46 protein-coding genes, 1 tRNA gene and 2 rRNA genes (2 of these 49 running past the window's edge) are annotated in these 57,671 nt (G+C 54.7%); 25 read left to right on the top strand and 24 right to left on the bottom strand.

Annotated features, from left to right (window positions below; translation table 11 throughout):
- The 3 genes from ACP0GE_RS14000 to ACP0GE_RS13990 form a co-directional block, all read left to right on the top strand.
- On the top strand, nucleotides 1-343 hold the end of the coding sequence (locus ACP0GE_RS14000; protein ID WP_424832542.1) for a Fe(3+) ABC transporter substrate-binding protein. Its footprint begins 674 nt before the window's first position; 343 of the gene's 1,017 nt are visible here — the last part of the coding sequence; its start codon lies off the left edge, out of view; it ends in the stop codon at nucleotides 341-343.
- A gap of 118 nt (nucleotides 344-461) precedes the next feature.
- On the top strand, nucleotides 462-1,016 hold the full coding sequence (locus ACP0GE_RS13995) for a helix-turn-helix domain-containing protein (protein ID WP_424832541.1): 555 nt from the start codon (nucleotides 462-464) through the stop codon (nucleotides 1,014-1,016).
- Nucleotides 1,013-1,540, top strand: a complete 528-nt coding sequence (locus ACP0GE_RS13990) for an N-acetyltransferase family protein (RefSeq protein ID WP_424832540.1) — start codon at nucleotides 1,013-1,015, stop codon at nucleotides 1,538-1,540. Before ACP0GE_RS13995 ends, ACP0GE_RS13990 begins: the two co-directional genes overlap by 4 nt.
- A gap of 8 nt (nucleotides 1,541-1,548) precedes the next feature.
- On the opposite strand, the gene glp is transcribed toward ACP0GE_RS13990, so the two are convergent.
- Both glp and ACP0GE_RS13980 read right to left on the bottom strand, forming a co-directional pair.
- Nucleotides 1,549-2,793, bottom strand: coding sequence for a gephyrin-like molybdotransferase Glp (glp, locus tag ACP0GE_RS13985; RefSeq protein WP_424832539.1), 1,245 nt, complete (start codon nucleotides 2,791-2,793; stop codon nucleotides 1,549-1,551).
- Nucleotides 2,794-3,043: 250 nt separating this feature from the next.
- Nucleotides 3,044-3,298 carry a BolA family protein gene (locus ACP0GE_RS13980; protein WP_424832538.1) on the bottom strand — a complete coding sequence of 85 codons (255 nt, stop codon included), beginning with the start codon at nucleotides 3,296-3,298 and terminating at the stop codon, nucleotides 3,044-3,046.
- Nucleotides 3,299-3,405: 107 nt separating this feature from the next.
- Between ACP0GE_RS13980 and ACP0GE_RS13975 the strand changes: the two genes are divergently transcribed.
- The 9 genes from ACP0GE_RS13975 (at nucleotide 3,406) to ACP0GE_RS13935 (ending at nucleotide 12,877) form a co-directional block, all read left to right on the top strand.
- Entirely contained in the window at nucleotides 3,406-4,032 is a 627-nt protein-coding gene (locus ACP0GE_RS13975) for a J domain-containing protein (protein ID WP_424832537.1), read from the top strand.
- Between the two features lie 34 nt (nucleotides 4,033-4,066).
- Nucleotides 4,067-4,540, top strand: a complete 474-nt coding sequence (locus ACP0GE_RS13970; RefSeq protein WP_424832536.1) for a TetR/AcrR family transcriptional regulator — start codon at nucleotides 4,067-4,069, stop codon at nucleotides 4,538-4,540.
- Between the two features lie 271 nt (nucleotides 4,541-4,811).
- Nucleotides 4,812-5,417, top strand: a complete 606-nt coding sequence (locus tag ACP0GE_RS13965; protein WP_424832535.1) for a methyltransferase family protein — start codon at nucleotides 4,812-4,814, stop codon at nucleotides 5,415-5,417.
- 149 nt (nucleotides 5,418-5,566) lie between these two features.
- The gene (gene cobS / locus ACP0GE_RS13960) at nucleotides 5,567-6,553 is read left to right on the top strand and encodes a cobaltochelatase subunit CobS (protein ID WP_424832534.1); all 987 of its coding nucleotides are present in this window, start codon (nucleotides 5,567-5,569) and stop codon (nucleotides 6,551-6,553) included.
- Nucleotides 6,554-6,566: 13 nt separating this feature from the next.
- Entirely contained in the window at nucleotides 6,567-7,268 is a 702-nt protein-coding gene (locus ACP0GE_RS13955) for an aspartate/glutamate racemase family protein (RefSeq protein WP_424832533.1), read from the top strand.
- A complete protein-coding gene (cobT, locus tag ACP0GE_RS13950) occupies nucleotides 7,265-9,142 on the top strand; it encodes a cobaltochelatase subunit CobT (protein ID WP_424832532.1) in 1,878 nt (625 codons plus the stop codon). Before ACP0GE_RS13955 ends, cobT begins: the two co-directional genes overlap by 4 nt.
- A gap of 294 nt (nucleotides 9,143-9,436) precedes the next feature.
- Nucleotides 9,437-10,603 carry a winged helix-turn-helix domain-containing protein gene (locus tag ACP0GE_RS13945; RefSeq protein WP_424832531.1) on the top strand — a complete coding sequence of 389 codons (1,167 nt, stop codon included), beginning with the start codon at nucleotides 9,437-9,439 and terminating at the stop codon, nucleotides 10,601-10,603.
- 77 nt (nucleotides 10,604-10,680) lie between these two features.
- Nucleotides 10,681-12,471 (top strand): aminopeptidase P family protein, encoded by a 1,791-nt coding sequence (locus tag ACP0GE_RS13940; RefSeq protein WP_424832530.1) that lies wholly within the window; start codon nucleotides 10,681-10,683, stop codon nucleotides 12,469-12,471.
- Between the two features lie 64 nt (nucleotides 12,472-12,535).
- Nucleotides 12,536-12,877, top strand: a complete 342-nt coding sequence (locus ACP0GE_RS13935) for a DUF427 domain-containing protein (RefSeq protein WP_424832529.1) — start codon at nucleotides 12,536-12,538, stop codon at nucleotides 12,875-12,877.
- A gap of 12 nt (nucleotides 12,878-12,889) precedes the next feature.
- Here the strand turns inward: ACP0GE_RS13935 and ACP0GE_RS13930 are convergent, their stop codons facing one another.
- Genes ACP0GE_RS13930 through ACP0GE_RS13920 form a run of 3 tightly spaced genes read right to left on the bottom strand, consistent with a single transcriptional unit; the run spans nucleotide 12,890 to nucleotide 17,900 of the window.
- On the bottom strand, nucleotides 12,890-13,906 hold the full coding sequence (locus ACP0GE_RS13930; RefSeq protein ID WP_424832528.1) for an Ldh family oxidoreductase: 1,017 nt from the start codon (nucleotides 13,904-13,906) through the stop codon (nucleotides 12,890-12,892).
- Nucleotides 13,907-13,936: 30 nt separating this feature from the next.
- On the bottom strand, nucleotides 13,937-15,454 hold the full coding sequence (locus ACP0GE_RS13925; protein ID WP_424832527.1) for a trimethylamine methyltransferase family protein: 1,518 nt from the start codon (nucleotides 15,452-15,454) through the stop codon (nucleotides 13,937-13,939).
- Nucleotides 15,455-15,470: 16 nt separating this feature from the next.
- Nucleotides 15,471-17,900, bottom strand: a complete 2,430-nt coding sequence (locus tag ACP0GE_RS13920; protein ID WP_424832526.1) for a GcvT family protein — start codon at nucleotides 17,898-17,900, stop codon at nucleotides 15,471-15,473.
- 199 nt (nucleotides 17,901-18,099) lie between these two features.
- Here ACP0GE_RS13920 and ACP0GE_RS13915 point away from each other — a divergent pair, with 199 nt between their 5' ends.
- Nucleotides 18,100-18,984: a LysR substrate-binding domain-containing protein gene (locus ACP0GE_RS13915; RefSeq protein WP_424832525.1), complete on the top strand. Its 885-nt coding sequence runs from the start codon at nucleotides 18,100-18,102 to the stop codon at nucleotides 18,982-18,984.
- 225 nt (nucleotides 18,985-19,209) lie between these two features.
- Here ACP0GE_RS13915 and ACP0GE_RS13910 read toward each other — a convergent pair whose 3' ends face one another.
- The 4 genes from ACP0GE_RS13910 to ACP0GE_RS13895 form a co-directional block, all read right to left on the bottom strand.
- Complete coding sequence (locus tag ACP0GE_RS13910) at nucleotides 19,210-20,457, bottom strand: MFS transporter (RefSeq protein WP_424832524.1); 1,248 nt, start codon at nucleotides 20,455-20,457, stop codon at nucleotides 19,210-19,212.
- 185 nt (nucleotides 20,458-20,642) lie between these two features.
- The gene (locus ACP0GE_RS13905) at nucleotides 20,643-21,659 is read right to left on the bottom strand and encodes an extracellular solute-binding protein (protein WP_424832523.1); all 1,017 of its coding nucleotides are present in this window, start codon (nucleotides 21,657-21,659) and stop codon (nucleotides 20,643-20,645) included.
- Nucleotides 21,629-23,005, bottom strand: a complete 1,377-nt coding sequence (locus ACP0GE_RS13900) for a sensor histidine kinase N-terminal domain-containing protein (RefSeq protein WP_424832522.1) — start codon at nucleotides 23,003-23,005, stop codon at nucleotides 21,629-21,631. The genes ACP0GE_RS13905 and ACP0GE_RS13900 overlap by 31 nt, the downstream gene beginning before the upstream one ends.
- On the bottom strand, nucleotides 23,002-23,667 hold the full coding sequence (locus ACP0GE_RS13895; protein ID WP_424832521.1) for a response regulator transcription factor: 666 nt from the start codon (nucleotides 23,665-23,667) through the stop codon (nucleotides 23,002-23,004). Before ACP0GE_RS13895 ends, ACP0GE_RS13900 begins: the two co-directional genes overlap by 4 nt.
- A 118-nt stretch (nucleotides 23,668-23,785) precedes the next feature.
- On the opposite strand from ACP0GE_RS13895, the gene ACP0GE_RS13890 reads away from it, so the two are divergent.
- The 5 genes from ACP0GE_RS13890 to ACP0GE_RS13870 all read left to right on the top strand — a co-directional run bounded on the left by ACP0GE_RS13890 (nucleotide 23,786) and on the right by ACP0GE_RS13870 (nucleotide 28,959).
- Nucleotides 23,786-24,757, top strand: a complete 972-nt coding sequence (locus ACP0GE_RS13890; protein WP_424832520.1) for a tripartite tricarboxylate transporter substrate binding protein — start codon at nucleotides 23,786-23,788, stop codon at nucleotides 24,755-24,757.
- A gap of 66 nt (nucleotides 24,758-24,823) precedes the next feature.
- Nucleotides 24,824-25,306, top strand: a complete 483-nt coding sequence (locus ACP0GE_RS13885) for a tripartite tricarboxylate transporter TctB family protein (RefSeq protein WP_424832519.1) — start codon at nucleotides 24,824-24,826, stop codon at nucleotides 25,304-25,306.
- Between the two features lie 11 nt (nucleotides 25,307-25,317).
- Complete coding sequence (locus ACP0GE_RS13880) at nucleotides 25,318-26,832, top strand: tripartite tricarboxylate transporter permease (RefSeq protein WP_424832518.1); 1,515 nt, start codon at nucleotides 25,318-25,320, stop codon at nucleotides 26,830-26,832.
- 178 nt (nucleotides 26,833-27,010) lie between these two features.
- On the top strand, nucleotides 27,011-28,195 hold the full coding sequence (locus tag ACP0GE_RS13875; RefSeq protein WP_424832517.1) for a CaiB/BaiF CoA transferase family protein: 1,185 nt from the start codon (nucleotides 27,011-27,013) through the stop codon (nucleotides 28,193-28,195).
- Nucleotides 28,192-28,959 carry a citryl-CoA lyase gene (locus tag ACP0GE_RS13870; protein WP_424832516.1) on the top strand — a complete coding sequence of 256 codons (768 nt, stop codon included), beginning with the start codon at nucleotides 28,192-28,194 and terminating at the stop codon, nucleotides 28,957-28,959. The genes ACP0GE_RS13875 and ACP0GE_RS13870 overlap by 4 nt, the downstream gene beginning before the upstream one ends.
- Nucleotides 28,960-29,554: 595 nt before the next feature.
- Here the strand turns inward: ACP0GE_RS13870 and ACP0GE_RS13865 are convergent.
- From ACP0GE_RS13865 to ACP0GE_RS13855, 3 genes are all read right to left on the bottom strand, one after another.
- Entirely contained in the window at nucleotides 29,555-30,868 is a 1,314-nt protein-coding gene (locus ACP0GE_RS13865) for a hypothetical protein (RefSeq protein WP_424832515.1), read from the bottom strand.
- Between the two features lie 145 nt (nucleotides 30,869-31,013).
- Nucleotides 31,014-31,442, bottom strand: a complete 429-nt coding sequence (locus ACP0GE_RS13860) for a hypothetical protein (protein ID WP_424832514.1) — start codon at nucleotides 31,440-31,442, stop codon at nucleotides 31,014-31,016.
- Between the two features lie 219 nt (nucleotides 31,443-31,661).
- Nucleotides 31,662-32,066: a hypothetical protein gene (locus tag ACP0GE_RS13855; protein ID WP_424832513.1), complete on the bottom strand. Its 405-nt coding sequence runs from the start codon at nucleotides 32,064-32,066 to the stop codon at nucleotides 31,662-31,664.
- Nucleotides 32,067-33,180: 1,114 nt separating this feature from the next.
- Between ACP0GE_RS13855 and ACP0GE_RS13850 the strand changes: the two genes are divergently transcribed.
- Genes ACP0GE_RS13850 through tnpC form a run of 3 tightly spaced genes read left to right on the top strand, consistent with a single transcriptional unit; the run spans nucleotide 33,181 to nucleotide 35,642 of the window.
- Nucleotides 33,181-33,597, top strand: coding sequence for a transposase (locus ACP0GE_RS13850; protein WP_424832512.1), 417 nt, complete (start codon nucleotides 33,181-33,183; stop codon nucleotides 33,595-33,597).
- Nucleotides 33,594-33,944 (top strand): IS66 family insertion sequence element accessory protein TnpB, encoded by a 351-nt coding sequence (gene tnpB / locus ACP0GE_RS13845; protein WP_424832511.1) that lies wholly within the window; start codon nucleotides 33,594-33,596, stop codon nucleotides 33,942-33,944. The genes ACP0GE_RS13850 and tnpB overlap by 4 nt, the downstream gene beginning before the upstream one ends.
- 60 nt (nucleotides 33,945-34,004) lie before the next feature.
- Complete coding sequence (tnpC, locus tag ACP0GE_RS13840) at nucleotides 34,005-35,642, top strand: IS66 family transposase (RefSeq protein ID WP_424832510.1); 1,638 nt, start codon at nucleotides 34,005-34,007, stop codon at nucleotides 35,640-35,642.
- Between the two features lie 1,427 nt (nucleotides 35,643-37,069).
- Here the strand turns inward: tnpC and ACP0GE_RS13835 are convergent.
- The 6 genes from ACP0GE_RS13835 to ACP0GE_RS13810 all read right to left on the bottom strand — a co-directional run bounded on the left by ACP0GE_RS13835 (nucleotide 37,070) and on the right by ACP0GE_RS13810 (nucleotide 47,084).
- On the bottom strand, nucleotides 37,070-38,086 hold the full coding sequence (locus tag ACP0GE_RS13835) for a Hint domain-containing protein (RefSeq protein ID WP_424832509.1): 1,017 nt from the start codon (nucleotides 38,084-38,086) through the stop codon (nucleotides 37,070-37,072).
- A gap of 172 nt (nucleotides 38,087-38,258) precedes the next feature.
- Complete coding sequence (locus tag ACP0GE_RS13830; RefSeq protein WP_424832508.1) at nucleotides 38,259-38,612, bottom strand: hypothetical protein; 354 nt, start codon at nucleotides 38,610-38,612, stop codon at nucleotides 38,259-38,261.
- A gap of 412 nt (nucleotides 38,613-39,024) precedes the next feature.
- On the bottom strand, nucleotides 39,025-41,259 hold the full coding sequence (locus ACP0GE_RS13825) for an autotransporter domain-containing protein (RefSeq protein ID WP_424832507.1): 2,235 nt from the start codon (nucleotides 41,257-41,259) through the stop codon (nucleotides 39,025-39,027).
- Between the two features lie 417 nt (nucleotides 41,260-41,676).
- Nucleotides 41,677-43,980 (bottom strand): hypothetical protein, encoded by a 2,304-nt coding sequence (locus ACP0GE_RS13820; RefSeq protein WP_424832506.1) that lies wholly within the window; start codon nucleotides 43,978-43,980, stop codon nucleotides 41,677-41,679.
- A gap of 806 nt (nucleotides 43,981-44,786) precedes the next feature.
- Nucleotides 44,787-45,737, bottom strand: a complete 951-nt coding sequence (locus tag ACP0GE_RS13815) for an AraC family transcriptional regulator (protein WP_424832505.1) — start codon at nucleotides 45,735-45,737, stop codon at nucleotides 44,787-44,789.
- Nucleotides 45,738-46,091: 354 nt separating this feature from the next.
- Nucleotides 46,092-47,084 carry a helix-turn-helix transcriptional regulator gene (locus ACP0GE_RS13810; protein WP_424832504.1) on the bottom strand — a complete coding sequence of 331 codons (993 nt, stop codon included), beginning with the start codon at nucleotides 47,082-47,084 and terminating at the stop codon, nucleotides 46,092-46,094.
- Between the two features lie 360 nt (nucleotides 47,085-47,444).
- Between ACP0GE_RS13810 and ACP0GE_RS13805 the strand changes: the two genes are divergently transcribed.
- A complete protein-coding gene (locus ACP0GE_RS13805; RefSeq protein ID WP_424832503.1) occupies nucleotides 47,445-47,747 on the top strand; it encodes a hypothetical protein in 303 nt (100 codons plus the stop codon).
- 1,266 nt (nucleotides 47,748-49,013) lie between these two features.
- Here ACP0GE_RS13805 and ACP0GE_RS13800 read toward each other — a convergent pair.
- The 3 genes from ACP0GE_RS13800 to ACP0GE_RS13790 form a co-directional block, all read right to left on the bottom strand.
- Complete coding sequence (locus ACP0GE_RS13800) at nucleotides 49,014-49,457, bottom strand: hypothetical protein (protein ID WP_424832502.1); 444 nt, start codon at nucleotides 49,455-49,457, stop codon at nucleotides 49,014-49,016.
- Nucleotides 49,458-49,486: 29 nt separating this feature from the next.
- Nucleotides 49,487-49,756 (bottom strand): hypothetical protein, encoded by a 270-nt coding sequence (locus tag ACP0GE_RS13795; RefSeq protein WP_424832501.1) that lies wholly within the window; start codon nucleotides 49,754-49,756, stop codon nucleotides 49,487-49,489.
- A gap of 969 nt (nucleotides 49,757-50,725) precedes the next feature.
- A complete protein-coding gene (locus ACP0GE_RS13790; protein WP_424832500.1) occupies nucleotides 50,726-51,088 on the bottom strand; it encodes a MerR family transcriptional regulator in 363 nt (120 codons plus the stop codon).
- A 67-nt stretch (nucleotides 51,089-51,155) separates the two neighbouring features.
- Here ACP0GE_RS13790 and ACP0GE_RS13785 point away from each other — a divergent pair, with 67 nt between their 5' ends.
- The 3 genes from ACP0GE_RS13785 to ACP0GE_RS13775 all read left to right on the top strand — a co-directional run bounded on the left by ACP0GE_RS13785 (nucleotide 51,156) and on the right by ACP0GE_RS13775 (nucleotide 54,693).
- A complete protein-coding gene (locus ACP0GE_RS13785) occupies nucleotides 51,156-52,427 on the top strand; it encodes an NADH:flavin oxidoreductase/NADH oxidase family protein (RefSeq protein ID WP_424832499.1) in 1,272 nt (423 codons plus the stop codon).
- A gap of 965 nt (nucleotides 52,428-53,392) precedes the next feature.
- Nucleotides 53,393-54,085, top strand: coding sequence for a hypothetical protein (locus ACP0GE_RS13780; protein ID WP_424832498.1), 693 nt, complete (start codon nucleotides 53,393-53,395; stop codon nucleotides 54,083-54,085).
- 191 nt (nucleotides 54,086-54,276) lie between these two features.
- Nucleotides 54,277-54,693 (top strand): hypothetical protein, encoded by a 417-nt coding sequence (locus tag ACP0GE_RS13775; RefSeq protein ID WP_424832497.1) that lies wholly within the window; start codon nucleotides 54,277-54,279, stop codon nucleotides 54,691-54,693.
- Between the two features lie 173 nt (nucleotides 54,694-54,866).
- Here ACP0GE_RS13775 and ACP0GE_RS13770 read toward each other — a convergent pair.
- From ACP0GE_RS13770 to ACP0GE_RS13760, 3 genes are all read right to left on the bottom strand, one after another.
- Nucleotides 54,867-54,943 (bottom strand) — tRNA-Met (locus ACP0GE_RS13770).
- Nucleotides 54,944-54,993: 50 nt separating this feature from the next.
- Nucleotides 54,994-55,108, bottom strand: a 5S ribosomal RNA gene (gene rrf / locus ACP0GE_RS13765).
- 186 nt (nucleotides 55,109-55,294) lie between these two features.
- Nucleotides 55,295-57,671: ribosomal RNA gene (locus tag ACP0GE_RS13760) — 23S ribosomal RNA — on the bottom strand; it runs 489 nt beyond the window's last position.

The raw sequence follows: 57,671 nt of genomic DNA, 5'->3' as shown, positions 1-57,671 counted from the left end.
CCGTAAGGACGTCAAAGGACTGTCAGCTGATCGCGACATGATCGGTTGGGTCTTCCCCAACCAGGACAGCTATGGCGCGCATATGAACCTGTCCGGCGGCGGCGTTGCAGCACACGCTCCGAACAAGGAAAACGCGGTTTTGTTCCTCGAGTATCTGGCAAGCGATCAGGCACAGCAGTATTTCTCGGCAGGGAACGACGAATACCCGGCGGTTGAAGGTGTGGCTCTGGCAGAGTCGGTTGCGACGCTTGGCGATTTCAAAGCCGACACTGTGAACCTGTCCGAGGTAGCGAAGAACATCCCCGAAGCGCAGAAGATCTTTAACGAGGTTGGCTGGAAATAAGACTTCCCCTTTACTGGAGAGGCTAAGGGCGCAGGGTTTTCTGCGCCCTTTTTTGTTTGCAATATCAAAAAATTCAACATAATTTCTCTTATATAAGAATGATTCTCGTATATGATCCATGCTTGATAACCTCTCCAATCGCTTGGCTAACCGCCTGAACGAACTGCGCAAGGGGCGCGGATGGTCGCTGGAACAACTGGCTGAATACAGCGGCATCAGCCGGGCCACCCTGTCGCGGATGGAAAAAGGCGATGTCAGCCCAACCGCAGAAACGCTTGGCCGTCTGTGTGCCGCATATGGCCTGCCCATGTCGCGCTTGCTTATGATGATTGAAGACAGCTTTGACCCCAAGGTCCCGTTTGAGCGTCAGCCGGAATGGAGCGACCCAGAAACAGGCTTTACCCGCCGTTCGGTCTCACCTCCGGCAACCGGGTTAAACGGCGAGGTTATGGAAGGTCATCTGCCGCCGGGAACGGTCATCTCATATGACACGCCACCCAAGCCGGGCCAGGAACACCACCTGATCGTCGTGGACGGCGCACTGACCCTGACAGTTGACGGCATCGATCACGATCTGAGCGGCGGCGATTGTCTGCGATATCATCTCTCCGGCCCCACCCGGTTCGAAACCGGACCGTCACGAGGCGCGCGCTATTTGCTGGTTTTGATATGATCTCGCGGCTGACAAGTACCGATTTCGCCGATGCGTTGGGGGATCTGACCGATATCCTGCACAGCTGTGTACACACCGGTGCCAGTATCGGATTCATCTTGCCCTTCACCCCAAAGGATGCCCGCGCTTACTGGATGGATCATGTGCACCCTCATTTGGCCAACGGCACTCTGGATCTGTTCGTCCTTTATGAGGACAGTCGTATTCAGGGCACCGTGCAACTGATCCCGGCCGGAATGCCAAACCAGCCCCACCGTGCGGACGTGGCAAAACTGCTGGTCCACCCCAGCGCCAGGCGACGGGGGCTGGGCCGTAAATTGATGGAAGCGCTAGAGGTCCGCGCCAGAGAGCGGGGAAAAACCACACTGGTTCTGGATACGCGCAGCACGGATCCATCACGTATTCTATACCAGTCGATGGGCTTTCAAATTGCCGGGGAAATCCCGAACTACTGCCGCAACCCATTTGAGGATAAGCTGGAGCCCACCACCTACATGTTCAAAGACCTCAGCCAAACACCTTGAAGGGTCCGTCAAAATCGCAAAAACCCGAGCTGCTGACCGGCTGACATTTCCTCGGTTTCGGCAGGAATGATGGCAAGACCATCCGCTTGCGCCAGCAAGGCAACGCGCCCACTGTAAGACGCGGCCATCAGGCGCAATCTGGGTGTGCCGTCAGGCAATGTACCCTCAATCCTGACAGGCCTGTATTCCTGCCGACCCGCACGCCGTTCCAGTGGTTCGTCCAGCACGGCCTGCTCCGGGATCGGAACGGCCCGATGCAAACCGGCACGCCGCGCCATCATCTGTGATCCGATGATCTGCCAGGTCACATAGGCCGAAACCGGATTACCCGGCAATCCGATATAAAGCGCATTTTTTCGACGCCCGAACATGATCGGCTTACCCGGTTTCATCGCCACCTTCATCACATCCGTTTCCCCACCGATTTCAGTGAACAGAAGCGGCATGTGGTCTTCATCCCCAACCGATACGCCGCCGGTGGTTACAATCAGATCAGAAGTATCGCAGGCCTCGCGCAATACGGCCTTCAGCAACTCGGGCTTGTCCGCCACCGGGCCGCGATCCGAGAGCTCAATCCATTGCTTGTCCAGCAGGGCGAGCAGCATGAACCGATTCGAATTGTAAATCTGGCCTGGGCCAAGTGCCTCGCCGGGTTGACGCAATTCGCTGCCGGTGGAAAAAATCGCAACCCGCAGCTTGCGAAAAACCTTAACCTCTCCATACCCGGCCGAGGCCAAAGCGGCAGCCTCACGCGGACCAATCTCGCAGCCGCGGCGCAAGATGGGCGCGCCGGCTTCCAAATCTTCGCCCGCGCGTCGGATATGCTGGCCCGGTTTCGGGCAACGGGCAAAACGGATACCATCGGTGGTGTGTTCGCAATCCTCTTGCATCAAAACCGCATCGAAACCGGCAGGCACGGGTGCACCCGTAAAAATACGCAGGGCACCGCCTGCCGGAGCCGAGTGCCTACCGCTGTCACCGGCAGCGATACGCCCGATGACCGGAAGATCGAACAATGGCCCCTGTCCCAGATCGGACATGCGAACCGCATAGCCATCCATGGCCGAGTTGTCGAAAGCCGGCATATCGACTTTGCTGACGCAATCCTCGGCCAGAACGCGACCAATTGAATCGCTCAGCGAAAGGGTTTCCGTTTCGGTGACAGGATGGGCGGCGGCCAGGCCCCATTTCAGGGCCTCGGGCACTGACAGGTACGTTTGAGCGTTTCGGTCGCAAGCGCATCCATCAGCCATTTTGGTCCTCCAGTTGCCGGAACAAATCTCCAAAACTGCGCGTTCGGGCATCAACTCACGTCCAATGAATATCACCGGGGACGCGCTGTCATTGACATAGGTCACGATACGGTGCGCGGGACGATCAGTTGCATCCCGGTTTTGCCTGGTGATTTGATCCAGATAAAAGAGCGGAAAGGTTTCGGAAAATTAGCCGATCAGAATAACGGGAAAACCAGATTCAGGATCACCCTGGGCACCTCATCGCGGCCTATACGTCGATGTCGAGGGCCAGCGCGTGAATACGCGGCACGATGTCGCCCAGCGCCGCATGAACCGCCCGATGACGCGCAACGCGGGACTGCCCCTGAAACGCCGCCGAGCGGATCCGCACATTGAAATGGCTTTCTCCACCCTCACGAAACCCCGCATGGCCACGGTGGCTTTCACTGTCGTCGATCACCTCAAGCTCGCGCGGATCAAATGCCACTTGCAGACAGGTCCGGATTTCGTCGGTCACGGTCATTTTTTCGCCCAGCGGCAAAATTTTTGCCGCTCCCCTCTTCTACTCTGTGTTGCTTACGTTAAACTGCTGCCTCCGAGTCGAAAAGACGCGTTCGCAGGAGCAGGCCCATGGTGAAATCAGACCCATTCGGATTCGATATGTCCGTATCCAGCGCAAAAAAGAAGAACCCGCGCGGGCGTCGGGGCATGTCAGGCGCGTCGGAAACATCGGTTCGAATCTGCGACCATCCCGGATGTGAAGAACCGGGCAAGTACCGTGCGCCTAAAGCACCGGATGTGCTGGATGATTTCTACTGGTTCTGCCAGCAACACGTGCGCGAATATAACCAGAAATGGAACTTCTTCGACGGCACAACCGAGGCAGAGCTGAACGCGCAGCGGTCAAAAGACAAGGTATGGGAGCGGGAGACCAAACCCATGGGCGACCCCGAGGCGCGCGCCTGGGCCCGTCTGGGGATCGAAGACCCGCATCAAGTGCTGGGCTCGAACAGCACCCAGAACAAGGGCCGCACATCGGGCGGAGGCGGTCGCCGCCTGCCCCCCACTGAACGTCGCGCAATCGAGATTCTGGAAGCCAATGACAGCTGGTCCAAGGCCGAGGTCCGCAAGGCTTACAAAAAGCTGATCAAAGTTCTGCACCCGGATATGAACGGCGGCGACCGGTCACAAGAGGAACAGTTGCAAGAGGTCGTCTGGGCCTGGGATCAGATCAAGGACAGCCGGAATTTCAAGTGAATTGGATGGCAAACATATAGACCCCGACACGTCTATGGGAGATCTGACATCAGAACTCGGCATCAACCGCCCAAGCCTTTACGCAGCCTACGGTGATAAAGAGCAACTGTTTCACGAAGTGCTGAGTCACTACCACGAGACTGTAACTGCCAGTGATCGGCTGACCGTCGCGTCGGCGGAGTGCGCGAAAGACCTTGTACAGCAGCTGCTGGCGTCATGTGTTGCGCGCATTTCGGGGCACCAATTCTCGCCTGGTTACCTGATGTCCGGCGCAATGGCTGATCTGAGTTGTCTCAGTGAGGGATTGGTTTCAGACATCACTGAAAGACTGACGGGATTTGAGGAACAAACCGCGGATCGGTATGAGAGCTTTGGAGTAGCATTGGAAGAGGCGCAACAACGAGCGGCCAAGCTTGTTTTCATCATAACAGGCCTCAGCACATACGCACGATCAATTCCCGATCCGGCAAAGCCGTCCCGTATGGCAAATAGCTTTACCCGCGAATAATTATCCAGATTCGTGGCAGTTCGACACCTAAGGCGTTCGCCGATGGTCGCTGCGAGAGACCCAGACCATTACATGGCGGAAAGCGCTCTTGGCTTCCCTCGCACCAGCACCAATTGATAGGAAAACCACAACGTCGCACCAAGCCGGCTTGGCCCCGCCCCAAGCGCCATCTGTCCTCACTCTGTTACAAACCCTTGTTACGGCCTGTCCCATGGGCCGCTGCCGGTGCCCATGTCCGATCTGAACGTGACCTGTCTTGATGGAACGCGATATGGAAAATCTCCTTTACACAATTCATGCGAGCTCTTTTCTGGCTGCCCTTGGCTCGGCTCTGATGCTGGGTGGCTATCTGTCTATGAACCTGCGCCAACCACGGCTGGGGTTATGGCCCAGCGCAAGCGGGTGGCGGCATCACACTGCCTTTGGACTGTTCCGTTTGTTCTGCGGCGCGACTGTCGTTTTTGCGCTGTCCGAGGTCTGGATGAATGGCTGGGGCCATTGGGTTCGCTATGCAATAGGCGTGCCGATCATGGTGCTGTCCTTTGGGATCACACTGTGGGGGTATCGTTTCCTGGGCCTCGACAACACCTATTGCGAAAGCGAAGGATTGGTGACCGGCGGTATGTATGCCTATTCACGCAACCCGCAATACGTAACCTCGGTACTGGCCACCGTCGGACTGGGCATTGCAAGCGGGTCATGGATGACACTGGCCCTGGCAGCCATTCTGTTCGTGATCTACTTCCTGTTCGTCCTGAACGAGGAGCGCTGGCTGCTTCACGGATATGGCCGCGCGTTTCAGGAATATATGCAATCCACCCCAAGATTCGTGGACGAACGCAGCCTGTTGCGTGTTCGCGACGCAATTCTGCAATGACCTTCACCCAAGGCCCGTAAGTCCAGTTCCAAAGAAACATCCCGTCAGCCTTGCTGACGTGCCTCTTTCCCTTGCCCTTGCCCGCAATATGTTGCACCACACACGGGTTCAAACCCGGCAATACGGGCCAAAGGATAAGGACAAGGCACATGGCTGACGGATCGATCGACATCAACGCGAAACCCACCGAAGATATCTCGGTCCGTGAGGTGTTCGGCATTGACAGCAATATGGTAGTCAAGGGCTTTGCCGAACGCAGCGATCGTGTGCCTGTAATCGACCCGACCTACAAGTTCGACCCCGAGACGACACTGGCGATTCTGGCAGGTTTTGCCCATAACCGGCGCGTGATGATTCAGGGCTATCACGGCACCGGCAAATCGACCCATATCGAACAGGTCGCCGCTCGCCTGAACTGGCCCGCCGTTCGTGTGAACCTGGACAGCCATATCAGCCGGATCGACCTGATCGGCAAGGATGCGATCAAACTGCGCGACGGCAAACAAGTCACCGAGTTTCACGAAGGCATCCTGCCCTGGGCGCTGCGCAACCCCGTTGCCATCGTGTTCGACGAATACGACGCAGGCCGCGCCGACGTGATGTTCGTAATCCAGCGCGTGTTGGAGCATGACGGCAAGCTGACCCTGCTGGACCAGAACGAGATCATCACGCCGAACCCGAACTTCCGTCTGTTCGCGACCGCGAACACCGTGGGTCTGGGTGACACCACTGGCCTGTATCACGGCACGCAGCAGATCAACCAGGCGCAGATGGACCGCTGGTCGCTGGTCTCGACGCTGAACTACCTCAGCCACGATGCCGAGACCATGATCGTTCTGTCGAAAGCCCCGCATTACAATACCGCCGAGGGTCGCAAGACCGTCAGCCAGATGGTCACCGTCGCCGACCTGACCCGGACCGCCTTCATGAACGGCGATCTGTCGACCGTGATGAGCCCCCGGACCGTGATCAACTGGGCCCAAAACGCCGAGATTTTCCGCGACGTAGGCTACGCCTTCCGCCTGTCCTTCTTGAACAAATGCGATGAGCTGGAACGCCAGACGGTGGCCGAGTTCTACCAGCGCTGCTTTGATGAGGAACTGCCGGAAAGCGCGGCGAGTGTGAGCTTGGGGTGACAGGAGGTCCGCCGTGCATATCGGGTTGATTGGCGGGATCGGTGTTGCTGCAACGGTGGTCTACTATCAGCGGCTGAGTTCCGCTATGGCCGAGCGTGGAAAGCCATTACAGCTAACCATCGTTAATGCAGATGTTCAGGAGTTGATCCGCAATAGTCTGGCGGATGAACGCGATGCGCAAGCGCAGGTCTACGCCGGCCTCATCAAACGCTTGAAAGCGGCGGGTGCGGATTGTGCCGCAATCACCTCTCTGGGCGGGCATTTCTGTTATGATGAGACAGTACCGCTGTCACCGCTACCTATTGTCTCGGCGGTAAAACCCTTGGATGATTACTTTGCCAACCAAGGTCTAAAAACCGTTGGGTTGCTGGGGACGCGGGTTGTCATGCAGACAAAACTCTATGGCCAGCTAAAGAAGACCAATGCTGTCGCACTGGAAACCGAGATTGAGAGTCTAGGACAAACCTATCAAGATATGGCGGTTTCCGGGTTTTGCACCGAGCACGACCGCGAGGTTTTCCTGCGCGCGGGTCGACAGATGATTGATGTCCTTGGGGCAGATGCGATTGTGTTGGCAGGAACCGACTTGAACCTTGCCTTTGATCAACAGGACCCGGGCTATACAGTAGTGGACGCGCTTGACGTACATGTGGATGTGCTCGCGCGTCTGGCAAGTGATGAAATGACACTTGAAGAAGCAGGGGCTGACCGATGAGCAAACCCAACGACAACCCCGCTGATCCGTTCAAGAAGGCCTTGGCCGAGGCCACCAAGGTCATGGCCGACGATCCGGAACTGTCGGTGACCTATACGGTCGACCCCTCGGGCGTGTCGGGCGAGGCGATGCGTTTGCCGCAGGTTTCTCGGCGCATGACCCGGGAAGAAGTTCTGTTGGCGCGTGGAACAGCGGATGCTCTGGCGTTGCAGCGCAAATACCATGACGACGCGACCCATGCGCGCTATGCGCCCCCGGGCGATATGGCGCGCGATCTATACGAGGCGATGGAGGTTGCCCGATGCGAGGCCGTCGGTGCGCGGGATATGCCCGGCACCGCGTCCAACATTGACGTCAAGATCGGGCATGAAGCGATCCGGCGAGGCTATGACCAATGTAAGCAACCCGCCGATGCGCCGTTGCATGTGGCTGCGGGATACCTGATCCGGCATTTGGCCACAGGACGCGATTTGCCGCCCGCAGCCGAGAATGTCATGAACCTGTGGCGCGGGTTTATCGAAGAACAGGCGGGCGAAACGCTTGAGAACCTTGATGAGATACTCTCGGATCAGGCTGAATTCGCCAAGTTCACCCGTCAGGTGATCAAGGATCTTGGCTATGGCGACCAGCTGGGCGACGACCCGGATGAGCTGGACGACCAGCAGGAAGATCAGGCTGAGGAAGACGCCGAGGAACAGCCCGATCCCGACAGTACCGGACAGGACGATCAGGAAGAGCAGGACGCCGACGCCAATCCGGAACAGGTCCAGGAGGAACAGCAGGATCAGTCTCAGGCCCAGGTCTCGATGGACGAGATGGCCGAGGATGAGATGGGCGATGAGGCGGAAATGCCCGAAGGTGAGGCACCAATGGAGCCTCCTGCCCCACCACCGGCATCCGAGGCCGACCCCGATTACAAGGTCTATCTGAATACCTATGACGAAGAGATCGCGGCCGAGGATCTGGCGGAACCCGCCGAGCTGGAGCGGCTGCGCGCCTATCTGGATCAGCAGTTGGAGCCGCTGAAAGGCGCCGTCAGCCGTTTGGCTAACAAACTACAGCGTCGGTTGCAGGCGCAGCAGAACCGAAGCTGGGAGTTTGACCTTGAGGAAGGCATTTTGGACGCCGGACGTCTGGCCCGTGTTGTCGCGAACCCGACCACACCGTTAAGCTTCAAGGTCGAGAAAGACACCGAGTTCCGCGATACTGTCGTGACGCTGCTGCTGGACAATTCGGGTTCAATGCGGGGTCGCCCAATCTCGATTGCGGCAATCTGCGCAGATGTTCTGGCGCGAACGCTAGAGCGCTGCAATGTGAAGGTCGAGATTCTGGGCTTTACCACGCGGGCGTGGAAAGGCGGTCAGGCACGCGAGGCCTGGCTGAATGATGGCCGCCCTCAGCAGCCCGGACGCCTGAACGACCTGCGTCACATCATCTACAAAGGGGCCGATGCGCCCTGGCGGCGCGCGCGACCTAATCTTGGCTTGATGATGAAAGAGGGCCTGCTGAAAGAAAACATCGACGGCGAAGCGCTGGAATGGGCACATCGCCGGATGATCGTGCGGCGTGAGCAGCGCAAGATCCTGATGGTGATTTCGGATGGTGCGCCAGTCGACGATTCAACACTCAGCGTGAACCCGGCAAATTATCTTGAGAAACATCTGCGCGACGTCATCGCCATGGTGGAAAAGCGAAAGATGGTGGAGTTGCTGGCCATCGGGATCGGGCATGATGTGACCCGCTACTATGACCGGGCCGTCACGATCACGGATGTCGAGCAACTGGCCGGTGCAATGACCGAGCAACTGGCTGCCCTGTTCGACAGCGATCCACGCGCACGAGCGCGGGTCATGGGGATGAAGCGGGCCAGCTAAACCGGTTGACCCCGTCCTGTCGGGCGGAATAACCTCCTGATTACCCAATCCCTCACGGTCGTTCTGCGTCGCCGCTCGATTCGGGGATGGGCTGTGCGGCACCTGTGCCGAACGGCAAGATGGCGCAGCAATGCGGTGTCGAAGGGTGGCATCATCGGTATCTCCTGTCTGTTGCCTTTAATCTGGCAACCTGGCCGCCCTCCCGCTTGAAGACTTTCCTGAGAAATCCCTGTGAAGCCCTTGGGATACCCATTGAACCTTGTGGCCCCCATCGAAACGGAGTGTATTCGGCCCATGCGCTATGAATTTGCAGATTGTGTTCTGGATGTTGACCGGCATGTGCTGCTGCGCGGCGGTGAGAACGTGTCGGTTGAACCGCAGGTCTTTGATTTGTTGGAACTGCTTGCCGAAAACCCGGGCAAGCTGGTGGCGCGGGAAGAGATTATCGAACGGGTTTGGAACGGCAGGTTTGTGTCGGATTCGACCATCAGCGCCCGCATCGCCGCAGCGCGGCGGGCAGTTGGGGATGATGGCAAAGCACAGCGCATCATCCGGACGATTGTGCGGCGCGGGCTTCAGATGGCGGCGGATGTGACGTGTGAGACCGACGCCGGTTCGAGCGGCGACAGTCAGACGCAGCGGCTGCAATATGCGCGAAGCACCGAAGGATACGCCGTTCCGTATACGCTTTTTGGTGAAGGACGACATGTTCTGCGCATCGGATCGGTCGTGCATGATCTGGAGGCCGAATGGCGCATCCCCTCTGAGCGCACCCGATTACAGGATATGGCAAGCCGCTTCCGATTGCTGCGATACAACAAGGACCATGGTGTCAGTTCAAACAACGACCATCAGGCGGTTTATGATAAACGGATCGACGAAATCCTGAGCGTCACGCAAGCGGCCGGATTTGACCGGTTTTCCATACTGGGTGAAATGGGCGGCACCTTCCCCGCCCTGCATTTTGCCGTAAGACATCCTGAGCGGGTTGAAAAGCTGGTGATCTCTGGTGGTTGGGCCGAAGGGCGAGACCATCGCGACGATGCGCAACTGCCCGACTCGATCCGGACACTGATCGCCGAGGGATGGAACACCCCGGGCAGCGGCTATGCGATGGGTGCGGAATTCAGCTATTTTCCGGAAGGTCCGCTTGAGAGTGTTCGGCACATGGTTGACGAAATGCAGGCCCTATATTCCAGCGAGGAAAGGCTGCTGTATCGCGATATCGCCAATCGCACCTCGATCCTGCATCTGCTGTCACAGGTGCAATGTCCCACCTTGGTCCTGCACGGGCGGCGCACAGCCGTTCACCCCCTGTCCGAAGCCCGCAAGCTGGCAGCCGGAATACCCAAAGCCTCGCTGGTGATCCTTGAAACCGCCAATCAGATCCCGCTGCCGGGCAACGACGCGTATGGCGTGTATATCCAGACCTTACAGAGCTTTCTGGAAGCCGAAGACTAGCGCCGCATCGGGGCGCTGGACATTTTCCATCTCAGGCCGCAGGTTTGCGCCCGACAAGACCGACGAATGAGGCCCCCATGTTCCAGAGCTTCGAAGTGACCGCGCGCCCCGAACAAGGCCCGCCCCGACTGGCAGCACTACGCACAGAACTGGAGCGTGAAGGGCTGGATGGGTTCCTGATTCCCCGCGCGGATGCGCATCAAGGAGAGTATGTTGCACCTCGGGACGAACGCCTGGCCTGGTTGACCGGTTTTACCGGCTCGGCGGGGTTTTGCGCCGCACTGCGCGATGTGGCGGGTGTGTTCATCGACGGGCGCTATCGCACGCAGGTCAAGGCCCAGGTCGCAGCCGAATTTACACCAGTGCCATGGCCGGATGTCAGCCTAAGCAGTTGGCTGAAAGAGCAGCTTCCAAACGGAGGCAAGGTCGGGTTCGATCCCTGGCTGCACGCGGCGGGGCAGATTTCCGAAGCGCGAAAAGCGCTGCGTGGCAGTGGTATCGAGCTGGTACGCTCTGACAATCTGGTAGATCGGGTTTGGGAGGATCAACCGGACCCACCCATGAACCCGGTCAAGATACACCCTGTCGAATTTGCGGGAGAACCGGCAGTGGACAAGATCGCGCGCTTGGCAGAGAAGCTGCAAAAGGCGGGGCATTCCGCCGCCGTGATCACGCTGCCGGATTCAATCATGTGGCTGCTGAATATTCGCGGATCGGACATTTCCTACAATCCGGTTGCTCATGGCTTTGCCATTCTGCACGCGGACGGTCGGGTCGACCTGTTTATGGCCGCAACCAAGTTGGCCGGGATGAAGGGTCACCTGGGCCCAAAGGTGACGCAATACGAACCCGGGGATTTTCTGGGCGTTGTCCAGACATTGGACGGCACCGTACAGGTTGACCCAGGTACGGTACCGCAGATTGTCGCCGACGCTCTGGATCAGCGAATGGTGGAAGGCGGCGACCCCTGCGCCCTGCCCAAGGCCTGCAAGAATGCGGCGGAAATCGCCGGCAGCGCCGAGGCGCATTTGCGCGACGCCGCAGCAGTAGTCGAAACCTTGTGCTGGCTGGACAAGCAAACCCCCGGTGATCTGACAGAGACGCACGTCGTGACCCGGCTGGAGGAAAACCGGCGCAAAGACAATGCCTTGCAGGATATATCCTTCGATACCATCGCGGGCACCGGACCCAACGGTGCGATCATGCATTACCGGGTGACCGAAGAAACCGACAGCACGCTTGAAAGCGGTCACCTGTTGGTACTGGACAGCGGCGGTCAATATCTGGATGGCACCACCGACATCACACGGACAATCGCAATCGGCGAAGTGGGCGACGAAGAGAAAGCCTGCTTTACCCGTGTGCTGAAGGGCATGATTGCAATGTCGATGCTGCGCTGGCCCGTGGGCCTTGCCGGGCGCGATATTGAGGCCATCGCCCGCATGCCACTGTGGTTGGCAGGTCAGGATTTCAACCATGGCGTCGGTCATGGCGTCGGCGCCTACCTGAGCGTTCACGAAGGCCCTCAGCGGCTGTCGCGGGTCAGTCATGTGCCACTGGAACCCGGTATGATCCTGTCGAACGAACCGGGATACTACCGCGAGGGCGCTTTTGGTATCCGAATTGAAAACCTGTTGGTGGTGCAGGAAGCGATCTCATTACCGGGTGGAGACGATGAGCGCGCCATGCTGTGCTGGCGCACTCTGACCTTCGTGCCGGTCGACCGGCGATTGATCGTTGTCGACATGCTGACACGGGATGAGCGCGCCTGGCTGAACGCGTATCATCGCGACGTTGCGGAAAAAATCCGCCCAAGGCTGGGCGAAGAGGCGCAACTGTGGTTGGATGCCGCAACCGCGCCGATCTGACATCGGACTGTTACATAGAACGGGCAGAGGAGAGGCCCTGAAAAAGACGAGGGAAGGAGCAGCAATGGCTGAGATCACGATCCGAAAGGCAACCGGCAAATGGAGCGTCCGTTCAGGCGGCGCAATTCTGGGCGAGACGACCGGTGCGCTCGAACTGCTGGAAGGCGACAAGGATCCGGTGATCTATTTCCCGCGCGCCGATATCGCCATGGCCTTTTTGGACCGGACCGACAAGGTTACGCATTGCCCCGGAAAGGGGCACGCTGCGCATTTCTCGATCGTCAATAAATCGACTGTGACCGAGAACGCCGTGTGGAGTTATGAGGATCCGATCCCCTCGGTCGTAGAGATCAAAGAGTATCTCGCCTTCTATCCAAACGAGTCGGTGAAGGTAGAACAGCTGTAAAGCCGCGGGGCCTCAACCCCGCAGTTGATCAAGCTGTGCCAACAATTCGGTACTGACCGCGACGCCTTTCTCAGTGGCGTCGTTGCGTTTTGACAACCGACCATCCCCCGGAACCCGAGCCGTGCCATTCCCCTCGATCTCAGCGTAGATCCGGGTGACGTAATCACCAAATGCCGGATTGCCGAACCGGCTTGGATCGATTGCAATCAAAGTGGCCCCGCCCTTGATGTTGAGCGCGCCATGCGCCTCGCGTGATTCATTGTCGACGGACAGAGTTCCGCCGGCAAGGGCAGCACCAAGGACTTCAACCAGTAGGGCGATGGCCGCACCCTTGTGTTCGCCGAAAGGCAACAGGCTTCGGGTTTCCAAAATGGCGTTAGGGTCCGTGCTGGGCTCGCCAGTTGTGTCCAGCCCACCCGCGCGCGGCAGGTCGTGACCCTCGGCAGCGGCCATTTTCACATCCATCAACGCCACAACCGAGGACGCCTGATCCCACACGATCGGCTCGGCCCCATCGCGGGGGCATGCAAAAGACATCGGATTGGTGCCAAAGACGGGGCGGAGACCACCTTGCGGCACCACCATGGACAGCGAGTTCACAACGCCCAGCGCAACCAAACCAGCCTGTGCCAACGGTTCGGTATCAAATCGCAATGCGGCCAGATGGTGGCTGTTGGTGCAGGCAAAGGCGGCAATCCCGTTTTCACGCGCCATCGCGATCAGCTCATCCCGCGCCTGCGCGGCCGCAATCTGAAAATACCCGTTGTCGCCATCTCCGCGCAGAACTGATGGGGCCAGACGGGTAATTATCGGGTTAGGCGTTGGATTGGCATAGCCCGATGAAAAGCTTTGCTCATAAATCGGCAACATCCGTAACCCGTGGCTGCGTGGGCCATCGCGCTCGGACATCATGACAAGGTTGGCCAGAACATCGCTGCCGTGATCATTCATACCACATGCAAGAAAGACAGATTTCGCGAGACTGCGAACCTCATCAAGTGTCAGTGTTTTGGTCGCAGTCTCAGCCATATGTTCGTCCTAACCTGTGTGTCTGTCAGCCTATCCGCTGTATTCGGCCCGTTTCTTTGCCACGAATTGATCCAGCGCACCGCGTTGATCGTCGGGCATCGACGGCTGCACGTAGTTGTCCAGAATACGCTGGGCCTCCTCTGCTCCGACAGCCTCTGCCGATTTCGATCCTTCCGCCTCCCACTGTTCAAAACTGTCATTGTTTTGCAAGAGGTTCATGTGCATTGGGTTTTCCCGCGTGTGATCTGTGCCCAGGAAATGCCCCCCCGGGCCGATCATGGCGATGTCGTTCAGCAGGGCGTCCAGGTTTTCATCCAGAAGGCCGCTGAAAAAGCGATGAAAGTTCTCCAGCTGCACCGCATCCTGCACCCATTTCGCATAGCTGACGCCCAGCGCGCCTTCAACGATACCTGCACCGTGAACGATGTAATTCGCCCCACCCAGCAGCACAGGCCACATCGCATTGGCCGAGTCATAGCCCGACTGCATGTCCGCCGCTTTTGAGCCGGTCCACATCGTACAGGTCCGCCACGGCACGCCGTAATGCCGGGCCATCTGGCCCACAAGCAGGTTCATCAGGCCGGGCTCAGGCGATCCCATCATCGGCGCGCCGGTCTTCATCGAAACGCCCATGATCGCCACGCCCAGAACCATCGGAGTCCCCCGTCGGATGATCTGGCTATAGGCCATCCCGGCCAGTCCTTCGGCAATCAGCAACGCTACACCACCTTGCGGACTGGCCGGGGTCGAGGCTCCGGCCAGAACAAAGGGTGATAGCAGACACGGCTGGTTGGCAGCAGCGTAGACACGCAAGCTCTGCAACATGGTTTCGTCCCAGACAAGCGGCGTGTTGCAGTTCAGCAGCCCGGCCATCACCACATTGCTATCAACGAAACCCTCACCAAACACGATGCGCGCCATGTCGACCGTGTCCCGCGCGGCCCGCTCAGACAGGACCGACCCCATGATCGGTTTGTCCGTCAGGGTCAGCACCCCGTGCACCAGATCCAGATGACGTTGCCGGACGGGAACATCCTGCGGTTCGGCAGGCAGAATGCCGGGCACCATCATGGCCTGACTCATCTGGCTGAGCTTAAAGAAGTTCTGCGCATCCGCCAGCGTCGAAGGTCGCCGCACACCGTCCAGACCATAGACAAACGGTGCGCCATAAGCGTTGGCAAAAACCGAATTCCGATGCCCGACCCGCAAAGAGCGTTCGGGGTTGCGTGCGGCATAACCCCATTCGGACGGGACGGTCGAGATCAGGTCCATCAGCATATCCCGACCAATGCGCACACGTTCACCGTCCACGTCAGCGCCGTGCTTTTTCCAGTCGGCCAGGGCCACCGGGTCGCGGAATTCGATGCCGGTTGTTTCCAGAATTGTCATCGCCGCGTTGTGGAGCCTGTCGACTCCTTCCGGCCCAAGCAGGTCAATCGGTCCGACCCTGTTGTTCAGGGTCGACAAATAGACCGGCGCAGGATTTGTACGAGCGCGCAATCGCGCGGCGCGGCCACCGCGGGCTGCGCGTGCTGTTGCCTGTGTCATTGACAATCCTCCTTGCTCAGGCCCGCGCACGGGCGCTGGTGGGGTCATATGCACAGGTGTCGAGCACCTGCGCTTCACGCATCTCGTTGTGAACCAGAACCTGCATTTTGGTGCCGGGTGCGGTCAGTTCAGGCGGCACCAGCGCCATCGCAATGTCGTGGTTGCAGTAATATGAGAACCCGCCCGAAGTCACACGCCCGACCAGCCTGCCGTCTTTGTAGACACCTTCATCGAACATCACCGAGGTGTCGCAGAACGGCAGTTTCAGCGTGACCAGACGGTTGTATCCGCCCCTCTCCATTTGTTTCAAAAGGGCCGCTTTGCCGATGAAATCCCGGCCTTCGGTCACGACGAACCGATCAAGGCTCGCCTCATATGGGGTTACGTCCTTGCAGATTTCACGATTGATCGCGCGATAGGACTTTTCTAGCCGCATCGACTCCAACGCCTCGGCTCCAAAGGGTTTGACGCCCGATTTCAGCAATAGATCGACCAGGTGGCGGTTATATCCGACGGGGTGGTGAATCTCCCACCCCAGTTCACCAGTGTAGGAAACGCGCAGCAGGTGGACACCCTTGGCATAGCCCACCTCACCCATCTGCGCCGACAACCACGGGAATGCGTCGTTCGACAGAGCATTATCTGTCAATGGTTGCAAAATCTCCCGCGATTTCGGCCCGGCCAGCGCGATCACACCCAGCTGTTCCGAGACATCTTCCAGAAGGACCGAGCCATCCTTGGGCAGAACGCGTTGCAACTGATCCCAGTTATAGGCTCTCCAATTCGGGGTGGAGATCAGATAGAAATCATCCTCGGCATACCGAACAACAGTGTATTCCGCATCCATGCCGCCCTTTTCGTTCAGCATCAGTGACAGTGTCATCCGGCCCACCTTGGGCAGCTTGTTGGCCATGATGCTGTCCAGCCAAGCGGCGGCGCCGGGGCCACGCACGGTGAACTTGGTCATCGGCGACATTTCGATGAACCCGGCTTCTTCTCGGGTCACGCGAACTTCTTCCTGTACCAGTTCCATATGATCGGTGCGGCGGAAGCTGTGTTCAGGGATCGCCTTATCCGGGCTGCGCGCGAACCAACGCGGAAACTCGTAGCCATTGAAGGTGGTCCAGACTGCGCCGTGCGCCGTCAGCAGATCATACGAGCCTACAGTCTTCATCGGGCGCGCATCCGGGAAATCCTCACCCGGGATATGGGCGTTCATGTGAGTCCCCCAGGTCTCGCGCACCTTATCCATGGTCCAACGTTTGGACGCATAATCCGAAAACCGGCGTGGGTCGAGTTCAGACATGTCCATCCCCGGATCGCCCTCGACGATCCATTTGGCCAGACGGTTGCCCACGGTGCCACCCCACAGGATGCCGCCCGGCATCCCTTCGGCCAGCCACAGGTTTTCATGCCCCGGCGCAGGACCGGCCAGCGGCAGCTCATCCGGCGTCATCTGAAACGGGCCACGTGTGTTGGCCTTGATGCCAACCTCGCCCAATGTCGGCACGCGCTCGATAGCACGTTCCCATTGAGTCTCAACCGCATCAAAATCCTCGGGCAACAGATCAGCCCCGAAATCAGGCGGCACGCGGTCTTCGGCAAACAGTTTGAGGTCCTTGGTGAATTCATAGGGGCCAAACTGGATGCCGCCCACATCCTCGCGCAGATACGCGCCATAGTCCTCATCCCTTAAAATGGGGAATTCCGGCAAACCCTGCGCGCGGCGCTCTTTCAGCAGAGGGACGGTTTCTGTCGTCCAATATTGGTGAACAATCGGGATGCAGGGCAGATCAAGCCCAACCCTCCGCGCGTTTTCTCGGGCATAGTTCCCGGTTGCGAAAATCAGGTGCTCGCAGGTGATATCGCCCTGATTTGTGGTGACTTTCCAATAACCGTTATCCAGCTTCTCGTAAGATTGGGCCTCGGTTTTCTGATAGACCGTGGCCCCTGCATCGCGGGCCAGTTTGGCCAGCGCCATGGTGATGTCCGCCGGGTTCACATAGCCGTCTTCGGTGTGCAGGATACCACCGCGAATATGCTCGGACTGGTTCAACAGCGGATGGATTTCGGCAATCTCTTCGGGTGTCACCAGCTTGCAAGGCACACCGGCAGCCTCTGCGATCGAAATGTAGGACTGAAACTCATCCCAACGCTTCTCGGTATTGGCGATGCGCAGCTGTCCCACCTTGCGCAGACCAACCGAGGTTCCCATCCTCTTCTCGACCTCGCTGTAGATGCGTATGGTCTCCATCGTCATCTGCGACACGTTGCGCGAACGCACGAAGGTCACCAACAAGCCCGCAGCGTGCCATGTAGACCCCGAGGTCAGCGTGGTGCGTTCCAGCATCACCGCATCCGAGCATCCGTGCTCGGTCAGCCCGTACAGGATCGAGGCGCCGACGCACCCGCCCCCAACAACCACGACTTTTGCATGTGATTTCATACCAGGATCCTTCAAATGTTGCCGCGGTTGTCCGGCACTATGCCCAAGGTCTAACCCGCACGACCCACGCAATAACGAGACCCGAAGGGCGGGTTTGAGGCAAGCGCAATAAAATTCACTTTGGATTACCTGAGCTAATGCTAATCTGCCAATGGACACTATAATTGTAACGCCAATACGAGACTCAGGACAAACTCACTTGCCCACCAGACCCTATGATCTTCCCCCGGTCAGTTCTTTGATAAGTTTCGAGGCCGCAGCAAGAAACGTCAGCTTCAAACAGGCGGCAAATGAGTTGAACGTAACCCCCGCCGCGATCAGCCATCAGGTCAAGGCTTTGGAAAAGGACCTGAATTGCACCCTATTCCATCGCTACCACCGGGGCGTCCAGCTTACCGAAAGTGGCGCATATCTGCTGGTCGCCCTGCAGCGCGGTTTTGAAGGGATCAGCGAAGCGCTTGGACAATTGCGGGCCCAGCATGGGCGCACTTCGGTCACGATCCGCTCTACAACAGCAGTGAGCTCCCTGTGGCTGACACCGCGCCTTGCCCAGTTCTGGAGGAGATACGGCCATATCTCAGTAACTCAGGTCGTCAGCGACGCAGTGACCGGTTTGGCGGAATGCGATCTGAGCATTCAATACGGCGACCATGCTGGCAGTTCAGGCATCAGCCGGGCGCTGTTCCATGATCAGATCATGGCGCTTGGCAGCCCCCGCTTTGCCGAACAGAACCCGATTTCCAGCATCGCCGAACTGGCCTCTCGCCCACTGATCCACATGGACGCACCCGAGACCGGCTGGCCGGACTGGCGCGCATGGTATGATGCCGTGGGATACCATGGCCCACTGAACACGGCGCACAGGGTGAATAATTACATCATCGCGCTACAGGCCGCCCAAGATGACATGGGCGCAGTTTTGGGATGGGAAGGACTGACAACCGAACTTGTCACGTCTGGTAAACTGATACAGCTGCTGCCCCAGACAGTTCCATCGCCGACGGACTTCTACGTGACCTTGCACAACACAGCATCAGATCGCGCCAAACTGGTTTTTGATTGGCTCTGCGAGATGGCGAGATAGGTACACGCCTAGGAGGCATTGAAACTACATAGCTCAGCCCGAATGCCTCGTTGTCACCAACTGCCCCAGTGGCTTCGAATTTCTAACTCCGGCACACAACGCCAAGACGCGCGTAGTCTGGACGCTATGGCAACTGAAATCCAACTGAACCGCGATCATCCGGTATCGCGGCAAAACCGGTCACGCATCAAGAAAAGAAAGCTTCTTAAAACCGAGCGGCAGCGATCATTTTCCCTTTGTGTCCAGGGCTTGGACCTCCGGATGTCGAAACAGCTTTGCCATGGCGATCAGGGCCAGAATGCAGCAGGCGATTGCAATTAGGAAAGGCATCCGCAGGTTGATCGCCATCAAAGAACCGCTCAGAGCGGTAATGGTTCCAGAGCCCAGTGCGTAGATTGCGACCGTGACACCCATCACCCAGCCTTGCTCATTAGGCCCGACACTCCCGGAAAACAGCGAAAGCATGGTCGGGTACATAATCGCAAAGGCAACTGTTATCGGTATGATCAGCACATATGAAAGATTGGCTACAGGGTTGAGCATAAACGCCAGGATTCCCAGCCCCATCGCAGCTATCGAAATATAAAGAATGGGAAACTTTTTGTAGCGCTCGTGAAGCGGTGCGGTCAGGTACGCACTGCCAAAGGCCATGGATGCCCCGAACACGGCCAAGGCCATACTGTTTTGCAATGTGTCGAACTTGAACCGACTCAGAAGATAGGTATCGATAAAAAAGAAAAACGCGTTCAGACACATAAGCGAAAACAGCATCACAACAGAAAGCCGCAGGACGACGGGGTGCGAAAAGACCTTCCACAGATTCAGGACGACGTCCAAAAGCCCAAAATCGATTTTTTGTTTTTTGAAACCGGGCTCCGAGAAAAACAGCATAATCAGCGCCATGTTGATCAGGATAAGGCCGATGGCGACATAAAACGGCAATTCCAGAGAAGCGAATGAGCCCATCAGGTTTTGGTCGCTCAACAAACCCGAGATCAATGGGCCTCCCAACAAGCCCAGGGCAGACGCCGCCACAATCATCCCAAGGTTCTTTGACTTTTCCTGATCGTCATGGCTGATATCGATCAAAGCAGCCTGGGCAATGGGTTGATTGGCGGTTGTGAAGCCGGAAATCGCACGCCCCAAAAGCAACAGCCAATAGCTGGCTGACATGATCGCGGCCACGGTCAGAACATATCCGATCAGCGCTCCGGTCAAACAGATCATGATACCTTTCTTGCGCCCGATGTAGTCTGACACCTTGGCAATGAAGGCGGCACCAAAGAAGTAAAACAGAAAGAAGATCGCGATCAGCACCGTGTAATCAAACTGCCGGACGTTGGTCGGTGTGTCACTTGGCAGGAAAGTTTGCTGCGGGTCTAACAGGATCGTATTGAAAATCGGCAGGATTAACCCAAATCCCATCACGTCAATGAACACGACAAGCAATAGCGACAATCGGGACAGGTTCATAACAGCTACCTCAATACAAATCTTTTCCGATCGAACTTGAAAACACGTGTCGCCCACGACCCAGGTTTTCGAAATCTCAAAACCGCCTGCGGCTATCCTATTGATCAAATTGTTTCAAGTCCAATTGGGCCAAGTTGATCGTGGCGTGGTCAGTCAATCCAGTGACGTCAATTCCTCGTCCCAACCTAATTCTGCAAAATGGCGCTTTCCCATTCCGACAGAAACGCCCGCCTTTTCAGTTGATCGAGAAACACCAAAAGCCCGGGGCCCAGGCGGATACGATTAAGCGACGGTTCTACGCGAGTCAGGTCAAGCTCTGGATTGGTCAGGGGCATCACCGCGGCCCCGTGCGACTTTTCCAATAGGTGGTCGATGAACTCACCCGAGAGTTCGGCGGATGGCGCATTGCTTGGTATCATGGCGGTGCGCAACATAACGGTGGTAAAATCCGAAGGCAGAATGATGGCGAAATCTTCTCTATCTTCTCGATTGATCGCATAACTCCCGAGAACATTATACGCGATCAGCAACTCGCCGGATTTGACCGCGTCAATCATGTCAGAGGAACAGCAATAAAGCTGTGCGTTCAGCCCTCCCATGACTTCTGTCATTCGCCAGTAGATTTCAGAAGCTCGGGTATCTTGGGTCGCAAACAGATAGCCCAAACCGGACTGACGCACATCATATGTACCGATCCGGCTTTGGAAAACCTCCGGGTATTGGCGCAAAAGGTTGATGAGGTCGTTCCGGGTTTCGGGCAGCGGCATGCCTGCAAACCCGGTTTTGGACACCACAATTGCTGCCGGTTCCTGTGTGAATGCAAACAGCATGTCGTTCCACACAGCCCAATGCGGCAGGGCCTCGGTAGCCTCTGAATTGTAGGTTTGTGCCCAGCCATCATTGGCCAGTTTGGTTTGCAGGTCCATCGCGCTGGAAACAACGATGTCAAAGGTTTCACCCTCTTCCACGATGGCTTTCTGTAACTCGGTGGAACTGGCAACCGTATAGTCTATGGTTGTCTCCGGATACGACGCAAGAAACGACAAGATCATCGGTTCGAAGAACGCAATATCTGCCGTCGAAATAATCCGAAGGACCTGCGGGCTGTCCGACGGGCCGAACCGGGCAACAGCTTCTGCCTCGAAGGCGCTGCTCCAGCCAGCGGTAAAAATCAGGACAAAGGAAACAGCAAGCTGACGCATGCACCACCTCTTGGGTTGTTGCTGATCTGCAGGATTCCGCCATGGGCTTCGACCACCTCTTTCGCGATGGTCAGGCCCAGCCCGGACCCGACAACGGCCTGCGCGTTCTTGCCTCGGGCAAAGCGCTTTGGAAGCTGCTCCAGCTCATCTGCCGGAAAGCCGGGACCGGTATCTTTGACGGACACCTCCGCGTGATTTTGATGGCGCTCCAATACAACCTGGATCTGAGCTCCGGTTGGGGCGTATTTAATGGCGTTGTCCAGAAGGTTGTGCAGAGCGTTTTGAACAAGGATGGGATCACCCATTATAATGGAATTCTGCGTCCCTATGGCCTCCATCGAGATGTCCTTCAGCTCAGAGGTCGGGCGCAACCTTTCGACCGTGTCCTGAACAAGGCGCAACAGGCTGATCTGTTCGCGCGCCAGATGGTCAAGCCGAAACGTCACCATGGCGTGATCCAGAAGCTGCCCGGCGGTGCGTGAACTGTCATCGATGGCGTGGATCATTTCCTTCAGCGCTTTGCTGGTTTCCTGATCGCCGGATTTGCGCTGCGCAACCTCTGCCTTGGTACGTACGATAGCCAACGGCGTGCGGACCCTGTGAGCCGCTTCCGCAATAAAGTCTTCAGATCGCGCAAGAGACTGCTGCAATCGCTTCATGAGTGAATTCAAAGACGCAACCAAAGGCACCATTTCCGAAGGAACCGGCGCGGCCACTGGTCTAAGGTCTTTCGGGCCTCTGCGCGAGACCGACGCTGTAAGTCTGTCCAGGGGGCGGATCGTGCTGCGAGAGATGATCCCGGCCAAAAGAACGGAAACCAGAAAGAACCCCGCCCCGATGGTCATGGACGTACGCGAAATCCGCGCCAGGGTGAGTTTCTGCCCCGATAGGGTCTGCGCTACGGAAACTTTCAGAAAACTGCGCCCGGCATCCGTTGACATTCGTCGCCTGACTGAGGCGATCCGCACATCCTCGCCAAGAAACATGGTCGAAAGAAAGGCCGGCCCTCCGCCGGGGTCGCTTGTCGGCTCGGGCAAATCGGCGTAGCCACTCAGAAACTCGCTTTCAAGATGGATTGCGTAGAACACACGCTCGTCTGAAATGCTGTCCAGCATGGACAGGGCCGAGTACGGAAGGTCGATGCTGATCTCTCCACCGCTTAAACGCGCGCTGTCCAGAATGGACAGGGCCGAGGCTGCAAGGACATTGTCCTGACTTTCCTGCGCCACCTGCCGGGCAACGGATTGCACCACAAAATACACAACGAAGGCCAGTAACGCCGCACTTGCAAGCAATGATAGCAACAGCCTGTGGCGAATTGAGCCATGCGCGACGGGCGTGCTCATTCAACCTCCAGCTTGTAGCCAAGCCCCCGAATGGTCGTGATTTTCACCTGCGAATTCTGTAGATGACGCCGAAGGCGTCCGACATAGACCTCAATCGCGTTTTCCGAAACCTCCTCGTCATAAGAGAACAGCCGGTCCACAAGGATGGATTTCGGAAATACCTGACCGGGCGCATTCGCGAAGACCTCAAACAAACGCAGCTCCCGGGTGCGAAGCTGAACGTCGTGCGACGGGAATTTCAGCGTTCCGGAAAGCGAATCGAACCGCAGATCGCCGAGGACCAAAAGGTTCTGTGCCGCCCCTCCACGCCGACGCAGAACCGCGCGACAGCGGGCTTCAAGCTCGGAAAAATCGATCGGCTTGACCATGTAATCGTCGGCCCCGAGATCGAGAATGCCAACGCGGTCCGCGACTTCGGAACGTGCTGTAAGGACAATAACCGGCGTGCTTTCTTCTTGTTTTCGGTGTCGGGTAAGAAAGGTTCTTCCGTCACCATCGGGGAGCATAATATCAAGTAAAATCAAATCATAAGACGTCGTTGCCGTAAAGTCGCGCGCGGTCTGAATATCTGGCGCATGGTCTACAACATGGCCATCCAGCATCAGCCTGTCCACGACAGCTTCGGCAAGTTGTTCGTTATCTTCGATCAGAAGAAACCGCATCGGGACGTTTCTCGTTTCGTCACATTTTTGGCCATGTCAGCTTTGTGTCAGCTTAGATTGTCAGCCTCTCCCGACATGAGCGGCATGCGCCGCCAATGTCAAATGGGAGGATAAAGATATGACATTTGAACTGGGCCGCCGTGCCCTGTTAACTGCTGCCGCGGCCTTTGCACTGGCCGGTCCCGTTGCTGCCGAGCCGGTTGTCGACAGCATTCACTTCCTGATCCCCGGCGGCGCAGGCGGTGGCTGGGACGGAACTGCGCGCGGAACCGGTGAGGCGCTGACCAACGCCGGCCTTGTGGGCAATGCATCCTACGAGAACATGTCCGGCGGCGGTGGCGGTAAAGCCATCGGGTACCTGATTGAAAACGCTGACAGCCAGCATGGTACACTCATGGTCAACTCGACCCCGATCGTGATCCGGTCACTGACCGGAGTTTTCCCGCACAACTTCCGCGACCTGACATTGGTTTCCGGTACGATCGGAGACTACGCCGCCATCGTTGTGGGCAAGGATAGCTCACTGAACACGATGGACGATCTTATGGCCGCGTTTGATGCAGATCCATCCGGAACAGCGATTGGCGGCGGTTCGGTTCCTGGCGGCATGGACCATCTGGTCGCGGCCATGGTGATGGAGGCTGCGGGTAAAGACGCATTGGCTGTCAACTACATCCCCTACGACGCTGGCGGCAAAGCCATGGCGGCCCTTCTGTCGGGTGAGATCAAGGCCCTGTCGACCGGTTTCTCGGAAGCGGTGGCACTTGCCGAGGCCGGTGAGGTCAAGATTCTTGGCGTAACCTCGGACGAGCGCGTCGCGGCCTATGACGCACCAACGATGAAAGAACAGGGGATCGACACGTCCTTTGTCAACTGGCGCGGTTTCTTTGCGGCTCCGGGCCTGCCCGAGGACAAGTTGGTCGCCTATCAGGAAGTCATAGCCAAAATGTATGACACACCCGAATGGGAAGCCGTGCGCGCGCGCAACGGATGGGTCAACATCCATAATTCGGGCGATGACTTCCAAAACTTCCTGGAAGGTCAGGAACAAACCATGGGTGACCTGATGAAGAAGCTCGGCTTCCTCTAATTCACGCATGCGCTGAAGCAACCGGCTTTCCTTGGGCCGGTTGCCCATTTTCCAAGGGAGGGGACAATGGCACTGGACCGCTGGGTCGCATTCATAATTCTCTGTGCCGCACTGGCCTATGGCTACGCCGCATTCTTCACAATGGACGCGCTTTTGCCGCCGTTCATGCAGCGCAACCCGATCTGGCCAAGCACCTTCCCCAAGGTTTTGGCAGTCCTGACGATTGCAACGTCGCTGTTCATCCTGCTGGGGCTGGAAAAATCAACTGAAAGCGACAAGGAGCCGGATATCGATTACCGACGGCTTGGGGACTATCACCTGGGTCAGGCGCTCACCCTGTTGGGATTGATGGTCGCCTACGCTTTGCTGCTACGTCCCGCGGGTTTCATGCTTGCGACCTTCGCTTTCCTGTCTTGCGGAGCTTTCATTCTGGGCGAACGCAAATTCCATATCCTGCTACCCGTCACGGCAATTGCCAGCTTTGTGGTCTGGTATCTGGTGGACGAGGTGCTGGGTATCTTCCTGCGCCCCTGGCCATTCTTTATCTGAGGAACTGAGACATGATCGAAGGGCTGATGATCGGTCTGAGTGCCGCCTTTTCCATCCAAAACCTTCTAATGGTAATCGCCGGGTGCCTGATTGGCACATTCATCGGCATGCTGCCTGGGCTGGGGCCGATGTCCATCATCGCCATCATGATCCCGATTGCCATCACCATCGGCGATCCGTCAGCCGCCATTATCCTGCTTGCCGGTGTCTATTACGGGGCCATCTTCGGTGGTTCGACCTCATCAATCCTGCTGAATGCGCCCGGTGTGGCCGGTACAGTAGCCTCAAGTTTTGACGGTTATCCAATGGCGCGAAAGGGTCAGGCGGGTAAGGCGCTGACCATTGCTGCTATCGCCTCGTTTGCTGGCGGTAGCATCGGTGCGCTGCTGCTGATGATCTTCGCCCCAATGCTGTCGACGGTTGCCTTGTTGTTCCATTCGGCTGAGTATTTTGCATTGATGGTTGTCGGACTTTCAGCCATCGCGGCCTTCGCCGGTACCGGCAACGTTGGCAAAGCGGTGTTGATGACCTTGGTGGGTCTGATCATGGCGACCGTGGGCGAAGGGGCGCTGTTTAACATGCCTCGATTCACCATGGGTCTGATGGACCTTCAGTCGGGTTTCAGCTTTATCACCCTGGCGATGGCGATGTTTGCCCTGCCCGAGGCGCTGTTTCTGGTACTGAACCCGAAACGATCGGTCCAAGGCAACAGCGGCAAGATCGAAAACCTGCGCATCACCCGTGAGGAAGGTCGCAAGATCGCGCCTGTCATCGGCCGACAGTCGATCCAGGGGTTCTTCATCGGCGTTCTGCCCGGGGCTGGGGCCACGATTGCCTCGTTCCTGGGCTACGCGGTCGAACGCAACATCGCCAGCAAGGAAGAGCAGGAAGAATTCGGCAAGGGCGCCATCAAGGGACTGGCTGCACCTGAAACCGCGAACAACGCAGCCTGCACCGGATCGTTTGTACCCCTGCTGACCCTGGGCATACCGGGGTCTGGCACGACGGCAATCCTGCTGGGTGCTCTGATCGCGCTAAACGTCACCCCGGGGCCACGCCTGATGATCGACGAGCCTCAGATTTTCTGGGCGGTCATCATTTCGATGTATATCGGCAACCTTGTGCTGTTGATCCTGAACCTGCCACTTATCCCATATATTGCCAAGGTTCTGGCAATCCCGCGCAACTATCTGATCCCGTTCATTCTGTTTTTCACTCTGATGGGCAGCTACATCGGGCAGAACAACGCCACCGAACTGTTGATCCTGGTCGGCCTGGGTATCTGTGCGACGGTTCTGAAGTTTGCCGATTATCCTCTGGCACCTTTGCTGATCGGCTTCATCCTTGGTGGCATGATGGAAGACAACTTCTCGCGCTCCATGCAGCTTTACAAAGGGATCGGATTCATCTTCGAACGCCCGATGACGCTTGGCCTGCTGGTGATCGCTGTTCTTCTGGTGATCGTTCCCAGCTACCGCGCCCGCCGGGCAAAAGCCCGCCAAGAAGGCGTGGCCGAGGGCGATTGACACGGCAATTAGGGGCGCGTCAGGGGCCCCTTACTTTCCTTCAGCAGGCATCTGAAATGGGCTTCGCCATCCGAAAACATCAAAACGGTTATGCCCACCCTGATCGGAGTGTTGGCAATTCTGGCATTTGGCCTGCCTGTGCCCGGATGGTTTTCAGATTTCCGGAAAGGGCGAAAACATGACCCAACCGTTGCAAGGCGTCCGTGTTCTGGACCTGACAAATGTCCTCGCCGGCCCTTTCTGTTGCTATCAGCTGGCCCTGTTGGGGGCCGAGGTGATCAAGGTCGAACGTCCCGGTTCCGGCGATCTGGCGAGGGTGCTGGGGGCTGATCCGGACCGAAACAACAAAGGGATGGGCATCAGCTTTCTAGCGCAGAACGCCGGGAAGAAGTCCGTCACGCTGGATATGAAAGCCGAACGGGGAAAGGAACTGCTAAAGTGCCTTGTCCGCTCGGCCGATGTTTTGGTCGAGAACTTTCGGCCCGGTGTCATGGATCGTTTGGGGCTGGGCTATGACGTTCTGCGTCAAGAGAAACCCAATCTCATTTACTGTGCGATCAGCGGATTCGGGCAGGATGGACCACGTAAGGACGATCCGGCCTATGATCAAATTGTCCAAGGTATCTCGGGGGTTATGTCAATCACAGGCGCGGCGGATACTGCGCCTTACCGTGTGGGCTATCCCCTGGCCGACACCGTTGGCGGGCTGGCGGCGGCATTTTCTATTGCTGCGGCCCTGAATGCCAGGACACGCGGAACGTTTCTGGATATTTCGATGACCGAGGCAGTGATCTCGTCAATGGGCTGGGTCGTTTCCAACTACCTTATCGGAGGTGTGACCCCGGCTGCACTGGGCAATGAGAATATGACCTCGGCCCCGTCCGGCACTTTTCAAACCGCCGACCACCCCATCAACATCGCTGCCAACCGGGACGAACAGTGGGAGATTCTGGCGCACCATCTCAGCCGCGAGGATCTGCTGAAAAACCCCGATTACGCCACGCGCGAGGATCGCAAGCGCAATCGTCTGACCCTGCGTGAAGAACTGGAACGTAGCCTGCGCACTCGCCCCGCTACGGATTGGGTCCGGGAACTGAACGCGCTGAGTGTTCCAGCCGGGCCGGTCCTGTCTCTCCCCAGCGCATTGGACGACCCGCAAATTGCAGCGCGTGGTCTGATCGGGCCCATTACCATGGGACAAGAAGATTTAAAGCTTGCGGGTAGCCCCATCGTCGCCGATGGGGTGCGGCCGATGCCTCAGACCCCGCCACCGCAACTTGGCGAAGACAACGAAGCAATCTGGTCCGATCTTGGCCTGACCACGGAACAGATCGAAGCGTTGAAAAAGGAGGGGGTTCTATGAGCGACGTATCCGACTGGTGGCAAACCGCGATCATCGACATGGAACCCGGCCGCATCCACTTGCGCGGCCATCCGATCCAGAACCTGATAGGCAATGTCAGTTTTCCCGAAATGATCTGGCTCATGGTGCGCGGCGACCAACCTACCCCTGACCAGGCGAAACTCTTTGAGGCCGCGTTGGTCTCCGCCGTCGATCACGGCCCGCAGGCTCCTTCAATTGCTGCGGCACGTATGGCGGTCACATGCGGCTTGCCCCTGAACAACGCCATGGCCTCAGCGGTAAACATGCTGGGCGACGTACATGGAGGAGCCGGCGAACAGGCGATTGAGTTGTTTCAGCACATCGAAACGCACCCTGGAAATATCTCGGGGGCTCTGGATGACTGGATTGCACTGCACGGCAAGATCATACCGGGCTTTGGCCACCGCTTTCACAGGCCAACTGATCCGCGTGCCCCGCGTTTGATGGAGCTGGTACAAGAGGCCGTCAATGCGGGCGCATGCCCGGGCAGCTACCAGAAAATTGCCATGGCTGCGGAGCGCGAAATATCAGAGCGCAAATGCCGCCCAATTCCTATGAACATCGACGGCGCAACGGCGGTCATTTATGCAGAGCTCGGCTTCGCACCGCCTCTTGCCCGAGGCCTTTTCTGCCTGTCGCGTTCGGTCGGGATATTGGCGCACGCTTGGGAGCAGATCCAGGAAGGGGGTAGAAACAAAGGCCCAACCCCTCCGGGTTATCGTTGGACCTATCTGGAAGAATAGACTTGCTGTTCTGTGACCTGTTTGCGGGAGCAGGATTTGGCCTTTGCCGAACGATCGTTGTTTTGAGAAAATTTGAATAATGCCAAGTGTGTGTCAAAGCTCGATCTCAGAAAAACTGGAGGAGAACATCCGAAAGCCACCTTTCGACAGTGCGGTTATGAGGTTATAGAGCCAGATGAAGCCATGGCGGCTGTGTCCCGCATGGCGTATATTCTCAAGCGACTTGGCTTCTAGACGCGGCGACAAGGGAATGGGGGCAAAGGTAGCTCTGCGCCCCAAAGCTGCCCTTGTACCCACTTCTGCCTTTCGCCTTTGCAGTTGACCGCAAGCGGCACATTCCGAACGTTCAGAACCAGGCGGCAAATGGTTGGTGAGCGGACAAAGCGGCCTAGGGCAGACGCGGCTATTGCTGGGATTCAAAGCCTTAGCATTAGCAACTGCAACGTTGGAGGGAATAGAAGTGGCGCACATGATCCGCAAAGGTCAAATCACGCCCGGACTCTGTCCGTTTCGCCAGTTCGCAGAACTTGTCTCTCAAACCTGCTGCTACAACGCGTTCTCTTCATCCAACCAAAACTTCTCAACAGAACCCGTTTTATTGAACCAATATATTAGGACTCTTGGGCAGAACACTTTGCGACGTGTTCAGGCTGATCACTTCTTTCAGAACGGCCAGAGAAGGATACGAAAAGCTACTCGCATGTTTGCCAAGGTCCGGTTCATCCAGAGCGTATGGTTCGCCATCGATCTCATAAAGCTTCGCATCTGATGTGATGCGGTCACCATGGAGTAGTTCAAAAACAGGGATCTCGCTGCCCCGTGGTCCTGTAAGCATGGGAACGGTTTCGTCCAAGTAGTCGGCTTTCACGATCTCACCCAGATACTGGATGATCTCCTTGGGGGATCGCAGCGCGAACGAACTGCCACTGCCAAACAGCAAAAGATCCTGATTTCGTGACGGCGGTGCCTTTGGTTTATCAGCGTCGTTGCTCGCAGTCGCAGCCGCCCCACTACGGACCTCTCGTGCTGAGATTGGAGAGGCCGCAGATTGCTCTAACGCAAGCAACGTAACCGAATTCCCCGAATTGGAACGCAGCAAAGCAGGTTGCAATATGGTGATAGGCTCGACCAACGCGCGAAAGCGAGCGTGCTGACAGGCGTTTGTAGGATCGCTTCGGACAACGATACGGCCTGAGCCAGATGTGAGCGAGCCCGCGCAATTCCCATTTGCGATAACTACGGGCAATTGTTGGCACATAGCTTTCAGCGCTTTGGGAAAGGTCGCCGTGTTTCCAGTACATTCGCTTGTGGCCTGTCTCTGCAGGCTTGCAATGGTGCTGCTGGGAACAGCGATCCATTTGACCGTCAACGTAGTAAGTAGATCAAGTCGATCCCGCGCCTGCCCCTCAGCCAGCAAGAAGAACAATTTACGGCTGAGCGGTGTTAGGATGGCCTGCGTGAACTGTTCGGTCTCAAGGGAAGAAACGTTTGCGTTACGAGACTGATCGGGGCCCGCGTCTATTCCCAGGCCCACATCGGTCGAGCTCAGTTCGTTGATGCTGGCATCAAGATCAGTCGACAGGCCGAGACTATTGTCTGTGCTTCCTGAATAGTCGCCTACCGCCGAGAAATAGGTTGGCCGCCCTTTGGCCGAACGGACGATGTTGATCAGCAAAATGCTATTGTAAGAGTCTTCGAGACCCCTGTTATAGTAGACACCGCTATTTGAAATAATGTTGCCACCGCAGGCAGCCAGAAACAGGGCCATCGCACAACACAACATGCGTGATCCTTTTTTCAACATATTGCAGGCTATCTGCCGAATGCGTTCTGCGATATCCGTGAGGATCTCACGAACCGCTCTGGTCAAGCAGAATCCAATCTGATCTGCATCTGTTTTGTTCGTCATAGGTCCCTCAAGGACTATCCTTCTGGTTGCATTTCAATAGCCTTTTTCGCGCAAAGCTGCAAAGTATGCCTTCTCAAACCAAGAGCTTTCTGTTCTACCTTTTTAGAGAATGATCAAACGCTTAAGCGCCCAGAGTCCGAACGCGCTACTGTCTGTTGCAGTCCTCTGTCTGGTCGCTCATGCAGTAGACGAAAGCGATGTTTTTGGAATTACAGTTGTAGTGATCGCTGTGTATTCCATCCGGCACGTCCGTGTGGCAGTTGCCGGGGTCCTTGATGATAGCAGCAACCGCATGGCCGTCGTCGTTTTCAAGCGTCCAATGCATATTGAGGTGCGGGGAGGTATTGACGTTGTATTCGAACTGAACCGTGCCACTCTCTCCAGCTGGGATCGTTACAGGTATTGGGGTCTGGACGTTCACCCCGGACTTGTTTTTGTAAACACCGTCTATGAATTCATATTCCGTATTGTTCGTTATCTTGACCGTATAAAGGTCATCCGCCAGTGCAGTATTAAAGGTAAGTACCGCGGCTGGCATCAAGGCCGCTGTCATGAGTTTCAAAGCTTTTGACATCGCACTCTCCAGAATTTGGGATTATTCAGATACGCCGCTCGGACCTGACTCTTCATGCTGGCTTGTCTCTTAGCAGGACGTGGTTCTGTCAAATACGATGCAACCACATGCTGGAAACAAGGCTAATTTCCGAATGCGCGCGGGAAGGGGAGCGGATCAGGTCGCTCCCACGGATTTTCAATTCTCGAAACAACTGGTGCCCGGCAAGCAAGCACCCTATCAGGGTACTTCGCGGGTGAGGTTGGGGTTCGGGCATACGCCCTTCAAATGCGCTTCTGTTTGACCCGCTTGGATGTCCGATGATGACATGTGCAGCTCTTGGTTATTGCAGTCCTTGATTTCGACGTGGAACTCGTAGTCGCATTCCGGATTGTAGTAGATATAGAAGCCACCATCGGAGCCGACATTGCCGTCATGTTCTTTGTCGATTTGCTCACAACCATTTTGGGATTGCTGGTTGACCTTGACCTTGGTGACGATACCGCTCGACGTGTTTTTAAAGCCGCCCTTTACCTGGGGAACGCCAGTGGGAACAGGGAAGCTGATATCGTCTGACGCGCCTGCACTGGTCGCGAAGGCAAGAAGAAGCGACGCCGAGAGCGCCAGAGGGATGTTTCTGTTCATAGGATACAACCTTTCGATTAGTGGCAAAGAGGGAGGGTTTAACTTTGTGGCTATTTGTGCCGACACTTGCTACATCTTTATGGTGAGTCAAGTATAAATCATTCAACCTATAAAAGAAATTGGTTGAGGGAGAAAAATAGCTCATCCATCAGTGAATGAGGACGTTTTGTTCTTAAGCTTTATTGTTTGATATAAAAACGGCAAACGCTCCGAGATCAGTGGTTGGCATTTGTTGAATATGTTGACTGTCCAACAATCCCTTTAGTCAATCACGACCTTTAGCGTTGGACGCAGCATCTCAGATTTCGGCCACGGTATTGAGGTTAGCATACATTGTCAGTGTCTATGTGTCTCAGTGCTAGTATCTCAATGTCTCAATTTTGTTGCGACTGACTGATCCCGCGTTCACCTAGCCGCTCAATTCGTCCTTATGGGTGTAAGCAACCGGGAATTCCGTTGTGCTCCAGACGCAGCACTTCGCGTACGATTGAATCTTGCTTCGGAGAAGATTAAATTCCAGGGTCAGTTTTGTCCTACGTCTGGATTGCCCGAAACGGTCATGGCGAAAGCGCTGTGTCATCACCACTCCTTGGTGGTTGCGATGGACCAGAAACCGACTCCTCTCAATTCGACTTAAACTGCCCCATTGGTGCTGACGTCAGATACCTTCTTGCTTTGAAACTGTGACTATTCGGCAGACCGTTCATGCCAATCAAGGTATAGTTGATTTTAACACGCCGCATTTACATATCTTTGTGTCTCCATTTCTGATAATTTGGTTGGTAATTGCGCCGGTATGGGTACAGAGAAGCTTGTAGTCTTTTCAGCGGAGCAACCCGCTTAACACGTGCTCGGTACACGCAACGTAGTAAGGGTCATTACCGACTTTCAATTGCAGTTCCCCGTCACACAGTTTTGTAGAAATCTGCATCGATTCAACGCTAAGGTTTGGCGTGCGACCCAGCATGAACTGAGATACCTCTAAGGCACTGGCATGCCGTGCCCCCAGGAGGCGCAAGAACTGAACCATGAAAAAAGCATCCGCATGTTCGTGATGTAAGGCTTCGGCGGAGGCCGTCTAGCTGATTTGATTATCCGTGTTTACGGTTATGGAATGTATGATGAAAGCCCCTCCATAGAAGTTGGCCTGGTTTCTGTTGGAACTCAGCCCCCCTGTCGTCACCTTTCGGATGAAGAGAAGCTCCGGCTTGTAGAAGAAAGCCATGAGAGCAGCGTCGTTGAGACGGCCCGACGTCACGGCGTCGGTCGGTCGTCCCTGTCCCGGTGGCGGCGCCAATATCGTGACGGCATTTTGTCGGGGCCTGGAGCCCAGCCGCAGTTTGTTCCCATAGTTGCTTCTGATCCTGGGCCTTCCATTGGAGGCTCCAAAGAGTTGGGCAATCCTGCGGGCGCGGAAACTGAAGGCCAAAAGGCAGATATCCTGCTGGTGAACGGGCGCAAACTGTCCGTAGCGGTTACGATTGATCCGGATCTCCTGTCGCGCCTTTTGACTGTATTGGAGCCGTCATGATTGCTTTTCCAGCAAGTGTAAAAGTTTGGATAGCCGGGGGCGTGACGGATATGCGCCGGGGGATGAACACGCTGGCGCTGCAGGTTCAGGAGGGGCTTGGACGTGATCCGCATGGCGGGGAGATTTTTTGTTTCCGGGGACGTCGTGGCGATCTGGTGAAGATATTGTGGCATGATGGGGTTGGCATGTCGCTGTATCTGAAGCGGTTGGAGGCGGGGAAGTTCATCTGGCCCACGAGCGGTTCGGGTGATGCGGTAGCGATTTCTTCGGCGCAGATGGGCTATCTTCTGGAGGGGATTGACTGGCGCAATCCGCGCTGGACGCAACGGCCAGAAAAAGCGGGATAAATCGCCGTTATCCTGCTGTTTCCCATGGGCTTTTCCGGGTCGATATAGTAACTTTCGACCATGTCGGATGCTGCCTTGGAAATCGCTGAATTGCGTGCTGCGCTGGCCTCTTCGCAGGCCCATGCAGAGGTCTCTGCCGCGCGGGCGCGTGCAGCTGAGACCGAACTGGCACAGGTGCGCGCCACGGTCAGTTGTTCCGAGGCGCTGATCAAAGAGTTGAAGCTTGAGATCGCCAAGCTGCGGCGGGACAAATACGGGGTGTCCTCGGAACGTAGCAAGCGGCTGATTGATCAGTTGGAGTTGCAGCTTGAGGAACTGGAAGCCAGTGCGACCGAGGACGACTTGGCCGCACAGCAGGCAACAGGTGAAACGACCATTGTCAAAGGCTTCACCCGTCGCAAATCATCGCGCAAACCGTTTCCCGATCACCTTCCGCGTGAGCGCGTGGTGGTTCCGGCCCCGACGCAGTGCGACTGCTGCGGTTCCAGCCGGATCGTAAAGATGGGTGAAGATGTGACCGAGACGCTGGAGGTCATCCCCCGGCAGTGGAAGGTGATCCAGACGGTCCGCGAGAAGTTCACCTGCCGGGAGTGCGAGAAGATCAGCCAGCCTCCCGCGCCATTTCACACCATTCCCAGAGGATGGGCCGGACCCAGCCTGATCGCCATGATCATGTTTGAAAAATTCGGTCAGCATCAGCCCCTCAATCGTCAGGCCGAACGGTTTGCGCGCGAAGGCGTAGACCTCAGCCTGTCCACCTTGGCCGATCTGGTCGGGCATGCAGCCGTTGCTCTGGCCCCGATCCACGCGCTGATTGAAAAGCACGTTCTGGCCGCTGGCCGATTGCACGGGGACGACACCACGGTACCGTTGCTGGCGCGCGGTGGCACCAAAACCGCGCGGCTTTGGACCTATGTGCGTGATGACAAGCCGTTCAATGGGGGAGCGCCCCCGGCCGCGCTGTTTCATTTTTCCCGCGACAGGGAAATGATACATCCCAATAAGCATCTGAACCGATGGCAGGGTGTTCTACAGTCTGACGTCTATGCAGGTTACAACGGTCTGTACGACCCGGACCGGGATCCCGGTCCCGTAACCCCTTCGTTTTGTTGGGCGCACGGGAGGCGCAAATTCTTCGAATTGGCCGACATTGCTGGCAACGTTCGCAAGAACAAGCCCGCCCATCAGATATCACCGGTCGCGCTGGAAGCTGTGCGCAAGATCGACGCGATCTTCGATATCGAACGCGAACTGAATGGCCTGAGTGCCGCAGACCGTCACGCCGCGCGCCAGAGCCTGGTCCGCCCGTTGTGCGAAGAGTTGCATGCCTGGTTCATCGACCAGCGCGCACGGATGTCCAAACACAACCCTGTCGCCAAAGCGATCAAATACATGATCGGAAAAGAGGGCCGTTGGGAAGCATTCACCGCGTTTCTGGATGATGGCAGGATTTGCCTGACCAACAACGCTGCCGAACGCGCGCTGCGCGGTGCAGCTCTGGGTCGGAAGTCGTGGTTATTCGCCGGATCGGAACGTGGTGGGCAGCGGGCAGCCTTCATGTACACGTTGATTATCACCGCAAAAATGAACGACATTGATCCGCAGGCCTGGTTGGCCGATGTTCTCAAGCGGCTCCCTGATATGCGCGTTTCCCGTGTCCATGAATTACTACCCTGGAACTGGAAACACAAAGAGTAACATCCAGAAAACGTCAAGGCAGAATAGCTGCGGTGCTCACCGGATGATTACTTCGTGATCAAATTCGAGCTCAAAAAACTGCTCATTTCCTTTGACGCCGCTTAGATACCACTTTGCCATGACCCCCGCCCTGCCCGCCTCAAATTCGATCTTCAGATGATCGCAGAAACTGAAAAGTATCAATTCTAATTGACCTTGCGGAATTGGCAGCGCGTCTCAATAGCCCATCACCACGTCGCACTACTTGACAACTTGACACAATTTGACCCGCCGATCACAAAGTTTGCACCAATGTGGATACGTACTCTAGAATTCTAGTTCCAATGATACAGAGTTCAGTGCACGCGAGATAAATCAGTGTGCCCGTGTCCGTTATCAGTCAATTACGCAAGATGCGCGCGCCCGTGGATATCATATTCGGACTATGTATTTGGCAAGGTGGTTATCGCGCTGATTTGTAGTTTTTTGAGCTGGTACTCGGCGTTTTGATGGGCGCCTTTCTTGTACGCTGATCGCACTGAAAACGACATTGAGCACCTGATATCTTCGGGTAGGGTGGATTCGCTCTTTTTTGTTCGCTTGGTTTGCAGCGAGGGACAAAAAAGTTGACAGAGCTGAGCTTGCAAGCAGCATCTCTAAAAAGTGATGCATCCCGCTCCCTTTGATCCGGCAGCAGTTCTTTGGAACAATTGTGCAAGGATTTTCTATAGCCGCGGTGCGCTCCTCGTGTCCCGATATAGTCGTAGATCGATGAATTCGCAGTGTTCAAGTAGCCACGCCATTTGAACTAGCCTGTTGTCGCTTGACGAAAGACAGGCGTCGATCAGATTGTCAATCGTGTCTTTTTTCAATGTGACAACAAAGGGTGAAATAGAATTTGGATAACTATCATTGGGGTTCATTTTGAACCTCCTAAACTCAATGAACTCGTGAAACTTGCGCCAAACCCGGAATACCTCGGGAAATACCAAGGTGAGACAATGCTTGCTGATTTTGTAAGCCGGATCATTGGCAGTGCGTCTCAGCAAACTGGCAATACGTCTCAAGCTCATTCAAAGATCTTATTTCGGATCGTGGTCATCGCCTGAAGACAACAGCACCGAAGCGAAAAAACTCGCGCTTTCGAGCTTTGCGCCACCGTACCAGATGCAGAACGATGCGTGCGCTCCGTCGTTTTCGGTTGCCGATTTGTTGGTCGTCACATCTTGATCTCTAGAGATCAGTTTAACCACAGCGCCTCACTGGATGATGTTCATGGACCAGGTCCGCTCTAAACATGTCGCCTCGACCAATGAGTGGGATAACTACCGGGGTAAGCAACGATTGAGCGGCATTCTGAGATCTGCGAGTAATATGGATTTGCGCGTTTCGCGAAATGCTCCGGCGTCTCGGTTCGTTGATGTCTCTTCTAATTGCCCGGCATCGTACTAATGCCAAGGAATGAAAAACTCCGCATCGATCCGGCGCGCACCGTCTGGTACGCAAAGCCCGGGAATGAGCAGCTTCACCTCGTAGGGTTTGAGTACCGGCAGAATGGTTTTTTGATGAGTGCCGCTGTTGTTCTTGAGACTTGGGAACAATGCGAAAAGCTCGTCTTGTGTCGCACGGCTCATGGCGTCAAGCGATGTTCCACCGGGAAAAAAGGATTCCGACCAAACGCCCTCCACGTTCACCAACTCGTGCTGGTCGAACAGCAGGTGAATGTACTCGACGCCTTCGGATGGCATCCTTTGGGTGATGGTTTTTCCATTCACCAAAGCTTTGGCCGGGGCTAGCATCATATCGAAGTGATAATAGACAACCATCTCGACGGCTCCGATTGGAAACCGGTGCTGCGGTGATACACTCAGATCGCGTTTAGGAAGGCCATCGCCAAACGCACCTTTTTCGATGCAAACGGGCATCAGCTTTGGGTTGGCGTTCAAGTCACGGCGCGACAGCCTTCGGCGGCCGATCCAGCGCACCGGGCGATCTGATCCATCGGCCACGGTCACCAAATCACCGGGTCGAAGGGTTTCGATTTCGCGCAGACCCATGGGCGTTTTGATCAGTGATCCATGTGTGAAGCATACAAAGTCCGGCAGAGTGTCATATTCGACCGGTTCTTCGTCATCAGGCAGGAATTCGATTCCTCGAATTATGTCATCGACATCGATTTCACCCTCTGTCACGACAATGAAGAAACGGCCCTGATACTGCAGCAGGATGAAGGAGACTTGCTCACCATCCACTCGGCCAGTGAATTTCTCATATGTATTGAACGTCGTTGAATCTCCGATGAACCCCGGGATACCGCTGACATCCAGTTGAAGGGTGCCATTCTGGTCGATGACCTCCAAAAGGTCATCATCATCCAATATCTCGACTTGGAAGGCTTCCAAAACCTCCGATCGTCGCGAGTTCAGTGGATCTTCGTCTACTTCGTATATGGTGATTTCGGCCATGGCTTTGCTCAAAAGACGGAGCGAAATCCCCGATCAGCGCCGGCGATATGGATTGGGGAAGATCGAACCATTGATGGTTGTTTTGAGCCTTTGAGTTAGGCGGAATCAGGGGGCCACGAAACAATCGGTTGTCTCAGTTTCTTGGCGCCACGTCTCGCAATGCTGAAATGCCTTAGCGTTCGGATCTCTGATATTCAGCCCTGATCTCCAAAAGCAATTTGTTGAGTGCAAAGAGGTAGTAAAACGCGATCTTCCGCACTGGTGCGAAATTCGGTGCGTAACTCGGTAGGCTGAGCGCATTAAGATATTCAATTCGCGGCAACAGGATCTGCTCAACGACCTCTCCAGGAATTAGTGTATACCCGATATCCGGGCGGTTGAGATTGAGCGGTCCTCCTACCTTGACCTGGTGTAGTGGATTGACGTCGATCATGAAGGTCATGTCGCCCTCCGGATCGAGCGCGAGCTCATAGCCCTGAAGCATTTTCAGGTGATGCCACAGAAGAATTCTTTGTGCGGAAATCATTGTTTGCCCTTGATCAGATGTGGCCGAAAACCGACCATCCAAGGCAACGTGATGCGAAAACAAGAAAGCCGGTCAATGCCTCAAAGCTTGAATGAGATTGTGGCTTGCTATTGTGAGACATCTGGCTAGTGCTGAGTAGAAAAAGACCGGTGATCTGTGATGCCAACCTCTCCAGTCAAGCCTTCAATTACAATGCGGCGAGCAAGATTACCCACGCCTCAAATCCATCTCTATGTCTCGCCGTTGGCTCAACCATGCTTTTGCTGGGCGCTATATGTCGAGAAGTCTGGACGGATGCTTTAGCGCAGCCCATACCGGACTTTCCTCGGTTCGGAAGTTTACCCAACCAGCACGATAGTAGACCCGCCTGTTCAAACTAAACGACATTCAAGAAAACTTGCCACAGAACCTGTCAAAAGGCCCATTTGAACCCTGCGCGGAGATAGGGGCCTTGCGCGTCGCTGCCGATCTCCTGTTCTGCGATTACTTCCAGATCAATGCCTTGAGATAGGCTGTGCTCATAGCCGATGGCAACGCTGCCGCCTGTGAAGTCCGTTGAGGCGAAGGTCAGGGTCTGAGTGTCCGAAAACACGGTGACATCCGCGTCAGTGTCTCCAAGACCTCTGCGCACTACCCCGGCCAGTTGACCCTTCAGGGTCCCGCCGTTGCTGAAGGCTTTGCTGGCCTCAAGACCCAGGCGGGCCTCGATCACCTCAGTGGTGACCTCACCGACGGTGGCATTGGCGTCAGACCCGGTCTCGGTATAGCCATCATCCTTCTGCTGTGTGTAGCGTACGTCCCCAAAGCCCACCAGATCGATGTTGCCACCTGTTTCGAAGGATTTCTCCACGCCTAGATGGGCGGTCAGCAAGGTGCTGTCATAGTCCGCATCAGCATCACTGCTGCCGGTGATCTGACGGGTACGTTCGGTTGAGAGCCAGCCAAAGCCAAACCCGGCGTCCACTGTCCAGGATCCGAACTGGCGTCCAATGGCGGCATCGACATAAATACCTGTCGTGTTGAAGTCAGGGTCACTGTCATGACCATTGGCACGGAACCCGCCCAAGCCTGCGGCAAATGCCAAACCACTATCTGTCTGACCATGGAAACCCGCCTCTCCATCAAAGATGGAAACGTCAACTGTGTCTCCGCTGTCGGTGTTAAGCTGCGAGTTTTCCGCATCGACCACCACCCATGGGCGCAGGCCCGTTTCGCCAGATTGGAACAAATACCCGCGCGTCACGTCAATTGGCGTGTCATAAGCAAGTACCCTTCGGCTGTTGCCAATTTCATAGCCATACAATGCGGCCAATTCACCCAAAGGCACACCCCCAGGAGTAAGGTCTTCAGTTCCCACTGCTGTATAGATCGGAAATTCACCACCCTCGTCCTCAACAAACCAATAGGAACCTTCGTCGGAAACTGTGGTTAAGAACTGCCCTGTTTCGGGATCAGCATCTTCGAAATAGAAGATGTTACTGCTGCCTTGCGCATCGAGATTTATGTTGTGACCATTGACACGGATTAGCCCGGTGACGTCATCTTCCGAATCGATATTTATCGTGCCTGTCCCATCGACGAAGTAGATAGCATAGGCCTGGCCAGTTTCCGAATAGGCCGTAATCCGGCCCACATCATTGATCACTCCATCAAAGGTGGTGATCCAGAGGCCATAGGCTTGGTCGTCCGACCTTGCGACAATCGATCCGGTATTCGAAATGGTGCCTGTCATGTCGTGGAAAACTGCCACGCCATAGGCTTGGGCATGTCCGTCTGTCGTTCTGGAAACGGCTTCGATGTTTCCGGTATTCTCGAAATGCAACCCGATTACGATCCCAGACATAAGGATACCGCGGGCAGTGGAGACGCGTTCTCCTGTTGAGCTCGCGTATAAATTGCCATTGTTAACAAGTACACCGGTTGACGGGTTCCAGAAACGTATGCTTTCAGCATATGCGGTATTGGTCTCTGATGTCGCGATCGCTCGAATATCGCCCGTATTGGTGAAAAGGCCCGTCAAACCCCCACCTAGCTCGACTCCGCGCGCATTGGCTTGCAGGGTCGCCTCCGCCTGCGCGAAGACACTACCAGTGTTATTAAAGTTACCCACCATAGGGGCGGTGGCATAAGTTATCCCTGTAGCGGTGATAGTGCCAGAGCTGCCTATGGCGGTAATCCGAAGTTCACCAGAGTTGTCAAATGTACCAGCAACATCTCCCACGATGAGGTATCCCCAAGAAGAGAAAACATTGGTGCTGTTGATACTTACTGTTCCGTTGTTTTCGATCCGGGCAGTATCGGCGATGTTCGCAAGCAAAAGTACGCCTACACCTTCGTTTTGCCCCCCGAACTCACGACCTATCGAGCCATAATTCGCGAAGGTGCTCGTATAGCTCGGAACGTTGATGACGATGGCTGAATCAGTACCCGGAGTCGTAACGTTGATCTCTCCGGTTTCTGTTATGGTCAGGTCTTCATCATCTATAATCAATTCAGGTGTCGTCTGAGGTGTATCAATAACAGTCTGGGCTTGAACGAACCCCGCTAGAAATGTGGAGCCGGCCAGGGATGCAAGCACCAGAAAGTGGATACTTCTTGGATTTTTATTATGTGCCTTAGCGACCATGCCTGTATCTTTCAGCTTCAAAATGAACCCCGCCGAAGCGGGGCCAGTTGATCTTGGAATAGGTTCGAAGGGTTCATCCCTTAGAATGACGCCCAAGGGCGCCGATTGATTTTGCGCGTTTGTTCGGGTGGGGAAATGTCTGCGTGTCTCAGATGGAGTGCTGAAGAGATCAACATGGCAAAGTCGTTGTGAATGATGCGCCGTCCACTGTGCTTTATGTATAATTGTCCAGTTTCACCGCGCTATGGCCGGAACCATCAGGCCGTGAAATCAATAATTGCTCAATCCCAGAGCCCGTGCAGTTAAGAAAAGGGCCACAGAATTCTTCTGCGGCCCATTCTCCAATGATGACTACTATTGACACCAATTCGAGGCTACCTGAGATCGAACGAGGAGCGCTGCCCAATTGCCGGTAAGCTCCAATCAGTGGGCTTATGTTTAGAACGAAACCTTCAAGCCGAGATCGAAGGTCGTTCGGTCATCCGAGTCGTAACCGACCTCCAAATACCCAAACTTGCTGTCATACCGAGCGAAGGCGCGCGATGAGAACCCATCTTCGTATGGCGAAGTCAGGGCCGCGCCCATAAGCTCGAAGCTCATGTCGTTGCCATCGGACCAGATCGCATCCAAACCATAAGCGATTTTGCCGGCGCCCACGTTGTGTTCCATCTGTACACGGGTTTCCATAAGGTTGGAAAACCGGCTGTCGACAGAAAGCTCGGTCCCACCATCCCAATTAAAGTCATGACTTTCCTGCCATAGACCAACATAGCGCAACCTAACCGAGCTGCCTTTGATTGGGCCTACATGGGTAAGTGCAGGCGAAATGAATACCGATGCATAGTCTGAACCGGTGGTGTCAATCCCTCCTGACACTTGGTTGTCGGCAACATCACGGTCGGTGTGATTGTGTGTTACCCCCGCTATGAGCGAGTAGTCCAACTTGCTCGACAAACTGCCAGCCATACCGCCATACACAGTGAAAGAATCTGTCTCGTAAGATACGTCTTCGTCACCAGAAACCGTCGTATACGCGATACCGCCGAAGTAGCCTTTTGAGTTGGATGATTTACCCGTCACCACGCCGAAGGAATAGGCATCATATCCAGGCATTGACCCGTCTGCATCAGCGAACAATCCGCCACCAAATGCGCGCGTCCAAACACCTTCTTCATTTGCTGCAAAGGCAAATGAGTTCTCTGGAGTCTCAACCGAATTGCCTGCTTCGACGGCGTCTTGTAGCATCTGCGTCATGTTAAAAAACGCCTGATCCTGCTGCGCATATGAATCGAGATCGGCAACATAGACTGCGTTGGTCTCAGGATCGAAGTAGTGCGAATTGTGGTAGGATGTGAATTCAGCTGGCAAACCGGCTTCCCTCCCATCCCCTATATGAGCATCTTCCTCAAAACGAACAGTTGCATTCAGTCCATCACCAAAATCCATTGATGTGTATTCGGAGCTTGCCTCGTCCACAAAAACATTACCAAACAGAAGAGATCCTTCCTGAAGTCGAATGATGTTCCGATCACCCGTCTCATGTTGTGGACCGCCATTTCTTACATCAATCGAATAGCCATTTTGCGAGAACACTGAACTCGAATTCACGAAGACGTGACCAACATACCCTGTTAGGGACACACCATGGCTGTTAAGCCCCTCTACCGAGATCAAACCCGTATTTTCTGTATAGCTCAGCTCCAAATCCTCTGGAATCGTATTACCGTTTCGATAGTGCTCGATCCCATGAGAATTGTCGCCATACGAGAGAATGGTGCCGTTGTTCAGAATGCTTCCGTTTACCCCATTGATGTCAATCCCGAACCCTTCAGGATTGATTTCAATCAGGCCGTTGTTGACCAGACTGATGTCATGCCCCTCACCTCTCAAACCACTTACATCAAATGTACCGGGCGCAGGTCTGAGATCAGTTTCTGCCAACATTCTGATCGTGCCGTTGTTGATTGCGGTTGAATCAACAGACAGCCAAAAGTTACCCGTAGCACCATCGATGTACATCCCCCTGCTTTGCAGCACCTCGGAGACGATTGTTCTGTTATTGACGAGCAGGTTACCGGGGCGGGCTTCCGCGCCGATAACGTTATCGTCAATATCTACGAAGGATTGATAGGCATTGACTCGGATCCCTGCACTGAAGCTGGCCGTCAGTCCAAGCTGACCATTGTCAACGAAATCCTCGGCTGCTTCGGATCGAATATAGATCAAGCCCTTATTGACGAACGTGGAGTCAGCAAAATTTTCAATATAGTAGCCAGAACTCTGACCGTCACCAACGCTGATTACCCCATTGTTAAGGACATACAAACCCGTATTGCCACCATCCACGTTGCCGGTCACAAAAATGCCGTCCCCCCAAGTTTCGTCGGAGTCTGGCCAAGTATCTTCATCATCGGGGTCAAAGTCGGGTTCGTTTGGCCAATTAGTAACGTAGGTGCCAGTGGTATGGATGGTGCCATTGTTGATGATGGTCAGGTCATCAATTCCAACCCGCCAAAAATCAATTCCCTCCTCATCAAGGGTTTCTATTCTAGTGTTCTCACCGATGATCACGGTATCGCCGGACTGAAGATTGGTCAGTTCACTTTGAAGCAACTGGTCTCGCAATTCTTCATCAATCAAAAATGTTTCTGCCAAGGTCAACGATGGCATAACCAATGCTGTTGAGCACATCAACGCACCGATAACCAAGCGGTTTTTTGATCTCATGAGTGTCTTTTTCATTTTCCGTCCCTTGTTTTGGCTTCTACGCCGTCTGCTCGACCACGCGGGCCTGCTTTGTTTGGTGAGTGGTGGTTGCTGGTCAAATAGCTGGAGGGTCTTCCCTCGGTACGGCAACTGCCGCCTCAGGGCATACGCGTCGGGATTTAACTGATTTGACGGGGCGGCTTGGAACACACGCCTTAGCGCCAAGCAGCGAGCAGTCGTTCGCTGCGACGCATTCTTCAGATGTCCAAAATGGAGCGTCAAAACTCTGCGCTGACGATTTTTGAGCGCGCCTAGGAGTCACGCTAACCGCATCGGAGCAAACTGAGCGTATGGCCCAATCGCTCGCACTGCCTGCGCAAAATAGGACACGCCTGCCTCTTGCAGCCGTTGCCATCGCCTACCCCTTCATGCTTCACCTCACAACTGCCGAGGTGACCTTTGACCGATGCATGGGGTCGCTCTGTTTTTGTGTATTAGATTGACCCCAGATCAGGAGTCAGATTTGCATAAGGGCCAGTCTTTTGACGATTACCTGGTGTCTCAAGCCATTACTCCGGCATCTCAATTGCGTGTGAAAGTGCGCTTGCAGACCGACGGTTGAAGCTCGACAAACAGCAAGATGATACAAATGAGCACGCTTTTGCGACGCTCAAAGAATGGCAACCAACAGGTTGCGTGTTCTAATGAAGAACACTTTGGCAAATCAATCCTTTGCTTTTGCACAAACCACTCACTCAAGCCTCCCACCCGAACGGGCGGGAGGCATCTTTGCTTCCCAGATCAGAACCAGATCAGAATTAGTGGGGTGATCGAGTTGCCTCTTAACGGCTTACGCTCGCTAGCTGACGCTTACGCCAGGCACCGGGTGGTATGCCAAACTGTCGCTTAAACGATGCCGAGAAAGAGGCTTCGGATTGATAGCCAACAGAAAGGGCGACGTCGATAATGGCTGGCCCCGATACATTACCAAGCTGTTCGGCCGCGAGCACCATCCGCCATCGGGTCAAATACTTCAACGGGGGTTCTCCAATCAGTTTCGTAAATTGGGCAGCAAACTTGGCTCGAGACATCCCAGTTGCCTCTGCCAATTCCTGTATTGTCCAATCCCGCGCGGGCTCATCATGCATAAGCTTTAGCGCCCTTGCGATACTTGGATCCTGTAGTCCTTTCAACCAGCCATCATGGGCTTCGGGTGATGATTCAAGCCAGCTGCGCATGAAATGGATGAACAGGATATTCAGCATCCCGTCCAAGGCAGCCAAGGCGCCTGGCGAGTTGCTATTCGCTTCATGCGCGATACTGCGAAGCAAAGGTTCAATAAGCTCAGCTTTTTCGTTCGTCTCTTTTCGCAAAGTAATCTGATCCGGGAAACTCTTTGACAAGTGTGTTGCCGCGGCGCTTCCAAGATTGAACCTTGCGCACACTATCGACGTTTCAGGTCCATCCCCGCTCTTGAGAACATCGTGGACATCGCCGTCCTCGACTGAGTGGACACGCACACGCGTATCCTCTTCGGCAAATGTCACTAGTGGTGCTCCGGGGGCGCTACTAAGAACATGAGTTTGCCCCTGGGTAAACAATATCATGTCACCCTTGCGAAGCTGAACTTGCTCACCTTTGACGGTAATAACTACAGATCCATTTGAGATCAGATGGAACACTGCCTCTTCATTCATCGGAGATTCAAAAGCCCAATCGCCACGCAAGCTTAGCAGACCGATGGTACGGCCCTTGACAGGAATGTGGCTCAGCATTTCGCTTACAACATCCATTCGCCTTTTCCCTTTGACGGTTACCTGTAGTTCCGCTGAATCGACCCATTGTGCTCGCCTGATCTTTCCAGTGACTGCGCTCCTCCACATGGAGATTTCCCGGAAAACTTCCGGGCTAAGTAAACATGCCATAACCGAGCAACCAGTTTATAGCACACTCATTGAATTCTTTTCCACTTCACCGCCCTGTCAATTCGTTTGCGCCCTCCGTCGGAGCGATCACAATCGGTGAACTTAGTAGATATTGTTTGATAGTTTGTAGCGAGACATCTCAAATCAAACGCAAAACGTCTCAAAGCGCATCAAAAGAAGTGAGCGCAGGCTAATGCTGTGCCTAGGCACGCTGATCCTGATCTATACCCAGATCGGAAGGAAATATTTCTGGTTGAACGCGCTAGGCGTCATTCCGAACTTTTCTTTGAAACTACGATGGAACTGATTAGGGGATCGAAAACCGCAAGAGTAGGCGACATCCAGTACAAGACCACGTTCAGGTAACCTTGTCCTTAGCATCTTACGCGCAGCTTGAAGTCTTAGATCAGTGATCATCTCACGAACTCCGCCTTCGGGCTCAAAAGCACGATAAAGCGTTGCGCGGGACGCATTTGCGTATGCTGCGATACTTGCGATATCCAGATCAGGCTCGTCCAAATTTTGAACCACATAGGCCCTTGCGCGTTCCCTGATGAGATCATAGCGACTCTTGCTCGCCTCGCGAGAATCCGAACTCAGGATGTTATACACAAGCTCTTTCAAGACGCCTGACAACCTCAGAAGATCGGCGCGAGGAGTATCACTTGCCAGATCCTCGACGCTGGAGATTGCCGCGTTCAGTATGGTGTTCAAAGGCGTGTGTTTCGGCAGCGCCGCTATCTTGAAAGACTCGTCCAGAATGTCGGTAAAGTAATGCGCCGGTAGCATGACCTTAGACAACTTGCCGGGCGCAAAAGTCGTATCGTATTGGTGGGTTTGGTGCAGATATATGTCGCCAGCGGACAACCTAAGCCTCTGTCGGGGTGAATCCAATTCCACGGTTCCATGATCGATCCGGCAAATTGTTATCTTTTGCGGTGTGGTGTTCGGTTTCTTACACTCTCCGGTCTTTGAGATTCGGTAGCCTGAAGTCGCGACTTTCGCTAACCAAAAATCTTCAACCACCTGACGCTCAACTGCATTATAATTCTCATTACTCGCCGAGATCGCTTCGAACATTGCGCTGCCCATCGACATGTTTGGTGCGCCCTGGACATAGCTTTCGAGAGCACTTAAGCGATTGTCCCGGTCATAATGACGCGCGTCGAAGGTGGTCTTAGGTCTGTTTGTATCCAACCTGATTGTGCTGCCCATTCTATCCCCCGAATTGGCAAAACCCCGCACTTAGTGTTCGGATGCCGCGCTGCCAAAGCTTTGTTTGAGGTCATCTCCCATGCCGCCCATTTTGAAGCAGGAGTTCAGATTTCTGGAACCTGAATAAATCTAGCAACATCGATCATGTATACGCGCCGGTCGCTTTCTGCTTTCCCCAGATCCAATAGATCACGGGTGCCAAAGTCGATTAATCATCGTGCGTCTATGTTTGTTGCGCATTCGTCTCAGTTGATCGGAAACGAGCCCAAAGCCCGGAGTATGACCTTAGGAAGGCGCGCTGCAAGGCTAGAGGCGATGGAAGTCAGACTATCGCCTATATGTCGTCCTTAGGCAGACGGTATGGGAAAAAGAGTTGGCGGTGAGTTGAATTTGCTTCATTCCCTATCCTCTTCCCGCCTACTAGATCCTTCAAGCCTTGGAAATCCGGCGATATGGAGCCATCAGGGCAGCCACAGACAGGCCAAAGAGGGAAGTGAAAGCCTTGGACGTACATTGGGGATTTTGTTGATCTCACATGAGGCAACTCTCGATTCTAAGCACAACCGTGCCGTTAGCTTTGCATTCCCATTTGGATCGCTTGACCACCGGCAGAAAAAGCGTTTCGCGTTTAATCTCGGCGTTGGCTTTGCCTGCCACAAGTGAATTGTGCGAACCACCGAGGATAAGTATTTCATCAAACCAGATATCATCTATTCCACTGACATCTAGGAAAGCCCGCGACGGTTGAGCCGAGGTACCGCAGCGTTAGCGGGTTCATCCGAAGCTCGTTTTGGGAGTGTAATACTAAGCCCTGTCCAACCCATCAGAGTAGTTCTGTAGACGGTCAGAGGGATACTCCGCAAGTAAATCAGCACGGTGAGAACGACGATGACAGTATAGCTTGCACCGAAGTAACAGGTCACAGCGATCCAAACGGAAAAACCCGACAGCAATGCGCATAGCGCTGCCAAACATCCAACAACCAGACTGATAGCTACTAGGCCTATAATCATAAAAACAACCCGTTAGAAGAACAGACGACTTCCTTACAAGTCTAATTAGAAAGGCTTTTTTCTTCATAGTGCTTGACGTCTCAATTGATGATTAAGATGTATCAATCTTGTTATCGGTTGGGCGAGATCGGTATACCATTTTAAATCCTCAGCAGGAACCACAGGATGCGGAACAGAAAATCCGTGATCATAGAGAAATATGAAAGAACCTGATCTGAGCAATCGAGCGTTTGTAAAATACAAGCTCCGAAAGCTGCAGACCTGTACCCGCATGATCCGAGACACGCAGCACCAACGTTGAGATATGCAGCTATCTCTACTCTTGGAAAAAAAGCGTAAACTTAGAAATCTGCAAATAGCTGAAGGTGATCCACCTTTTTCATCGAGCGGCTTTGGAGGACAGCACCTGCTTGCGCAGGTTGTTGTCTACGACTGCTCCCCAGGGCACGTGCTGACCCCCTTAGCGTGTCCTGGGTTTTGCATTTTAGGTTAGTCGATGTTGCAACTTACAGACGTTGATATCGGGCTGCTGAAATTTTAGACGTGGCCGGACTTTTTATTCGGCACAACGACAGTCAATCCGATGTCTTCCACTTTTGGGTTCTATCATATTTCGTAAATTTGGCGGGGAAACTTGACGAGAGTCGACCTGCTCAACGATTAACTCTGTACCTTGAAAAATTGCATGATGCATTTCCATTCGCGCGGGCAAGAGTGCCGATAAGAACTCTGCGGGAGTATCAACTAGGCTAAGCGCTCAAACGCGTTACCCGATACACTCTGTGATCAGTCCTGTTAAAGGATAGCATTCGACAAGTGCTGCCTCCAGAACAGTGTTGGTAAGAGGCAAACCAAGCCACTGAACTAGGCGTGTAGTGTAGGCTTCACCGTTGTCCATCCAAGTCAGGTTTCGTTATCAGAAGTTTGTGGCTGTATACTCGGCGTGCAGTATTTCACATGTCTCGGTTGATATTTTGCCTTTAACAAAACCTATCTTCTGACTGTGTTTGATGACCTGGTAGGTGAACACATGTTGCCTATCTTCATCTCGCAACCCGACGTGCCAACAAATGCGGTCCATCGCCCATCTTGGGTCAGGACTGATTTCGATACTTTCGAGATAATTGAGCGTAAGTTGTAGGCTTTCGGGAAAGCAATGTGCACCTCGACGTTGCAACTCAGCTTGCTCCAACTCAGCCCATTTCTGCTGTTCTTGGACTTCGGCAATTATGCCTTCAACATCGGAAAAGGTAAGGAGCGATTGTGCTCCGAGAATCAAAAGCAGCAGGCCGCAGAGGATCTCCGTCGCCCACCCTCTCACCCAGAAAAAAACCCTCTCTAAGCTATGCATTGGCATCATGCGTGTTGCCTGTATCAAACGGCAACGTTTTAGAGTCCGCCAGTATTGTCATGGCCGTCATTTCGAGTCAGAACACCGTTTTCTTCGAGATCGTCAACAATTCGATGAAGCGTTTCTATCGCATACGCAGAATACGCACTGTTTGCTGAGCGTCCGCCTAAGCGTGGATGCGGAGCACTCATCCATTCTTCAACATCGGCGTCATCGTAATATTGGGAGAGGCGGGCTCGGACCGCAGTGCCGCGACGCTGAATGGAGGAAGGATTTGCCAAGGAGAAGCGCTTTTCATGGACTGTCATGTATCGTTCCTGCATTTATGCCGCGTGCAAACAACCAGAATTCGTAACGCCATTGGATCTCTAAGCACGCAAAGCTAGTGCGTTGCTCACGAATAACGCACATCTAAATCGCAGCGTCGAAGTGAGCGTCGCTTCCACAATGCTTTTCAGTCATGTTGCTCTGAGCGCTAGGGCCCATGTTCGGCGGTTTGGAGTTCATATTTGTAGCTTCATACGTACTCAAACTAGCCATCCCCACGTCTCAATTTGCTGCGGCAACGTCCCGCAAACTTGGCACCCCGAAGCAACTCACTGACAACAGTTTGTTTCTAAATGGGCGCCGTAACAAAACATCGGGATGAGTCGTAAATTCTGTGCAGTGATTGAAGAGTTCTATGCCAAGTGAGGAGTTCCGAGAATTGTAAACGCTCTACCCCTAACTTTTGGACAAAGACGTCAAAATGGAGCGAGCATTTCGGCGACGACTTCAAACTGCATGCGATGCATCAAATCACAGTGCGGCCAGTTTTTTGTCACTTGGGCATCGCCACACATTATCTGTGCGGGTGGAAGCGGCAAATCTGCAAGCTGACTCCAAGGAAGACCGAAGTAGATCATGAAGCTGAGAGCTGGTTCTCAACGGGGCGAGACAAAAGTATCCTTTTTGCACTCTCTTGGTCGCCTGTTCCATCTGTAATTTTGAGGCGGGATGTTCGGGAATATGGAACTTCCACCCCCGCGGAAGTCATCATACCATAGCCACTGTGATCAACAACAAAGCTACGGATGAAATACCCATCACTCGAAATATGTTAACAGGATCCAGTGTTGCTCCCGACTCGATTGCCGCCTTTGCCAATAAACTCAATGTGCCAAAGAACCCAGTTCCTTCGCATGTTTTATGAGATAGAAGTATCCTCAGCCGAACGACTGAACCGGCGGGAAACATGACTTTTCTTGATCTAAGAAAGTCTTCAGCTGATTAGTGACTTAACAGCCACCGGAATCGGGATTTTTCATGTATGCGACCATATCGACGAGTTTCTCTCGGATTTCGCGTAGGTCACGCATTTTCTGATCCACATCAACCAGCTTCTGCTCAAGATTTAAAATCACATCCGCGCGTTCAATCCGGTTGCTGGGATCATCGGGGAGAAAGCGCCGAATCTCGGACAAGGAAAACCCAAGAGACTTGGAGACAGAAATTGTTCTAATCCTGGATACCATCGCTTCCGGATAGTCCCTATAGCCATTTTCTTGGCGACGGGTTTCCGGTATTAGCCCGTGTTTTTCGTAGAAACGAATGCTCGAGGCGGAGACCCCGGTAATTTCAGCCAGTTTTCCAATCTTCATGCCCTTGACCTTCAACCATTGTCGAAGGTTTATATCACGTGGGATCGAAAAACAAAGGATCCCAAAAATGGCCGTTTCACCGCTATTTCAACCCTTAACCTTACCCAATGGCGCAACGCTACCGAACCGTTTGGCGAAAGCCGCGATGGAGGAAAGCTTGGCCGCTGATGGGCAGCTTCCCGATATCAAGCTGCACCGACTTTATAGACGATGGGCAGAAGGTGGTGCAGGCCTGTTGATCACAGGAAACGTTATGGTGTCCCCGGACGCGCTTTCAGGCCCTGCAAGCGTTGTCCTTCAGCAAGGGACAGACCTTGAGCCGTTTAAATCATGGGCTGAGGCTGCGCGCTCCAACGGGGCGGCGGTGTGGATGCAGATCAATCACCCGGGCCGGCAGGTGATGGCGATGCTCGGCGAAGAGGTCGTTTCTGCCTCCGATGTGGCTGTTGAAATCCCGGGAATGTCCAAGAATTTTGGTGTGCCCAGAGCTTTAGGCGAAACGGAGATTCAGGAAATCATCGCACGTTTTGCAACAACCGCGGCACTCGCTGAAGAGGCAGGTTTTACGGGCGTTCAAGTCCACGCAGCGCACGGCTATCTCATCAATCAATTTCTGTCTCCCCTCGCGAACCGCCGTACGGACCAATGGGGTGGATCATTGGAAAATCGCGCCCGTCTTCTGTTCGATGTCATTCAGGCTGTTCGCGCAGAGGTCTCCAGCCATTTCACAGTCGCGGTCAAATTGAACTCAGCAGACTTTCAAAAAGGCGGGTTCGATGAAGAAGATGCCAAATGGGTCGTCGAGCAGCTCGGTGATATGCAGGTCGATTTGGTGGAACTCTCCGGCGGTTCCTACGAAAGTCCTGCAATGCAGGGCCGGCAAGAAGATGGGACCAGCACGGGCCGACGCGAAGCCTATTTCGTGGACTTCGCCAGAGAAATCGCAGAAATTGCAGAAATGCCGATCATGGTCACCGGAGGCATAAGATCGCGTGCCGTCGCCGAAGACGCCCTTTCAAATAATCGTGGTGGTATCGGCGTGTCAGTGCTGGGGATTGCGCGCGCAATGGCATTTGAACCCGATTTGGTTCAAAACTGGAAGAAGGGCAGAACCCTCAGCGTTGATATCCCGGAAGTGTCTTGGAAGAATAAGCGCCTTGCCGGATTTGCGTCAATGGTTCTGGCGTATGTTCAAATTGAACGACTTTCAAAAGGTAAGTCGCCGAAGACTCCGCACTTTCCGTTTTTCGCGCTCATGCGCAACCAGATGCAGGCCAAGCGTTGGACCAAGCGATATCAGGCTTGGCGCGAGAGGCAGGCATCTGGTCAATGGCCTTGAAGCCTGCAGACTTGCTAAACGCGGGCTAGTTTGGTTGGAATGCGACCAGCGGCACATTGCAGTAGCGATGGCGTTCACGCCTTGTGTTTTCTCCTTATGATAGAGGATGAAGTCAGGAGGATTTCAGAACCTGCTACGGAGAACATTTTCCAAAGTACGGTCAGAAGATTTCCAAATTGAAACGTTTAGGTTGCAATTTGAGACGAACTCCGTGGGATTCTTCTCACAAAGGGAAGCATAGTCCTGCTTCGACAAGAATCACTAATTGGAGCGCATCGTGATCAACATTACAGGCCTCAGCCATATGCGAAATTGGCAATAGCGGCCAACATTCTGCATTAACTGCGCAAGTAGCGACCAAGGCCTGTGATGCCTGACAGGTGGAACCCGTCCTTGAGAATGTGGATAGCAACTAAGTCAGCGTTTTTTGAATTCTCGGATTGAGATTGTCTGCGTGCTGCCTGAATGAACAAATTTCCTTCTGCATTATGATCTGCGTCCGAGGTTGTCGACTCGAATACCGCACGGATTGCAGGAACGACTGGTCCGTCCACTGCACAGCGGCGGCGAACATTATGCGCCTGCGGCATTTTTCGTGCTGCGCGCGCTCGCAGCGAGAAAATCGGATCACGGGTCGGGCTCCTTGCCGACATTCTCTGCGACGCCCCCAAGCTGGTGCATTGAGCCCTTAGCCGCCGTTGACTACACTTTGGTCTTTGCAAGTGCGGCAGGTCGCGAACCGCGCAAACCGGACATTCCTACGCGCCTCTCAGGTGGCATGGCAGCGGACCTTTGAGACCTTCGTTTGAAAATCCAGAACGTTTAAAACGGGTGGATGGCGGACCGAGGCCGGGTCCGAGGTAAATGACCTTTACTGCTATATCGTACATCTAAGAGAGATCGGCTTCTCTGCAATTCGCTTCTGACAGGTTTCACGAATTCAGTGTTCTGCTAGGGTTTCAGCCATGGACGTTTCCTGGTTCTTCCGCGAGCGCACGCGCTTCATCCGCCTCACCTACGAGCGAGCGGCGAATCCATTTATCGAGATGAAACAGCAGATCGAGGGCGGTTTCCCGCCTTTTGACGATCCGCCCTATTCCGAAGACCCCGAACCGCCCTTCATGGCAGAGTGGAGCGATGCCGAGACGGCCATTGTGGTACTTGGGCGCTCCTGCGTCTCCATGCTCTCGGCATCCCTCAAGCTCCACTTCGATACATGGGAGAAGGAGCTGGGTGTGCAGTGGGAGAACAGGGGGAAGGCCAAGGCACGGAGGAAGGGATTTGCCAATGGCTACCTTTCAGAACTGTGCGATGCTCTCAGTATCGATTTAAACAACTGCCCTGCCGATCTGGCCGTGATTGAGCAGGTATTTCTGGCCCGTAACCGGGATCAACACCCAGAGAGTATTCACAGCATGAAAGTGCTGCATTCTTCGAGCGACCGCGCCAAGCATCCGAACCCAATCTTCATATCTGAATCCGAGCGCGCAATGTACTTGGAGGGCGAGTTTGGCGATATCAGCTTCATGAGTCCATCCGTGCATGTGGATGCCGAGATGCTGCACCGCGCCATTGCGGAAGCGGAAAACCTCGTGGATTGGCTGGAGCCGCAGTTCTTCGCAGTGAAGTATCCTAGGTCCGTTGCACCCAAAGCGTGAGAGAAATTCTGGAAGGATGAGCTATGCCGCCTTGTTTCGGTGAATGTGGGTGCTCCTGCGGGGACAACGCAGGAACCTTCGACAAATCCATAGCAGAGGAAACGAATTTTGGGTTCACGCTCTACGATGTCACCCACGCTGGAATCCACTGGTACACAGACAAATCCATGGATGACAGCGGGCTAGACTGTATGACATTCGCCGAGAAAGAAGGCGTCTACATCCTTTGGCACAAGAACGACTACTGCCCCGAACATGAGCTGTTTCACATGAAGGGCCTGTATGTCGGCAAAGGTGATGCGGCCAAGCGGCTACGGCATCACTGGAAGACAAAAAACACGGCAGAAGAGATGCTCATCTACTTCACGTTTTTCCCGTGCGAGAACCGTAAAGCAAAGTACATCGAGCAGCTCTTGCTTGACATTTATGACCTGCCGTTGAACACAGCGGAGAACGCGGGCACCGAGGCACTGTGCGCATACTTCACTCAGTCCGAAGTTGACTATCCGGGGCTTGATCGAACGTGTCTCGGTCGAGCACACCAACGATGGAGTGCAGATCGAACTGGAGGGTGTCCTGGCAGCAATGATTGGGTTGACCCAGAATGAACAAAGCCGCCCTGAGGCGGCTTGTTCGAGACTCTGTTCGACCCAAGTGGTTGCGGGAGTAGGATTTGAACCTACGACCTTTGGGTTATGAGCCTGACGAGGTGAAGACGTTAAGCAATTGATCCAGTGGATCAATTGTAGTCTGAACGGGCTGTACTGAGATTTTCTGACGCTGGTTGCGGGAGCAGGATTTGAACCTGCGACCTTCAGGTTATGAGCCTGACGAGCTACCGGGCTGCTCCATCCCGCGTCAGAGTCAGATTTGTTTCATCGTATTAGAGAGATTTGGGCTTTTTCTAGGTTTGGCGGTGACCTACTCTCCCGGGGCTTAAGCCCAAGTACCATTGGCGCGGCAGTGCTTAACTTCCGGGTTCGGTATGGGACCGGGTGTTTCACTTGCGCTATGACCACCAAACCGAGGAAAAGCCCACGTCGCGTCTTTGCCTTTGGCAAAGCGCGACGTGCAGGAGGCAGCGTATTCGCGAAGCGGATGCGCGTTCCTGCACGGTTGTTATGTCAATCAACATCGCGGCTTGGCGCTGCGACGCTATCCCTAGTCAAGGTCGGTGTATGCTTTGGTCTTGTCTTTCCATTACTGGATCAAATCAAGCCTATCGGGCGATTAGTACCGGTCAACTGAACGCATTACTGCGCTTACATCTCCGGCCTATTGACGTGGTGGTCTTCCACGGCCCTCAGGGAGACCTTGTTTTGAGGGGGGCTTCCCGCTTAGATGCCTTCAGCGGTTATCCTGTCCGATCATAGCTACCCAGCACTGCCGTTGGCACGACAACTGGTCCACCAGTGGATCGTTCACCCCGGTCCTCTCGTACTAGGGGCAACTCCTCTCAAGTCTCCTACACCCACGGCAGATAGGGACCGAACTGTCTCACGACGTTCTAAACCCAGCTCACGTACCTCTTTAAACGGCGAACAGCCGTACCCTTGGGACCTGCTCCAGCCCCAGGATGAGATGAGCCGACATCGAGGTGCCAAACACTGCCGTCGATATGGACTCTTGGGCAGTATCAGCCTGTTATCCCCGGCGTACCTTTTATCCGTTGAGCGATGGCCCTTCCACTCGGGACCACCGGATCACTATGGCCGTCTTTCGACTCTGCTCGACTTGTCAGTCTCGCAGTCAGGCTGGCTTCTGCCATTGCACTCAACGAGCGATTTCCGACCGCTCTGAGCCAACCTTCGCGCGCCTCCGTTACGCTTTAGGAGGCGACCGCCCCAGTCAAACTACCCGCCACGCAGGGTCCCGGATCCGGATAACGGACCGCGGTTAGACATCAAGAGTGCGAAGGGTGGTATCTCAAGGGAGGCTCCACAGGGACTTGCGTTCCTGCTTCAAAGCCTACCACCTATCCTGCACATCACAATCCTGATGCCAGTGCGAAGCTGTAGTAAAGGTGCACGGGGTCTTTCCGTCTAACCGCGGGAAGCCTGCATCTTGACAGGCAATTCAATTTCGCTGAGTCGATGTTGGAGACAGCGGGGAAGTCGTTACGCCATTCGTGCAGGTCGGAACTTACCCGACAAGGAATTTCGCTACCTTAGGACCGTTATAGTTACGGCCGCCGTTTACCTGGGCTTCAATTCAAGGCTCTCACCTCTCCTTTTAACCTTCAGGCACCGGGCAGGCGTCAGACCCTATACGTCGTCTTGCGACTTCGCAGAGCCCTGTGTTTTTAATAAACAGTCGCCACCCCCTGGTTTGTGCCCCCAGCCCCTAGTTGCCTAGGAACCGGGCCTCCTTCTCGCGAACTTACGGAGGTATTTTGCCGAGTTCCTTCAACATCGTTCTCTCAAGCGCCTTGGTATGCTCTACCAGTCCACCTGTGTCGGTTTAGGGTACGGTCTGATGGAGGGCTATTTCCAGGAACCACTCAGCAGCCCAATCAATCCGATAAGATTGAACTACACCTGTGATCCGTCACATCCTCCTGGCCTAGGAATATTAACCTAGTTCCCATCGCCTACGCCTTTCGGCCTCGGCTTAGGGGCCGGCTTACCCTGCTCAGATTAGCTTTAAGCAGGAACCCTTGGACTTTCGGCGAGAGTGTCTCTCACACTCTTTGTCGCTACTCATGTCATCATTCTCACTAGTGATCTCTCCACCGGATGGCTCACGCCCCGGCTTCATCGAAAGAACCTATGTCTGCGCTACCGCCTATTCGGCTACTTGAGCGCGGTTGCCCGCGCCGCATAACCGGCGGCAATATAGACAAGGTTCTATGTCACACTACGCTCTGCTACCGATGCTTACGCATCCCTAGACTTCGGCTCATGGCTTGAGCCCCGTTACATCTTCGCCGCAGGACAACTTATTTAGACCAGTGAGCTGTTACGCTATCTTTAAAGGATGGCTGCTTCTAAGCCAACCTCCTGGTTGTTTTGGTCGTCCCACCTGCTTTCCCACTTAGCCATGAATTGGGGGCCTTAGTCGTAGGTCAGGGTTGTTTCCCTCTCCACTACGGACGTTAGCATCCGCAGTGTGTCTGCCATCTAGTACTCCCGGGTATTCGGAGTTTGGTTAGGATCAGTAAGCCTGTGGGGCCCCATTACCCATCCAGTGCTCTACCCCCCGGGGTATTCGGATGACGCTCTACCTAAATAGATTTCGCAGAGAACCAGCTATCTCCGAGTTTGATTGGCCTTTCACCCCTAGGCACAGCTCATCCCGATCCTTTTCAACGGATGTGGGTTCGGTCCTCCAGTAAGTGTTACCTTACCTTCAACCTGGCCATGCCTAGATCACTCGGTTTCGGGTCTGATCCCACGAACTCATGCGCCCTATTAAGACTCGCTTTCGCTACGCCTACACCTAACGGCTTAAGCTTGCTCGTGAGACCAAGTCGATGACCCATTATACAAAAGGTACGCCGTCAGCTCGCAAGGAGCCTCCGACTGATTGTAGGCGTTCGGTTTCAGGTACTGTTTCACTCCCCTCGTCGGGGTGCTTTTCACCTTTC

Source organism: Ruegeria sp. (genome assembly GCF_965243365.1).
GTDB lineage: Bacteria > Pseudomonadota > Alphaproteobacteria > Rhodobacterales > Rhodobacteraceae > Ruegeria.
This window is presented reverse-complemented; position numbering and strand designations above follow the sequence as displayed.

What these genes read in the sequence shown, in the direction of transcription:
- tnpC (WP_424832510.1), top strand. Translation starts at nt 34,005, where the DNA reads ATGTCGGATGCTGCCTTGGAAATCGCTGAATTGCGTGCTGCGCTGGCC.
- cobS (WP_424832534.1), top strand. Translation starts at nt 5,567, where the DNA reads ATGGCTGACGGATCGATCGACATCAACGCGAAACCCACCGAAGATATC.
- glp (WP_424832539.1), bottom strand. Translation starts at nt 2,793, where the DNA reads ATGGCTGATGGATGCGCTTGCGACCGAAACGCTCAAACGTACCTGTCA.
- ACP0GE_RS13900 (WP_424832522.1), bottom strand. Translation starts at nt 23,005, where the DNA reads ATGAGCACGCCCGTCGCGCATGGCTCAATTCGCCACAGGCTGTTGCTA.
- cobT (WP_424832532.1), top strand. Translation starts at nt 7,265, where the DNA reads ATGAGCAAACCCAACGACAACCCCGCTGATCCGTTCAAGAAGGCCTTG.
- ACP0GE_RS13775 (WP_424832497.1), top strand. Translation starts at nt 54,277, where the DNA reads ATGACATTCGCCGAGAAAGAAGGCGTCTACATCCTTTGGCACAAGAAC.
- ACP0GE_RS13970 (WP_424832536.1), top strand. Translation starts at nt 4,067, where the DNA reads ATGGGAGATCTGACATCAGAACTCGGCATCAACCGCCCAAGCCTTTAC.
- ACP0GE_RS13820 (WP_424832506.1), bottom strand. Translation starts at nt 43,980, where the DNA reads ATGAAAAAGACACTCATGAGATCAAAAAACCGCTTGGTTATCGGTGCG.
- ACP0GE_RS13910 (WP_424832524.1), bottom strand. Translation starts at nt 20,457, where the DNA reads ATGAACCTGTCCCGATTGTCGCTATTGCTTGTCGTGTTCATTGACGTG.
- ACP0GE_RS13990 (WP_424832540.1), top strand. Translation starts at nt 1,013, where the DNA reads ATGATCTCGCGGCTGACAAGTACCGATTTCGCCGATGCGTTGGGGGAT.
- ACP0GE_RS13795 (WP_424832501.1), bottom strand. Translation starts at nt 49,756, where the DNA reads ATGACAGTCCATGAAAAGCGCTTCTCCTTGGCAAATCCTTCCTCCATT.
- ACP0GE_RS13830 (WP_424832508.1), bottom strand. Translation starts at nt 38,612, where the DNA reads ATGATTTCCGCACAAAGAATTCTTCTGTGGCATCACCTGAAAATGCTT.
- ACP0GE_RS13890 (WP_424832520.1), top strand. Translation starts at nt 23,786, where the DNA reads ATGACATTTGAACTGGGCCGCCGTGCCCTGTTAACTGCTGCCGCGGCC.
- ACP0GE_RS13815 (WP_424832505.1), bottom strand. Translation starts at nt 45,737, where the DNA reads ATGGATGTTGTAAGCGAAATGCTGAGCCACATTCCTGTCAAGGGCCGT.
- ACP0GE_RS13855 (WP_424832513.1), bottom strand. Translation starts at nt 32,066, where the DNA reads ATGAACAGAAACATCCCTCTGGCGCTCTCGGCGTCGCTTCTTCTTGCC.
- ACP0GE_RS13880 (WP_424832518.1), top strand. Translation starts at nt 25,318, where the DNA reads ATGATCGAAGGGCTGATGATCGGTCTGAGTGCCGCCTTTTCCATCCAA.
- ACP0GE_RS13870 (WP_424832516.1), top strand. Translation starts at nt 28,192, where the DNA reads ATGAGCGACGTATCCGACTGGTGGCAAACCGCGATCATCGACATGGAA.
- ACP0GE_RS13810 (WP_424832504.1), bottom strand. Translation starts at nt 47,084, where the DNA reads ATGGGCAGCACAATCAGGTTGGATACAAACAGACCTAAGACCACCTTC.
- ACP0GE_RS13865 (WP_424832515.1), bottom strand. Translation starts at nt 30,868, where the DNA reads ATGACGAACAAAACAGATGCAGATCAGATTGGATTCTGCTTGACCAGA.
- ACP0GE_RS13995 (WP_424832541.1), top strand. Translation starts at nt 462, where the DNA reads ATGCTTGATAACCTCTCCAATCGCTTGGCTAACCGCCTGAACGAACTG.
- ACP0GE_RS13920 (WP_424832526.1), bottom strand. Translation starts at nt 17,900, where the DNA reads ATGAAATCACATGCAAAAGTCGTGGTTGTTGGGGGCGGGTGCGTCGGC.
- ACP0GE_RS13925 (WP_424832527.1), bottom strand. Translation starts at nt 15,454, where the DNA reads ATGACACAGGCAACAGCACGCGCAGCCCGCGGTGGCCGCGCCGCGCGA.
- ACP0GE_RS13935 (WP_424832529.1), top strand. Translation starts at nt 12,536, where the DNA reads ATGGCTGAGATCACGATCCGAAAGGCAACCGGCAAATGGAGCGTCCGT.
- ACP0GE_RS13980 (WP_424832538.1), bottom strand. Translation starts at nt 3,298, where the DNA reads ATGACCGTGACCGACGAAATCCGGACCTGTCTGCAAGTGGCATTTGAT.
- ACP0GE_RS13790 (WP_424832500.1), bottom strand. Translation starts at nt 51,088, where the DNA reads ATGAAGATTGGAAAACTGGCTGAAATTACCGGGGTCTCCGCCTCGAGC.
- ACP0GE_RS13785 (WP_424832499.1), top strand. Translation starts at nt 51,156, where the DNA reads ATGGCCGTTTCACCGCTATTTCAACCCTTAACCTTACCCAATGGCGCA.
- ACP0GE_RS13780 (WP_424832498.1), top strand. Translation starts at nt 53,393, where the DNA reads ATGGACGTTTCCTGGTTCTTCCGCGAGCGCACGCGCTTCATCCGCCTC.
- ACP0GE_RS13895 (WP_424832521.1), bottom strand. Translation starts at nt 23,667, where the DNA reads ATGCGGTTTCTTCTGATCGAAGATAACGAACAACTTGCCGAAGCTGTC.
- ACP0GE_RS13945 (WP_424832531.1), top strand. Translation starts at nt 9,437, where the DNA reads ATGCGCTATGAATTTGCAGATTGTGTTCTGGATGTTGACCGGCATGTG.
- ACP0GE_RS13930 (WP_424832528.1), bottom strand. Translation starts at nt 13,906, where the DNA reads ATGGCTGAGACTGCGACCAAAACACTGACACTTGATGAGGTTCGCAGT.
- ACP0GE_RS13940 (WP_424832530.1), top strand. Translation starts at nt 10,681, where the DNA reads ATGTTCCAGAGCTTCGAAGTGACCGCGCGCCCCGAACAAGGCCCGCCC.
- ACP0GE_RS13875 (WP_424832517.1), top strand. Translation starts at nt 27,011, where the DNA reads ATGACCCAACCGTTGCAAGGCGTCCGTGTTCTGGACCTGACAAATGTC.
- ACP0GE_RS13800 (WP_424832502.1), bottom strand. Translation starts at nt 49,457, where the DNA reads ATGATGCCAATGCATAGCTTAGAGAGGGTTTTTTTCTGGGTGAGAGGG.
- ACP0GE_RS13885 (WP_424832519.1), top strand. Translation starts at nt 24,824, where the DNA reads ATGGCACTGGACCGCTGGGTCGCATTCATAATTCTCTGTGCCGCACTG.
- ACP0GE_RS13850 (WP_424832512.1), top strand. Translation starts at nt 33,181, where the DNA reads ATGTATGATGAAAGCCCCTCCATAGAAGTTGGCCTGGTTTCTGTTGGA.
- ACP0GE_RS13805 (WP_424832503.1), top strand. Translation starts at nt 47,445, where the DNA reads ATGGGAAAAAGAGTTGGCGGTGAGTTGAATTTGCTTCATTCCCTATCC.
- ACP0GE_RS13975 (WP_424832537.1), top strand. Translation starts at nt 3,406, where the DNA reads ATGGTGAAATCAGACCCATTCGGATTCGATATGTCCGTATCCAGCGCA.
- ACP0GE_RS13905 (WP_424832523.1), bottom strand. Translation starts at nt 21,659, where the DNA reads ATGCGTCAGCTTGCTGTTTCCTTTGTCCTGATTTTTACCGCTGGCTGG.
- ACP0GE_RS13860 (WP_424832514.1), bottom strand. Translation starts at nt 31,442, where the DNA reads ATGTCAAAAGCTTTGAAACTCATGACAGCGGCCTTGATGCCAGCCGCG.
- ACP0GE_RS13965 (WP_424832535.1), top strand. Translation starts at nt 4,812, where the DNA reads ATGGAAAATCTCCTTTACACAATTCATGCGAGCTCTTTTCTGGCTGCC.
- tnpB (WP_424832511.1), top strand. Translation starts at nt 33,594, where the DNA reads ATGATTGCTTTTCCAGCAAGTGTAAAAGTTTGGATAGCCGGGGGCGTG.
- ACP0GE_RS13835 (WP_424832509.1), bottom strand. Translation starts at nt 38,086, where the DNA reads ATGGCCGAAATCACCATATACGAAGTAGACGAAGATCCACTGAACTCG.